This window comes from Catenovulum agarivorans DS-2 (genome assembly GCF_000568405.1).
In the GTDB taxonomy this organism is placed as follows: domain Bacteria; phylum Pseudomonadota; class Gammaproteobacteria; order Enterobacterales; family Alteromonadaceae; genus Catenovulum; species Catenovulum agarivorans_A.
The window spans coordinates 1-57671 of the sequence record NZ_ARZY01000014.1 but is presented as its reverse complement, the minus strand read 5'-3'; the positions used below and the strand labels follow the sequence as shown (position 1 = coordinate 57671).

47 protein-coding genes are annotated in these 57671 nt (G+C 40.0%); 30 read left to right on the top strand and 17 right to left on the bottom strand.

Features of this window, described 5'->3' with window-relative positions:
• Positions 1-216: 216 nt before the first annotated feature.
• The 4 genes from DS2_RS20700 (at position 217) to DS2_RS20825 (ending at position 2280) form a co-directional block, all read left to right on the top strand.
• The gene (locus tag DS2_RS20700) at positions 217-432 is read left to right on the top strand and encodes a DUF3800 domain-containing protein (protein ID WP_200870131.1); all 216 of its coding nucleotides are present in this window, start codon (positions 217-219) and stop codon (positions 430-432) included.
• Positions 420-1028, top strand: coding sequence for a DUF3800 domain-containing protein (locus DS2_RS09025; protein ID WP_200870130.1), 609 nt, complete (start codon positions 420-422; stop codon positions 1026-1028). Before DS2_RS20700 ends, DS2_RS09025 begins: the two co-directional genes overlap by 13 nt.
• A gap of 156 nt (positions 1029-1184) precedes the next feature.
• Positions 1185-1775 carry a DUF6880 family protein gene (locus DS2_RS20830; protein ID WP_051479754.1) on the top strand — a complete coding sequence of 197 codons (591 nt, stop codon included), beginning with the start codon at positions 1185-1187 and terminating at the stop codon, positions 1773-1775.
• A gap of 19 nt (positions 1776-1794) precedes the next feature.
• Positions 1795-2280, top strand: a complete 486-nt coding sequence (locus DS2_RS20825) for a DUF6880 family protein (protein WP_051479753.1) — start codon at positions 1795-1797, stop codon at positions 2278-2280.
• 53 nt (positions 2281-2333) lie between these two features.
• Here the strand turns inward: DS2_RS20825 and DS2_RS09015 are convergent, their stop codons facing one another.
• Positions 2334-3014: an NAD(P)H-binding protein gene (locus tag DS2_RS09015; protein ID WP_035014408.1), complete on the bottom strand. Its 681-nt coding sequence runs from the start codon at positions 3012-3014 to the stop codon at positions 2334-2336.
• Positions 3015-3208: 194 nt separating this feature from the next.
• Between DS2_RS09015 and DS2_RS09010 the strand changes: the two genes are divergently transcribed.
• On the top strand, positions 3209-4768 hold the full coding sequence (locus DS2_RS09010; protein ID WP_035014407.1) for an alpha-L-fucosidase: 1560 nt from the start codon (positions 3209-3211) through the stop codon (positions 4766-4768).
• Here DS2_RS09010 and DS2_RS09005 read toward each other — a convergent pair.
• Positions 4755-5480, bottom strand: a complete 726-nt coding sequence (locus tag DS2_RS09005; protein ID WP_160168553.1) for a helix-turn-helix domain-containing protein — start codon at positions 5478-5480, stop codon at positions 4755-4757. The genes DS2_RS09010 and DS2_RS09005 overlap by 14 nt on opposite strands.
• Positions 5481-5944: 464 nt before the next feature.
• Between DS2_RS09005 and DS2_RS09000 the strand changes: the two genes are divergently transcribed.
• Genes DS2_RS09000 through DS2_RS08975 form a run of 6 tightly spaced genes read left to right on the top strand, consistent with a single transcriptional unit; the run spans position 5945 to position 14577 of the window.
• Positions 5945-7243, top strand: a complete 1299-nt coding sequence (locus DS2_RS09000) for a glycoside hydrolase family 16 protein (protein WP_035014405.1) — start codon at positions 5945-5947, stop codon at positions 7241-7243.
• A 14-nt stretch (positions 7244-7257) separates the two neighbouring features.
• Entirely contained in the window at positions 7258-8964 is a 1707-nt protein-coding gene (locus DS2_RS08995) for a sodium:solute symporter family protein (RefSeq protein WP_035014404.1), read from the top strand.
• Positions 8951-10174: a glycoside hydrolase family 117 protein gene (locus DS2_RS08990; RefSeq protein WP_035014403.1), complete on the top strand. Its 1224-nt coding sequence runs from the start codon at positions 8951-8953 to the stop codon at positions 10172-10174. The genes DS2_RS08995 and DS2_RS08990 overlap by 14 nt, the downstream gene beginning before the upstream one ends.
• Positions 10168-12453, top strand: coding sequence for an FAD-dependent oxidoreductase (locus DS2_RS08985; protein WP_035014402.1), 2286 nt, complete (start codon positions 10168-10170; stop codon positions 12451-12453). Before DS2_RS08990 ends, DS2_RS08985 begins: the two co-directional genes overlap by 7 nt.
• A 4-nt stretch (positions 12454-12457) precedes the next feature.
• Complete coding sequence (locus tag DS2_RS08980; protein WP_035014401.1) at positions 12458-13012, top strand: RNA polymerase sigma factor; 555 nt, start codon at positions 12458-12460, stop codon at positions 13010-13012.
• Positions 13012-14577: a LamG-like jellyroll fold domain-containing protein gene (locus DS2_RS08975; RefSeq protein WP_035014400.1), complete on the top strand. Its 1566-nt coding sequence runs from the start codon at positions 13012-13014 to the stop codon at positions 14575-14577. The genes DS2_RS08980 and DS2_RS08975 overlap by 1 nt, the downstream gene beginning before the upstream one ends.
• On the opposite strand, the gene DS2_RS08970 is transcribed toward DS2_RS08975, so the two are convergent.
• A complete protein-coding gene (locus DS2_RS08970; RefSeq protein WP_035014399.1) occupies positions 14574-15224 on the bottom strand; it encodes a class I SAM-dependent methyltransferase in 651 nt (216 codons plus the stop codon). The two genes, DS2_RS08975 and DS2_RS08970, sit on opposite strands and share 4 nt — an antisense overlap.
• 242 nt (positions 15225-15466) lie before the next feature.
• Here DS2_RS08970 and DS2_RS08965 point away from each other — a divergent pair, with 242 nt between their 5' ends.
• Positions 15467-17374: a sulfatase-like hydrolase/transferase gene (locus DS2_RS08965; protein ID WP_035014398.1), complete on the top strand. Its 1908-nt coding sequence runs from the start codon at positions 15467-15469 to the stop codon at positions 17372-17374.
• 17 nt (positions 17375-17391) lie between these two features.
• Positions 17392-17742, top strand: coding sequence for an NAD-dependent epimerase/dehydratase family protein (locus DS2_RS08960; protein ID WP_035014397.1), 351 nt, complete (start codon positions 17392-17394; stop codon positions 17740-17742).
• 38 nt (positions 17743-17780) lie between these two features.
• Here DS2_RS08960 and DS2_RS08955 read toward each other — a convergent pair whose 3' ends face one another.
• Both DS2_RS08955 and DS2_RS08950 read right to left on the bottom strand, forming a co-directional pair.
• The gene (locus tag DS2_RS08955; RefSeq protein WP_035014396.1) at positions 17781-19208 is read right to left on the bottom strand and encodes an SLC5 family protein; all 1428 of its coding nucleotides are present in this window, start codon (positions 19206-19208) and stop codon (positions 17781-17783) included.
• Positions 19208-21187: a beta-galactosidase gene (locus DS2_RS08950; protein ID WP_035014395.1), complete on the bottom strand. Its 1980-nt coding sequence runs from the start codon at positions 21185-21187 to the stop codon at positions 19208-19210. Before DS2_RS08950 ends, DS2_RS08955 begins: the two co-directional genes overlap by 1 nt.
• Before the next feature lie 238 nt (positions 21188-21425).
• Between DS2_RS08950 and DS2_RS08945 the strand changes: the two genes are divergently transcribed.
• Complete coding sequence (locus tag DS2_RS08945; protein WP_035014394.1) at positions 21426-23558, top strand: alpha-galactosidase; 2133 nt, start codon at positions 21426-21428, stop codon at positions 23556-23558.
• A 91-nt stretch (positions 23559-23649) separates the two neighbouring features.
• On the opposite strand, the gene DS2_RS08940 is transcribed toward DS2_RS08945, so the two are convergent.
• The 7 genes from DS2_RS08940 to DS2_RS08910 form a co-directional block, all read right to left on the bottom strand.
• Positions 23650-26016 carry a hypothetical protein gene (locus tag DS2_RS08940; protein ID WP_152537579.1) on the bottom strand — a complete coding sequence of 789 codons (2367 nt, stop codon included), beginning with the start codon at positions 26014-26016 and terminating at the stop codon, positions 23650-23652.
• A 44-nt stretch (positions 26017-26060) separates the two neighbouring features.
• A complete protein-coding gene (locus DS2_RS08935) occupies positions 26061-26795 on the bottom strand; it encodes a SapC family protein (RefSeq protein ID WP_035014392.1) in 735 nt (244 codons plus the stop codon).
• Between the two features lie 15 nt (positions 26796-26810).
• Complete coding sequence (locus DS2_RS08930) at positions 26811-28322, bottom strand: tryptophan halogenase family protein (RefSeq protein ID WP_035014391.1); 1512 nt, start codon at positions 28320-28322, stop codon at positions 26811-26813.
• 69 nt (positions 28323-28391) lie between these two features.
• Positions 28392-31205 (bottom strand): TonB-dependent receptor, encoded by a 2814-nt coding sequence (locus DS2_RS08925; RefSeq protein WP_035014390.1) that lies wholly within the window; start codon positions 31203-31205, stop codon positions 28392-28394.
• Between the two features lie 68 nt (positions 31206-31273).
• On the bottom strand, positions 31274-32053 hold the full coding sequence (gene tpiA, locus DS2_RS08920; RefSeq protein ID WP_035014389.1) for a triose-phosphate isomerase: 780 nt from the start codon (positions 32051-32053) through the stop codon (positions 31274-31276).
• Positions 32054-32058: 5 nt separating this feature from the next.
• Positions 32059-33558: a glycerol-3-phosphate dehydrogenase gene (glpD, locus tag DS2_RS08915; RefSeq protein ID WP_035014388.1), complete on the bottom strand. Its 1500-nt coding sequence runs from the start codon at positions 33556-33558 to the stop codon at positions 32059-32061.
• Between the two features lie 313 nt (positions 33559-33871).
• Entirely contained in the window at positions 33872-34648 is a 777-nt protein-coding gene (locus DS2_RS08910; protein WP_035014387.1) for a DeoR/GlpR family transcriptional regulator, read from the bottom strand.
• A gap of 156 nt (positions 34649-34804) precedes the next feature.
• Here DS2_RS08910 and glpK point away from each other — a divergent pair, with 156 nt between their 5' ends.
• Together glpK and DS2_RS08900 are read left to right on the top strand one after the other, a co-directional pair.
• Positions 34805-36280 carry a glycerol kinase GlpK gene (gene glpK, locus DS2_RS08905; RefSeq protein ID WP_035014386.1) on the top strand — a complete coding sequence of 492 codons (1476 nt, stop codon included), beginning with the start codon at positions 34805-34807 and terminating at the stop codon, positions 36278-36280.
• Positions 36281-36320: 40 nt separating this feature from the next.
• The gene (locus DS2_RS08900; RefSeq protein ID WP_035014385.1) at positions 36321-37304 is read left to right on the top strand and encodes an MDR family oxidoreductase; all 984 of its coding nucleotides are present in this window, start codon (positions 36321-36323) and stop codon (positions 37302-37304) included.
• A 34-nt stretch (positions 37305-37338) separates the two neighbouring features.
• Here the strand turns inward: DS2_RS08900 and DS2_RS08895 are convergent, their stop codons facing one another.
• The gene (locus DS2_RS08895; protein WP_035014384.1) at positions 37339-38145 is read right to left on the bottom strand and encodes a DUF4437 domain-containing protein; all 807 of its coding nucleotides are present in this window, start codon (positions 38143-38145) and stop codon (positions 37339-37341) included.
• 57 nt (positions 38146-38202) lie between these two features.
• Positions 38203-39189: a zinc-dependent alcohol dehydrogenase family protein gene (locus tag DS2_RS08890; protein WP_035014383.1), complete on the bottom strand. Its 987-nt coding sequence runs from the start codon at positions 39187-39189 to the stop codon at positions 38203-38205.
• Between the two features lie 122 nt (positions 39190-39311).
• Between DS2_RS08890 and DS2_RS08885 the strand changes: the two genes are divergently transcribed.
• On the top strand, positions 39312-40256 hold the full coding sequence (locus tag DS2_RS08885; protein WP_051479752.1) for a LysR family transcriptional regulator: 945 nt from the start codon (positions 39312-39314) through the stop codon (positions 40254-40256).
• Between the two features lie 22 nt (positions 40257-40278).
• Here the strand turns inward: DS2_RS08885 and DS2_RS08880 are convergent, their stop codons facing one another.
• Positions 40279-40881, bottom strand: a complete 603-nt coding sequence (locus tag DS2_RS08880) for a TetR/AcrR family transcriptional regulator (RefSeq protein WP_035014443.1) — start codon at positions 40879-40881, stop codon at positions 40279-40281.
• 162 nt (positions 40882-41043) lie between these two features.
• Here DS2_RS08880 and DS2_RS08875 point away from each other — a divergent pair, with 162 nt between their 5' ends.
• From DS2_RS08875 to DS2_RS08835, 9 genes are all read left to right on the top strand, one after another.
• Positions 41044-42069 carry an MBL fold metallo-hydrolase gene (locus DS2_RS08875; protein ID WP_035014442.1) on the top strand — a complete coding sequence of 342 codons (1026 nt, stop codon included), beginning with the start codon at positions 41044-41046 and terminating at the stop codon, positions 42067-42069.
• 220 nt (positions 42070-42289) lie between these two features.
• A complete protein-coding gene (locus tag DS2_RS19815; protein ID WP_051479751.1) occupies positions 42290-43420 on the top strand; it encodes a PfkB family carbohydrate kinase in 1131 nt (376 codons plus the stop codon).
• Between the two features lie 22 nt (positions 43421-43442).
• Positions 43443-44855, top strand: a complete 1413-nt coding sequence (locus DS2_RS08865) for a toll/interleukin-1 receptor domain-containing protein (protein WP_051479750.1) — start codon at positions 43443-43445, stop codon at positions 44853-44855.
• On the top strand, positions 44852-45559 hold the full coding sequence (locus DS2_RS08860) for a hypothetical protein (protein ID WP_035014382.1): 708 nt from the start codon (positions 44852-44854) through the stop codon (positions 45557-45559). The genes DS2_RS08865 and DS2_RS08860 overlap by 4 nt, the downstream gene beginning before the upstream one ends.
• Positions 45550-46137: a 7-cyano-7-deazaguanine synthase gene (locus DS2_RS08855; RefSeq protein ID WP_035014381.1), complete on the top strand. Its 588-nt coding sequence runs from the start codon at positions 45550-45552 to the stop codon at positions 46135-46137. Before DS2_RS08860 ends, DS2_RS08855 begins: the two co-directional genes overlap by 10 nt.
• A gap of 2 nt (positions 46138-46139) precedes the next feature.
• Positions 46140-46601 carry a TIR domain-containing protein gene (locus DS2_RS08850; protein ID WP_035014380.1) on the top strand — a complete coding sequence of 154 codons (462 nt, stop codon included), beginning with the start codon at positions 46140-46142 and terminating at the stop codon, positions 46599-46601.
• A 13-nt stretch (positions 46602-46614) separates the two neighbouring features.
• On the top strand, positions 46615-47877 hold the full coding sequence (locus tag DS2_RS08845) for a tetratricopeptide repeat-containing protein (RefSeq protein ID WP_035014379.1): 1263 nt from the start codon (positions 46615-46617) through the stop codon (positions 47875-47877).
• Between the two features lie 387 nt (positions 47878-48264).
• Entirely contained in the window at positions 48265-48522 is a 258-nt protein-coding gene (locus DS2_RS08840) for a ribbon-helix-helix domain-containing protein (RefSeq protein WP_035014378.1), read from the top strand.
• Entirely contained in the window at positions 48509-48799 is a 291-nt protein-coding gene (locus DS2_RS08835; RefSeq protein WP_035014377.1) for a type II toxin-antitoxin system RelE/ParE family toxin, read from the top strand. Before DS2_RS08840 ends, DS2_RS08835 begins: the two co-directional genes overlap by 14 nt.
• Positions 48800-48984: 185 nt before the next feature.
• Here the strand turns inward: DS2_RS08835 and DS2_RS08830 are convergent, their stop codons facing one another.
• The gene (locus tag DS2_RS08830) at positions 48985-51900 is read right to left on the bottom strand and encodes a glycoside hydrolase family 2 (RefSeq protein ID WP_035014376.1); all 2916 of its coding nucleotides are present in this window, start codon (positions 51898-51900) and stop codon (positions 48985-48987) included.
• Positions 51901-51912: 12 nt separating this feature from the next.
• Positions 51913-54183, bottom strand: a complete 2271-nt coding sequence (locus DS2_RS20555; protein WP_051479749.1) for a beta-galactosidase — start codon at positions 54181-54183, stop codon at positions 51913-51915.
• Positions 54184-54278: 95 nt separating this feature from the next.
• On the opposite strand from DS2_RS20555, the gene DS2_RS08820 reads away from it, so the two are divergent.
• The 4 genes from DS2_RS08820 (at position 54279) to DS2_RS08805 (ending at position 57409) form a co-directional block, all read left to right on the top strand.
• Positions 54279-54977 (top strand): SDR family oxidoreductase, encoded by a 699-nt coding sequence (locus DS2_RS08820; RefSeq protein WP_035014375.1) that lies wholly within the window; start codon positions 54279-54281, stop codon positions 54975-54977.
• A 201-nt stretch (positions 54978-55178) separates the two neighbouring features.
• Positions 55179-55559: a GntR family transcriptional regulator gene (locus DS2_RS08815; RefSeq protein ID WP_035014374.1), complete on the top strand. Its 381-nt coding sequence runs from the start codon at positions 55179-55181 to the stop codon at positions 55557-55559.
• Positions 55552-56451, top strand: a complete 900-nt coding sequence (locus DS2_RS08810) for an ABC transporter ATP-binding protein (protein ID WP_035014373.1) — start codon at positions 55552-55554, stop codon at positions 56449-56451. The genes DS2_RS08815 and DS2_RS08810 overlap by 8 nt, the downstream gene beginning before the upstream one ends.
• The gene (locus DS2_RS08805; protein ID WP_035014372.1) at positions 56444-57409 is read left to right on the top strand and encodes an ABC transporter permease subunit; all 966 of its coding nucleotides are present in this window, start codon (positions 56444-56446) and stop codon (positions 57407-57409) included. Before DS2_RS08810 ends, DS2_RS08805 begins: the two co-directional genes overlap by 8 nt.
• Positions 57410-57671: the final 262 nt, after the last annotated feature.

Sequence of the window (57671 nt, the reverse complement as noted above, 5' to 3'; positions counted from 1 at the left end):
TTAAAATAACAAGCAATATCGACTCTGTTTAGCTCACTTGTATCGAATGAATGGTTACAGTATTGGAAGCTTTCATAAAAAATACAGAGGCGGTAGGTCAGTGTTAAGTGAAATATTCAGATGATCAAAAAAGAGCCATTGTTCGCAAGTTATTTAACAGTGGTCTATTATTGCCAAAAAGACCGTAAGCGTACAAAAATCAGAAAAAGAGCACAAATGTTAGGTAATAACGTCGAGCAAAAACAAGGAAGAAAAAATATGACAAGTGAAAATCAACCGCAAAAATTTAGTGACTTTGTTGTATATGTTGATGGAAGCGGCGACCACAGCTTAACGTCAATAAATCCAGATTATCCGGTGTTTGTACTCGCATTTTGTATTTTTTATAAATCACATTCATTGGCAAAGTTGTACCGAAATTGCAGCAGTTAAAATTTGATTATTTTGGTCATGATTTGGTGATATTGCATGATCACGAAATACGCAAAGAAAAAGGCGATTTTGTTATTTTTAAAGATAGAGCAGAAAAACAAAAATTTATCGGGCGACTCAGCGAGATTATTGATAACAGTAATTTTATTTTGGCTTCGTGTGTTATTGAAAAGCATAAAATTTCTACGCCAGACGACACAGACAATATTTATCATATTGCGTTAAAACATTGTTTAGAAACTTTGTTTGCTTTGGTTAAAGAAAAAGGGCAAGAAGAGTTAGAAACTCATGTGATAGTCGAACGCCGAGGTGCAAAAGAAGACAATGAATTAGAGCTAGAGTTTCGCCGTATTTGTGATGGTGAAAATAAGTATCAACTTGATCTGCCTTTTAAAATTCGTATGGCAGCTAAAACGTCAAATTCAGCAGGGTTACAATTAGCTGATTTAGTAGCACGTCCAATTGGTCGCCACGTAATTGATCCCAAACAAACCAATCGTGCTTTTGAAATTCTCACTAAAAAATTTTATTGTGAAGGTGGCAGATGTGAAATTGGTAAAGGATTTGACCAATGGGGGTTAAAACATTTTCCGTAATTTTCTTGGCTCTAGAAAGCGAAAAACCTCGATGCACTCACCGAGGTTATGACGCCGATCGGGCACTCCCAATCCACTTGTGCTTAGTATAGTAGTGTGTTCGAGTCGAACTCAAGCATTTTTTATAATTAAACAAAACAACTAAGGTTAGTAACAGTGAACAAACTGATTAACAAGCTCGATCATTTAGATAAAAGCGAGCTTATAGAGTTTATTGTAAAACTGCATAGCGACTTACCTAATCTCCAACAAAAAATTGAGTTATTTGCCAGTAAAGAATCGGCCTACGAACAAGTTAAGTTATTAAAAAAACGCATTCAAAGCGTTAAACGAGGTACCCGCTTTATTGATTATCGCCATACTCGTTCGTTTTGCAGTGAATTGCATGATATTGCAGATTCAATAGCTGAGCTAGTTTCCCAAAATACCCAGCACAAAGCAGTATTTGAACTGGCGGATGCTTTTATGCAAAGCCATGAAAAAGTATATGAACGAGCCGATGATTCAAGCGGATATATTGGCGATATTTATCGCACTTTTGTTGGTACATGGTTAACCGCTGCTAAACAATTGCGAGCAGTGCAACAAACAATAAAACCTAGCCAAAAAACGATAAATTGGCAGGATGAAGTGCTACAACGCTTTAACAATAATGGCTATTCAGTGTGGGATTATTTGCTAGAAAAAACAGCTATTTTGCTTAGCGCAAGTAGAGCTGCGCCGCCAGCAATATCAACAGTTACCTAACCACCATAACTTAACCGCATTGCTTGAAATTAGTAGTGAAGACGAGCGTGAAATTTTAACTCGGCAAGCTGTCGCAAAAGCGCAAACAATTGATGATTTTAGTGTAAGGGTTGGCAGTTTAATTGAATTGAAAGCAATCGATGTTACGGCGGATCAGGTTATTAATAATACCAGTGAGTTACCTAGAGTTGGCTACTATGCTTTGCCTGATTGGGCAAAAAATTTTGCAAAAAACGCCCAGCCTTTAGCAGCTAGTTTATGCTACCGCTCATTAATTGATGATATTTTACAATCAGCTCGCTCTAAGGCTTATCACTACGCTGCAACATATCTTGAAAAGCTATTTGTATTGGCGCCTAAAATTACTGACTATCAGACTCACATTCATCACAGTGAATATGTCGAGCAGTTAAAAGCTCAGCACAAACGTAAAAGAGCCTTTTGGGCAAGAGTTAACTTTAGTTTCTTTAACGCTCATTTCAAAAAATCTAATTTCAAAAAGTGAACCTTTGTTGGTTGAAAACAACTAACCCTGACATTTTTAGTTGTAGTCATCTGCTATTTTTGTAGGGCCAAAAAGTCGTCATATTTCAAATATTCGAGACCACTTCTGTTAGTTAGAGTATTGTTGGCTATTGAATTTCCTAATATTTCGACTTTTATACCTCGATATTTTCTAAGCTGACCTTGCAATATAAAATCAAGTTTTGGCCAAAACTTGAGCGTTAAAGCTTGTAGTAATCCATATCTGTTTTTAGGCGTTATGATCATAGAGGGTTGAAAGATACTCAGCCTTTCAAAATTTAGTCGAATTAGTTCTTCAATTAATTCGCCTTTGGTGCGCAGGTAAAAATTTCGAGAGTTGCTATCTACAGCTACAGATCCAAGTAACTGAAAGTGTTTTACACCTTGCAATTTGCAAACGTTAGCAAATTCTAAAACTGCAGTTTTATCAATTGCAACAAATTCATCTTTTGTTACTTTTGACGGTTCACCAACACCTAGGGTGCAAATTGCGGTGTTGAAACCATGGATTAACTCCGCATAAGTATTGGGGTTATGAATATCGATAATTTCCGACTTAAAGTTCGATTTTGGGGTTTTTACATCAATTTTTTTTCGTCCCAGACATAATACTTTCACGACTTGAGAAAAACTTAAAACACGAGTTAAAACGACTGAACCAACAGCTCCAGTAGCCCCTAAGAATACAATTTTTTTTTGAGCCTCAATGTTCATCACTCCACCAATTCTAATTAGTGCAAAGGCAGTACCAAAATAGTCATTATCGTGACTTTAATACACTTTGGTGTGATTGTTAAATGTGTTTTTTAAACTAAAAGTCTTTTTTTATAAGAAAAATGGCTCAATTTATAAGTTTTAATCAGTCAGTTTATTAGTCTTTTCATGTCCATCTTAGAAGAGGAATAACCATGATTAGACAATTTATATACAGTGTTTTAGTTGTTAGTTTAATTGCTTCTTGTAGTACAAAAACAGACTCAACATCTAAAGAAACCTATCAACCAACTGAAAAATCGTTAGCCACACATTACGCCGCCCCAGACTGGTTTAGAGATGCTAAGCTTGGCATCTATTTTACTTGGGGGCCTTATACTGTTGCTGCAAAAACCAATGAATGGTACCCGAGGTGGATGCACTTTGGTTTAAACAAAGAGGATTGGCAAGGGGATAAACCAGGATACCATATTGATTTAAAACAATGGCATAGTCAGCGTTTTGCACAGCCTAGCGAATTTGCTTATCACGATATGATTGAACAATTTACTGCCGAACACTTTGATGCAGATGAGTGGGCTGAATTGTTTGCAAGAGCTGGCGCTAAGTTTGCTGGACCTGTCGCAATGCATCACGATGGTTATGCGTTATGGGATAGTGATATTACTCCTTGGAATGTGGCTGATATAGGGCCAAAAAGGGATATTACCGGTGAGCTGGCAAACGCATTGCGCCAACGAGATATTAAGTTGATAACAACCTTTCACCATGCCCGAAATTTACAGAGATACAAGGGGCAAACGCTGCAGCAAGCGAAACAAAGATATGGACATTTAGACATGTACCATTTTTTCTGGAATTCTCATTTTCCTTGGGTTGAAGAGCTAGCTACCAGTTCTGAGGATGAAAAATTGAAATGGTTGTATGGCAATGTGCCAGAAGCTGAGTGGCTAGACACTTTTTGGTTGGGGACGTTAAAAGAGGTTATCAATAAATATCAACCAGACATGATTTGGTTTGATACTTGGCTTGATCTAATTCCGCAGCAGCAGCGTTATGAGTTTGCAGCATATTATCTAAATCAAGCACAAACTTGGGGAAAGGAGGTGATGATGACGCATAAGGATATGGATATGCCTGAAACTTTTTCGGTTGAAGATTTCGAGCAGGGACGCAGAGATAAGTTAACCGGTGCGCCTTGGTTAACGGATGATACTATCACCAAGTGGAGCTGGTCTTACGTTGAAGGTATAGAGGTAAAACCCGCGTCATGGGTGATTCATGACTTTATTGACATTGTTAGTAAAAATGGCCAACTATTGTTAAATGTATCGCCAAAATCAGATGGGACAATTCCACAAGACCAAAAAGAGGTTTTATATGAACTAGGTGATTGGCTCGCGGTAAACGGAGAAGCAATTTACAACACTAGACCATGGAAGATATATGGTGAAGGCCCAACACAAATGGAAAGTGGTGGACACTTTACTAAACACGTAGATTACACAGCAAACGACATTCGCTTTACCCAAAGCAAAAATGCTTTGTATGCAATTGCCTTGGGCACACCTAGAAAACCGCTAAAAATACTCGCTCTGGCTAAAAACAACAGTATTGGCGTGGCAAATTTTAGCAAAGTAAGCAGTTTAAACGGCGACTACATAAAAAGTTGGCAGCAAAAAGCAGATGCTTTATACATTGAATTAACGGCTGATGCGCCTGAACAAATTGCCTATGCTTTTAAGTTTGAATAGTAGCCTTTAATTTTTGTTGAAACACTTTTGGCGAGCATCCAGTCTGTTTTTTAAACACGGTTGAAAAATAGGCTGGGTTATTAAATCCTACATCATACGCTGTTTGGGTCGCATTTTGGCTAACGAGCAAATGCTTTGCCCGGTCAATACGGGTATTCGTTATGTATTGATTTATGGTTAATTTAGTTTGCTGTTTAAACAATTGTACAGCACGCGTGCGACTAACCCCAATTTGTTGGCAGATAAGGTCTAAAGTGAGATCTGCGGTTAAGTTATCTTGAATGTAATGCTTAATTTTACTAACAACTATGTGTTCGGTATCAGTTGTTTGAAAAGGAGACTTTGTTATGAGAGAGTTTCTAGCGGTTGTTAGGTCAGAAAATACAAAATAAACCCAAAAGAATACAGTTAAGCTAGCGCCGCCGTAATACCAACTCCATTGGTTAAAGATAATTCCCAACGCCATACATAAACTTAACCATATCGTGGCTAAACACAGCAGCAAGGATTTTCGTGTTTTAGTTAACAGGTATAAGCAAGGTATGAGTACAACAACACATACCCAAGCAACTTGAAACCAGTACACCTGCTGTGGATTAAACAATACATTTTGCCAAGGTAGTTCGTTTGGGGTTATTGAATCGAGCGGCGGGGCCAATACAAATATGCTACACCAAGTTGCGCCTAGCAGGAAAGGACTATACTTTGTCACATTGCTCAAACTTAACTCAGCACTTTGAGCTAATCCAAGCAATAAGGAAGGAATTCCTATCGAAAAAAAGACGATATTTCTAAATAAATCGTAGTATCTGTGCGCAGCGTCAAAGGGTAATAGATTTACCATCGGGCCGAGCAGAAATATAACAAAACAACCTATGAAAACGACAAAGAATCTATTTATCATTGGTTTTTGCGTTACAAAACAAAAATAAGCCATAAGCAACAAATAAATCACTGATGCGGCCAACGGTAGTACGGCCTGTGTAAATACCTCCCAAGATATCAAAGCTCTGGTTTCCATAACCCCTCTCATTGCGTTGGTTTTTGTTGTATGTTAACAATTTGTTGGGCGGAGGTCTTCTTCTAGTGTAAAAAAATATTTTGTAAAAGTGTCACCTTTGTTGGTTGAAAACAATTAACACCAACACTCTAAAAATAATCGACAAAGGTGACTGTATGAAGTTTTATTCAAAAGCTGCGCTGGCAGTTTTATTGGCAAGCTCAGGCTTAAACGCGTGTGCAAATATTCAAGAAAAAACGCAGCAACCACAAGCTTTTAAAGGCACTAAAAGCATTGATATGTCTAAATGGCAACTCGCTTGGCAAGACGAATTTAATTATGCGGATGAACAACTAGATGAAAACTGGATTTCACAAAATGGCCCTACTGAAAACCCTTGGGTATATAGCAGCCGCTGGCGCGAAAATGCACAAGTCAAAGATGGGATATTGCACTTAAAAGCGATAAAAGAAAGTCGCGGTGGGCAAGATTGGACTACAGGTAATGTCTGGAGTAAACGCACTTTTGGTTATGGTTATTTTGAAGCTAGATACAAATATGCAGCGGCCTATGGCACTAATAATTCGTTTTGGTTTTGGCCAAAACAAGGGGTTAAAGACGGGCAAAAAGCCTGTGAAATAGACATTAACGAAGGTCATTATCCAAATATCATCAACACCAATGTGCATAATTGGACAGATACGTACACCTTACCCAATGGGCGAGTAACTCACGATTCAGAGCAAAAACATTGGACCTTACTTGGAAAGCCAGATCACAACATAATTTTAGATACACCGGTAAAAACTAACAAAATTCGTTTAACTTCATCTAACCCAGCGTCAATTCATATTGCAGAATTTAGAGCGCTTGCGCCGTCATCAACTGGGTATTCGGCTCCCACAGCCGAGTTGACAGATAACCTGCTCAATCACGCTTTGGCGTCAGACGTTAAACTCACTACCAATGGTGTGTTTAACAAATTACCGTCAAAAGACGTGTTTGCAATAGATAACAAATTAGATACACGCTGGGTGTCTGAAAAGCATGGCAAAAAATGGTTGCAGCTAGAATGGGACTCAGCCAAAGAAATTGGCGCTATTCAGTTTGTAAATGGCTGGCTGCAAGAATATGGCGACTCAAAAGGTTTTTATCGTAACTTAATCAGTGATTATGTAATTGAATACCACAACGGCAGTGAGTGGGTTGAAATACAAAACTATGACGCGGCTGATGTCGCCAATTTTGGCGAGGAATATCATACCTATGGTATCGAATGGGATGAAAACTACTTCAAGTTTTACTTTGATGGTGAGTTATACCACACCATGCGCAATGATGTGTGTTTTAGTGAGCAAACTTTATTATTTAGTTTAGCTATTTTAAAAGCAGAAATTGCAGGCCCAGTGACGGATGCAATTGACGGAACCGCAATGCAAATTGACTGGGTTCGTTATTATCAGCGTAAACCATAAGGTGGTAGTGGCTTATGAGTTCGGTTGATATTACGGTCATTATTATTTTTACTTTGCTGGTTGTCGGCTGCGGTATGAGCTTTGCTGGCTCTGGCAAAAATATGAAAAGCTATTTTTCTGCAGGTGGTGCGCTGCCTTGGTGGATGAGTGGCTTGTCACTGTTTATGAGTTTTTTCTCTGCCGGTACTTTTGTGGTTTGGGGCTCAATTGCATACCAGAATGGCTGGGTTGCCGTAACCATTCAATGGACCATGTGTATCGCAGGTTTAGTGATTGGCTTTTTTATCGCGCCTAAATGGCAAAAAACACGCGTTTTAACCGCAGCTGAATATATCAGCGAGCGCCTAGGAGAGCGTGTTAAAAAAGTATATACAACAATATTCTTAACCATAGCGACTTTTTCAACGGGCACTTTTTTATATCCAGTTGCAAAAATAGTTGAGGTTTCGACAGGGCTGCCAATTATCAACACCATTATTGGATTAGGTTTGTTAATTCTTATCTACACGGCCGTTGGTGGTTTGTGGGCGGTTATTGTCACTGATATTTTGCAGTTTGTAGTGCTGACTGCGGCTGTATTGGTGGTAGTCCCTTTGTCATTACAAGAAATAGGTGGTGTCAGCAATTTTATAAACAAGGCGCCAGAAAACTTTTTTAGCTTAACCAGCGGTGAATACACTTGGGGTTTTATTGTTGCATTTGCCCTATATAACCTGTTTTTTATTGCAGGTAACTGGGCATATATTCAACGGTATACTTGCGTGGCGACACCGCAAGATGCCAAAAAAGTCGGCTGGTTATTTGGTGGTCTCTATCTAATTAGTCCGGTAGTTTGGATGTTAGCACCCATGGTTTATCGCGTGCTCAATCCTGATATTGCAACAGCCGATAACGAAGGTGCCTATTTGTTAATGTGTAAAGAAGTCTTACCCATTGGCATGCTTGGTTTAATGTTGGGGGGAATGATATTCGCAACCTCTAGCTCGATTAATACTGCACTGAACATTACCGCAGGCGTGATCACCAACGATGTTGTTAAACCTTTGTGGCCTAAAATAGCTGACGCAAAGTTGGTTAAAATTGGCCGCTTAACCACAGTTTTACTCGGCTTTGTCACTATAACCATAGCTTTGCTTGTGCCATATATGGGCGGTGTGGTTGAAGTAGTTATGACTATGGCAGCACTGACCGGTGGCGCATTATTTTTACCGCCAATTTGGTTGTTGTTTTCAAAATACCAACGCGGTTTTTCAATTTTAACCACATCCATTTTAACTTTAGTCATTAACGCATATTTTAAGTTTATCAGCCCTTGGTTGTTTGAATTGTCGTTAGACAGAGCCGAAGAAATGCTGTTAGGGGTTATCACGCCAGTTATTTTCCTTGCAACATTTGAACTGTATTACCGCGCAACTAAACAAATTGCGCCAAGGTATGCACAGTACAAACAGCTTGAACATGCAAAACAACAAAAAGCCGAAGTAGAAGCTCAAAGTGCTGAGCTCAATGTAGAGCAGTCAGCCTCAGCCAATACTAAAGGTAACCAAGTGATTGGTTTTGGTATCTTAGTCACTGGGCTTATTCTTATGTGCTTAGCCATCTTGGCTGAAAAAGGTAATTTGGTTGTCGGTACCATGGCGTGTTTAGTTACCTTGGTGGGCGCTTGGTTAATGTATAAAAATAAAATTTCTGAAATTGAGGGTGGATATGAACAAGCCTAATCAAACTGATTTTTCCTGTGCTTTTCCTTGGGATATTCCACAAACAAAACCGGATAGGCCATTAAGCAAAGCGATGGCGCGAATGTACGACGAATATCAAACGCCGCGGCCAGAAGATAATCGTTTATTTAGCAGTTTTAAATATACCCAGTTACAGGGTTTTGACTATCGAGGAGGTGATGGCACAGTATCGCGCCGTGACCCATCAAAAATTATTCGAGTAAATGGTTTGTACTACGTTTGGTATACTAAGCGTGACACACAAACACCACCACAAGGGCCAGAAAATTGCAGCGACACTATTCCATCTACAGATTGGGATTTGGCTGAAATTTGGTATGCCACCAGTAAAGACGGCTTTAGCTGGCAAGAGCAGGGCTGTGCAATAAAACGCCCGGCTAAACCACAGCCGGGTTGGCGCTCGGTTTCTACACCGGATATTTTAGTCTGGCAAGGTAAATACTATCTGTATTATCAAGCTTTTATGCAAGCCAGTGGCATAAAAGGGGACCATTGCCCGGTTACTTTATCGTCTGCTGACAGCCCCGATGGCCCATGGGCACCTTGCAATAAAATTGTGGTGGAAAATGGCCCAGCAGGCAGTTGGGATCAATTTTCAATACACGATCCTTACTTGTTGGTTTATCAAGGCAAAATTCACCTGTATTACAAAGCTGCATTTGGCGACAGGCCCGATTATTTGGTCGCTAATGGTTTAGCAATTGCTGAAAACCCAATGGGTCCTTTTAATAAACACTCCTTAAACCCAGTGCTTAATTCGGGGCATGAAACTACCTATTTCCCGTTTAAGCAGGGCATAGCCGCTTTTGCCATTCGCAATGGCAACGAAAACAATACCATTCAATTTGCGCCTGACGGGGTTAATTTTTCCATTGCGTCTGTTACTTCGCTTATGCCTGTAGCAGCAGGACCATATGTGGCGGATGCGTTTTCCAATACAGAAAACGGTCAAGGAATTGAATGGGGATTATCGCATTTTTGCGACAAAACCAACCCAAGTACTAAACACAGCTTTTTGGGCAGGTTCGACTGCAATTTAACCCAAAACGGTAATAACACAGATATGAAAGAAACCGATGTAATTCATCATCCAAGTGTTTATTTCGCCCAAGCTTTAACTGAAAAACAGAAAGCGCAACGCCAACAAAGTGCCCAAAAGAGTGAACAAAAGAGTGAGAATGTATGTTAGTAGAAAGTTTTAGCCCACAAACAAGAACCAATAACAAACAGAATATTAGCACTGATTTTGTGGTAGCGGGTGGAGGGCTTGCCGGTGTGTGTGCTGCGATTGCTGCAGCGCGTAATGGTAGTAAAGTTGTATTAATTCAAGACAGACCTGTATTAGGCGGCAATGCTTCAAGCGAGGTGCGAGTATGGGCGCTGGGTGCAACTTCACATATGGGCAACAATAACAGGTGGTCGCGCGAAGGTGGGATCATAGACGAAATCATGTTGGAAAACCTCAAGGTAAACAAAGACGGCAATCCAATTATATTTGACGCTGTGTTGTTAGACAAAGTTGCCGCAGAGCCAAATATTCAGCTGTTGCTCAATACTGCCGTTTATCAAGTGAATAAATCGTCTGAGCGTAAAATTGACAGTGTTGTTGCTTTTTGTAGCCAAAATTCGACTGAGTACAGCGTATCAGCACCATTGTTTTGTGATGCAACAGGTGATGGTTTAGTGGCGTTTAATGCAGGCGCAAGCTTTCGAATTGGTGCTGAATCACGCGATGAATTTGGCGAACAATTGGCACCAGAGCAAGCGAATGACCAGTTGCTGGGTCATACGCTGTTTTTCTACAGTAAAAAGTTAGATCACCCAGTTAAATATACTCCGCCTAAATTTGCCTATTCTCACGAGCAAATTGGTGCAATGCCTCGCTGTAAAAATATTCAAGGCAGTGATTCAGGGATTAAATTTTGGTGGATTGAATATGGTGGTATCCACAATACTATTGCGCAAACTGAAGAAATTAAATGGGAATTATGGAAAATCGTTTACGGCATTTGGGATTACATTAAAAACAGTGGCAAGTTTGATGATGTTGAAAACCTAACTTTAGAGTGGATAGGTACGGTACCTGGTAAGCGTGAAAGCCGCCGTTTTAACGGTGAATATATGCTTAAACAGCAAGATATTGTTGAGCAAACTCAATTTGCCGATGCGGTTTCTTATGGAGGCTGGGCGATTGATATTCATCCATCAGAAGGCATTTATAGTGACAAACCAGCGTGTTCGCAATTTCATTCAAAAGGCGTTTATCAAATTCCGTATCGCTGTTTTATCAGCAAAGATATCGATAATTTGTTTTTTGCAGGGCGTAATATCAGTGCCAGCCATATGGCGTATGGTTCAAGCCGAGTCATGATAACCTGTGCCCATGGTGGTCAAGCAGTTGGTACAGCCGCTGCACTATGTAAACAATACAAGGTAAGTGCAAAAGCTATGCTGCAGCCAGAGTATATGCAAAGTTTGCAACAACAGTTGAATCGGTTTGGCCATGGTATTCCTAATGTGCCATTGGCGCAGCAGGGTAATTTGGCCAAACAAGCGCATATATCTGCCAGCAGTGAACTTGAGTTAAAACAATTATTGCCAAGTGGCAAATATATGCCTTTAACGCAAGCTTGCGCGCAGCTTATGCCGTTTAATCAAGGCACGGCACCTGTAATGAAACTGCAAGTTAAAGCACAAACTGAAACTCAGTTAAAAGTTGCTTTAAGAGTCAGTGAAAAAGCTGAAAATTACACTCCAGAGATAAGCTTAAAAACCATTGAGTTAAACTTGGTTGCTGGCGAACAAATCATCAAATTAGACTTCTCAGATGTAGCGATAGATGAGCAGTACGGATTTGTTACATTTTATCCAAATTCAGCTGTTGAATTAGCGCTATCTGATCAGCTAGTTACTGGTTTTATGCCTGTATTTAATAAAGTACACAAAGCGGTTTCTAACACGGGTAAACAAACTATGCCGGCAGACTCTGGCATTGAGTCGTTTGAGTTTTGGACACCAGAGCGACGTCCAAAAGGGCAAAATTTAGCGTTGGAATTTGAATCTGCACTCAAGGTACATCCGTTATCTCACGTCACAAACGGTTATTTACGCCCGTGGCGACAAACAAATGCATGGGCTGCAAGTTTTGGCGATAATCAACCACACATTAAGTTTTGCTGGCCTGCACCTGTCACAATTAGCCAAATCACTCTATTCTTTGATACAGACGCAGATCACGCATTAGAAACTGTGTTAATGCAGCACCCGGAAAGTGAAATGCCATATTGTGTGCAAAATTATCGAATAAAACTTGCAGATGGTACGCTGTTGTTGGATGTGGTTGATAACTACCAAACAGTTAATCAATTTGAATTGCAACAACCCGTGACACTAGATCAATTGATTGTTGAATTTGATCACCCTAGTAAACTAGTACCTGCGAGTTTATTCCAAATAGAGATCTACTAGCTAAATGCATGATGACGTTCATTTAATTTTAAAAGTACGCAACGGAGATGCACAAGCTTATGCAGCCATTGTCGAACGCTACCAAAGTAGCGTTCGTGCATGCTTGCGTATGCGTTTGCAAGAACCCGCTGAAGCAGAAGATTTAACCCAAGAAACTTTTATTCTTGCCTTTAACAAATTAGACGAATTTGATGATAGTCGCCCAGTAGATGCATGGCTGCGCGGTATTGCGATTAACTTGCTTAGAAATTACATACGCAAACATAAGCCCATAAGTGTGGGTAGCCATGCTGAGCTAGAAACATTAATTAACCAGCAGCTTGATATTGATTATTCCCAAGGGCAAGAGGTCGCCAGCGTTGCTGCACTTAAAGATTGTATGGCGCAGTTAAATGAAAAAACGCAAAAGCTGGTTAATCAGCATTACAAACAAGGCTTTTCTATTGCTGAGTTAACTAAACAGCATGGCGTGCGGCATTCAGCCATGACCATGCGAATGTTTCGTATACGAGAAAAACTGCGTGAATGCATCGAAAAAAATCTCAAGGAGTATTGTTAATGAATCAATCTAAAAGCTTGAGTAAAGAGCAGCGTAGGTTAATTGCTGCCTATTTAGCTGGTGAAGAGGTTACTGAGCAGTTACTCAGTGAATGTCGCAAATATCCTATCGTTAAACAAGAGTTGGCCAAATTAGTTAGCACCGACCGGCTAATTAAGCTTGCTCTAGAAACTGACGAAAATCAAACTGAAAATAAGCACACTATACATACAGTGATGCAGCAGATCAGTCAGCAGCAATCAACAGCTGACCGACCAGCCAAAGCCAAGGTTGTTCGACCTTGGTTTAAATCACAAAGGGTGTTGGCGGCCAGTGTTGCGGCAATTGTAATGATATTTTTTGTGAGCAGTTTAGTGTCGGTGCAAAATAATTTAGCCGTTGTGACTAAAGTTGCGGCCTTGTCGTCAGTAAGTGAATTTTCTGTGGGCAAAAAATTAAACAAAGGCAAAATTTATTTAGACCAAGGTTATAGTGAAGTTGCCATGGGCAATGGGGTTGTTTTAGTTTTAGAAGCGCCGATTCAACTGGATATTCGTTCAGAAAACCTAGTTATTTTAGAAAAAGGCAAATTAGTTGCTAAAGTTCCACCGCAAGCAATTGGTTTTAGAGTAGATACCCCAAGCTCAGAAATTATTGATTTAGGTACCGAATTCGCGGTTGATGTAAACGAGCGAGGTGAAAGCCAAGTACATGTATTAGATGGTGAAGTTAAAGCTCGGGCATCTAAACAACAAGCGTTTAAAATGCTGAAAAAAGACCAAGCGTTGGCATTTAGTTTAGATGAAAAAATGCAAATAATTCAAAGCAGCCCCAACTTATTTATGCGTGCTTTGCCGGGCAAATCCGCGGTGAATCCAGATTATTTGCACTGGTCATTTGACCAAGCAGATGCTGGACAATTTGTGTCGGATGGCAAAGGTATTGCCGGCCAACATTATCCAGCATATGACAGAACTGAAAACGGCCAAATTAACCAAATAGGTGGCGTTTTTGCCAACGCGATTGCGTTAGACGGCAAAAGCAATTGGTTAGAAACTGATTTCCCAGGGATTTCTGGTGATGCACCGCGGACCGTGAGTTTTTGGGTAAAAGTGCCACAGGATATTGGCATGCACGAGGTGTTTGGTATTGTTAGTTGGGGTACACAAGAACTTTACTCAGCATGGCAAATATCGCCAAATCCATTTCCACAAAATGGCCCAATTGGTGCGCTGCGTATTGGTACCTATAATGCACAAGTGGTTGGTACACGTGATTTAAGAGACGGGCAATGGCATCACGTTGCTGTGGTATTATATGGCGGTGAAGCATCCGATATATCAACTCATGTGTTGATGTATGTTGATGGTGAGCTTGAAAAAACCAACGGCAAATCGGTTGCTAAAGTGAATACCAAAATAAGCCAAGAAAACTCTCGGCCATTGTCGTTAGGGCGAAATATTGGTTATACCCAAGCCCATGAAAAAAATAAATTTTTCAGAGGTGCGGTCGACGAACTGTACGTATTTGATGCTGCATTAGAACAACAGCAAATCCGAGCGCTGATGGACAACAAATATTTCTAACGGACGTATTCTAGAATGTAGCCTTTAAAACCAGCTGCTTGAGGCGCAACCTCTGAGGGTTGCGATTGGCTGCTGCTAAACCCATAATTAACCAGATTTTTACTGAGTTTATTTTTTCTTCCTCGGCCGGGGTCAACTATGACCACTTCGCAACTGGATTTGGCATGTCGTTGAATAAAACTGGCTAATAGGTCGATATGGGCATCTTCATACAAAAGGTCGCTGCCGATAATGACATCAAACAAACCAAGGTTATCTGAATCACTCGTCCAATCGATTTGTTCATAAGCTATAGATTCATCACCATTTAGCAGAACATTTCTTTGTAGAAAACCCGCGACTTCTGGGTGGTAATCCGTAGCAGTAATATCGGTATTTTGTTTATTTAACAGCAAGCTAGACAGCGCAATACCACAGCCTATTTCCAATACACGTTTTGAAGTTGTATTGAAATTCAGCATAAATTGAGCAAGCACGACACTAGAAGGCCACACCACACCAAAAATTGGCCAAGAAGCTGAGCAGATCCCTGCTTTTAGTGCTAAGCCTTCGGGATCGTAAAATTCGTTGGTATTGCGCAAAGTGCAGAGATGAATGTCTATCTCACCAAACTCAATGGTTTGATAGTTCAAGCGTAAATCAGTCATTTGTTAGCCTTTAAGTGTGAATGCTCGGCCAACTATCGAGGATAAATGACAAAACGTGATTACAGGTGAGTATAGTATTTTTTCAGCAGCAAAGCACCTTAGCCTTACATATTTCTGTAATCTTTGTGATTGACTGGTTAATTTTATTGTTAGGTTAAAAAAATTATAAAAACTTGTGTCACTTTTTTAGCTTTTAGCCAATAGGGAAAACAGGTACAGCAAAAACAACAAAGCGAATAAAGATGATAAATCTAAAAATAGCCGTCACTCTAGTATTTGTTGCTATATTCGGCGTTAGCGGCTGCAGTTCAAAATATGCGGAAAATACTCCTTCAGCTAAGCAAACTAGCAAAAAAGCAAAACCGAATATTTTATGGATAGTTACAGACGATCATAGACCAGACTCTATTAGCGCATACAACCAAGCCGTTTACAATCAGGTTAATAGTCCACTAGGCTACGTTGAATCACCAAATACCGACAAACTCGCCGCTGAAGGTATCTTATTTACCAATGCATTTACTAGCTCGCCTGTGTGTGCACCTTCGCGCGCTGCAATGCATTCGGGTCGGTACCCATTTAGGAATAGCCGACTTGCATTTGAAATGTCGCATCAAGGCCCAGATTTTACTCAGCCGTTGGTATCGGAACATTTAAAATCGGCTGGCTACGGCACAGCCATGTTTGGTAAAGAAGACCACTATATTTTTAGATGGGGGCCAGGGCAAGGATTTTATAATATCGAACATTTATTTGATACACGTGTGCATTTTAAGCACGACATACAAAAGTATGATTTGGGTGATATTTTTGTTGAAGCTTCTTACGGCAAAGTCAATGGCGAGTTGGCGATTACTGGTTTAACTGAAGTAGTGCAATATCCTGACGGTAGCAAAAGAGCCTACAATGTTAGACGTAATAAAACGACATTAACCGCTCAAGACTTAGCACAAATTAAACAAACCGATAAAGAGTTTGATATTTTGCGAGCTTATACACGGGGCAGCAATAAAACCATTATTGGTGGTGAAAACCCGAACCCGAAGAACGATACGATAGACGCGAAAATCGTCAAAGAGTTAGTTAACTACCTGCAAAGTGAAAACAAACAATACACGACACTTGCAGGACACGCGCGACAGGGGGGAAATACTTCAAGCCCTCTATTTTTACATTTAGGTATGCATTTACCTCATACGCCAGTTTTACCACCCAAATCGATAAGGCAGCGCTTTAAAGACAAGGTTTATCAATTGCCTGAGTTCGATCAAGACGAACTAAATAAACTGCCGGTTCAGCTACAAAAAATTTATAACGCAATGAAAATTGACGGTATTACCGATGAAGAAAAGCAGCAAGCCATTCGAGACTATTATGCTTTTTGCGCGCATGGCGACGAGCTAATTGGTCAGGCAGTGGAGGCGTTTAAAAATTATAGCGCTAAACATAATCAAGAATGGGTGATTATTTACACCATAGGTGATCATGGCTGGCACTTAGGCGAAAACGGTATAGCCGGAAAAACAGGCCCTTGGGAGCAGTCGGTTGCCAATGCAGTTATTATTAGCGCCTCAGATAAATCATTGATCCCAAGTGGTGTGGTTAATAAGGAGTTAGTTGAGTTTGTCGACTTCGCGCCAACCATGCTGGCGCTAGCTGGAATAAATGTGCAAGCGTCGGATTATAGCTACCTAGATGGACAGAACTTATTAGACGTAGCCGCAGGAACTGCTATTAAAAGAGAGTATATTTTAGGCGAAACTAGCGTTGTAAGCGGCCCTAGAGCCTATTTACACTCTGAGCGATTTAGGTTTTCTATGCGCACGCGACCTTATTATACCGCGGTACCTAATGCTGACATTGGAAAGAATATTAAATGGGCGTTAGAAGCTGAAGCGAAAGAAGTTGATATGGCTTTGTATGACTTATCAATCGATCCGCTCGAACGAAACAATCTTGCTTACCATCCACAATATCAAGCGCTAGCCAATTGGTTTAGACAAAAGCTTGGCAACATCGTTTTAGGTGATGGCCGAATTGAAGCGGATTGGTCGCAAGAAAACCGCTACGTAGTATCTAATTTTGCCAAAGGGGCAGACAACAAAAAGTTGGATATCCCTGCGCATTTAATCAAAAACCTACCACAATAAAATAGTCGGAGGCTAATATGTGTTTAGTTCAACCAAGTGAGCAAAACCAAACCATTTTTAATGTGTATACTGCAATGACTTGTGTTAATGCACTAGAAGAAAATGGAATTACACCGGAATCGGGAGAAATATTAGTAACTGGTGCAAGTGGTTGTGTAGGCCGACATGCCGTTCATTTGTTGGCAGAGTTAGGGTACACAGTGGTTGCTGCGACAGAGCAGATAAACGACATTGCTGCACTGCTAGCTTTAGGCGCAAAAAAAATCGTGGATAGCCGAATGCTTGAGCAGCCTAAAAGCGCATCAGCAAATACACGCTGGGGTGGGGTAGTTGATACTGCCAGCAATCGTATATTGGTGAGTGATTGAGTCGCTTGTAAGGCCTGCCTAAGCAGGCCTTAACGGTTCTATCTGTACGCTAATACGGCTTTGTTCCCCAACACAAAGCGATTGACAAACAAAGATGTGCTTACCGAGAAAACTAAAGTTATAAACATCATGTGTATATAGTGGAACGGCTTATCATCTATTGCAAACACAAAAACAGCGTACAATAAAGTTCCAGACACCACTGCTGTAATTGCGGCTTTAGAATGGACATTCTTAAATAATAACCCAACGATAAAGGTCGAGAGAATTGGCATGCTTAACAAGCCATATAACTCTTGAATGGTGTTGATAATACTTTCTGAACGGGCATAGACTGGCACCAATGCAATTGCAATTATGACAAATATTAAACTCGCTATACCACTTAGTTTTGCTACGTTTGGATTGGAGTTCAAGTAGTTCTCATGTAAGTCACATACATACAAAGCGGCTGAAGAGTTAAGAATACTATTGAACGTGGATAATACAGCTGCGGCAATTGCTGCTGCGAATGCACCTGACAACCACAAAGGTAACACGTCGTTAACGATCATCCCGTAAGCAGCATCACCTACATCGCCAAACAGCTTATATGAAACAATACCCGGAATGACAATCATAGGTGGGATGATCATAAAGCGCAAAATGGCAGCTGCAAATACACCTTTTTGAGCTTCTTTTAAGCTTGGTGCAGCCATTGCACGTTGAGTGATTGTTTGGTTGGTGCTCCAATAAAATGTTTGAATAAAAATCATACCAGTTAAAAGGACGTGCCAAGGCAGCGGTGAGTCGTTGTCTCCAACCAGTGTTAGACGTTCTTTTGGTATGCCTGAAAAATCCCAATCGATTGCGCCAAGTGCTAAAAATACCACCAACATACCCATAGTCAGTAACAGGACACCGCTGAAGGTATCTGAAACAGCAACGGCTCTTAAGCCGCCAAATATTGAATATGCAGAACCCACAATGGCAAAAATTATCGCTAAAGTTAATAGACTAATATCTACACCAAACATCGACTGCATAAATAACGACCCGGTGTACAATACCGCAGGTAAGAATATAAAAATGTTACCCAGTAAAAATAAACCGCCAATTACAGCGCGTATATGTCTGTCGTTGTATCTTTTTTCTAAAAGCTCGGTGGTGGTTGTGCAGCCGTTTTTATAATAAACGGGTAAGAATACTTTAGCTAAAATAATTAAGCCGAAAACAGCTGCAAACTCCCACCAAGCAAGTAGGGCCATTTGGTTACCATTCATGCCAATTAGTTGGTCGGTAGACAGGTTGGTGAGTGTTATTGAGCCTGCGATGAATGTCCATGAAAGACCACCGCCAGCTAAAAAATATTCTTTGTTGGAATCTTTAGAACTACGACCATGCCCAGCGCACTTTAGATAAGTAAGTAGTGCAATTAACGCGGTAATGAACAGAAATACCCCTAGTTGAATCATTGTGTTAGACATTAGAGCTGCTCCTCAAATTCTGATGTTTTAATAATTGCCAAATCATGTGCAGGGATCAATTTTGAGCCCAACACATACTGTTCAGACTCAAAGCAGTCCAATTGGTATGGCTGGTTGGAATAATTAAGAACAAATAAGTAATTGCCTTTTTGCTTAAATCTTATGTCACCAAACGTTTCATTTAGCGGCAAATCTAGTTTAGCAGCGATTTCTTTAAATACATCAACTAGGAATTTATCATCTGTTAGACTTGTGATAACGGTAAAGCGATCATTTTGCAACATCGCTGCTTTCTTTAGTCCCTCAATTTTAGCGGTGATTTTTAGCGGACTATTATGGTGGAGTTGAATGATGTCTCGCCAAGTATGGCTTGTGTATGTTTTTCCATTGTAGTGGATGTTGTGCTGGTGGCTGACTGGCGTGGTGTCTGCGGTCATCACAGTGTAGCCTAATTGCTCTGCAAAAACACCAGGCGGCATGTTGTGCGGCAAATGCAGGTTTTTAGTTTTGCTTGCGAATCTAGGGCCAAGGACAAAATGTGCGTTGGTGCTAGTAACCTTTTTACAGAAGTCGTCTGAGGGGGCAATAGAAGCAGGGCAAATAATCAATTGGTATTGGCTAATATCGGATGTTTCGTCGATAAAGTCGACGCCAATACCGAGTTGTTGCAGCACTCTATAGTATTGGAACTCTGTTTGTAAATGTTTGTACAGGGTTGATTGTGTTTCAATTTCGCAAAACCACTGGTTTTCTGTGCCCGTGACCAGAGCGACTTTATTGTCGACTTTAGCTGATAGTAATTCGGGGTGTTTGGCTACTTCACTAATTGTTGCGGCAATTTCATTGTAAAACAGGGAAGGCTGGTTGTTCACCATTTTGATCCCTGCATGCATTTGCTCTTGGCCGAAAGGAAGTTGACGCCAGCGGAAAAAACTAACGCATTCAGCACCGTGCGCAAAAGCTTCCCAAGTCCACAATCTCACCATACCTTTAGCTGGCATTGGGTTGTAATTTGCCCAATTTACTACACCTGGTTGTTGCTCCATAATCCAAAATCTACCAGTTGGTGACAAGCCTCTGGTTTGTTCAATAAAGTATGCATTCAGGTCCGGATGCCCAGTGCGCATGTGTTCAAAACTGCTTGGATTTAACACCTCAGCATTTCGACCTAATGGGTAGCTGTCATAAGCAACAAAATCTAAATCTTTTGTCAGTTTGAAGTTATCAATCTGCGTGTCGCACATGGGGATCATGTTATGGGTAACAAATTGATTTTTGCAATGTTCGCGAATGGTATTGACCATTTTATCGTGGAAGGCAATCGCCATATCTGAACTGAACCTGCGATAATCTAACTGATGAGATAACCCCATTTCGGTCACGCCGTACAAAGGGAGCTCTACTTGCTCAAAATCATTGTACTCCATCGACCAAAACACAGTGCCCCACGCTTCATTTAGAGCTTCAATCGTTTTATATTTGTTTTTTAACCAAACTTGAAATTTTGCTTTTGCATTGGCTGAGCCGCTCTGAGTAGTGTCGTGACAACCAATTTCGTTATCTGTCTGCCAACCCGAAACTTTATGATTTGTGCCATATCGTTTGACCATGACTTCAGTTATTTTCATTGCCGCTTCAACATAAATGTCGCTTGAGAAGTCATAATGGCGGCGAGAACCAAATCCACGTGTTTGGCCTGTTTTTATGTCCACAGGCAAAATATCAGGGTGTAAATCAATCAACCATTTAGGCGGTGTAGCGGTTGGTGTGCAAATGATAATTTTTAAACCGGCTTCTGCGAGTGTATCTATTGCTCGGTCCATCCACGCAAAATCGTATTGACCTGCTATTGGTTCTATTCTCGACCAAGAAAAATCGCCAATTCGAACCCACTCGATCCCAAGTTTTTTCATTTCAGCTGCATCGTCAGCCCACATTTTTTCAGGCCAATGTTCTGGATAGTAGCACACGCCAAACATAATTTTCATCACCTATTCAATGAGCTAGCTATGCTAGCAAAATAAACTATAGTTAATTCTGTTTTTATTAAGTTATCTAAATGTAACAGAGTATGGGTGAAATATGGCACATTTCAACCCTAAAATCAACAAATCGAATAAAAACGAACATAAAAACACATAAATATTTGCTAATCGAAAAAATATTGTTAATATCTGTACATGTTTAACATGTGTTTAGAAATTTAGGAGGCTAACAGTGAGCCATCAACCATTTGTTCAGTTAAATAGTCGTGATACTTCCATAATTGTTAACTGCACTGGAAAACAACCACAGATTATTTATTGGGGTAAAAAGTTAACTCAACTGGATAGCATTGACCCCTTAATTGCTTTAGCTCAAAGGCAAGAGGCTAAATGTGCTCCTGAGGTCGAGCCGATTTTGTCATTAACCCCTTGTTATGGTGATGGATTTGTTGGTGCTCCAGGCCTAGAGCTTAGATCGCTCAGCAACAATGCATGGATGTTTAGTGGTCATATTACATATGTAGCACAATCCAACGGTCAAAGTATCATTGAAATGTTCGATAATGTTCGAAATGTTAAAGTCGTTTATCAGCTACAGTTAGACTATGAATCAAATGTATTTAGTGCTTCAACCGAAATAGTGAACCATTCTAGCGAAAGCATCGAAATAGATTGGTGTGCATCTTTGACAATACCATTGCAAGAGCAGTTTGACACCATCTATTCTTTTGAAGGGCGCTGGGCAAATGAGTTTCGTCGCCATAAACTAAAACGTTTTATGGGTGGTTACTTAAAAGAAAACCGTAAAGGTAAAACCTCGCACGATAATTTTCCTGGAGTCGTTTTATCAAGCGCTAACACAAGTGAAGCCCACGGTGAATGTTTCGGCTTTCATTTAGGCTGGAGCGGTAATCATAGAACGCGAGTTGAAAGTTTATCTGACGGTAGAAATTTTGTGCAGCTAGGTGAATTACTACACCCAGGCGAAGTGAGATTAAAAGAGGGCGAAAGTTACCAGACGCCAAGTATTTACGTATCATATTCAAATCTAGGTTTAAGCAATTTATCCAATAACTTTCATAACTTCGTTCGCTCAAAGTTATTAACTTACGATGCAACACAGAAGGTGCGCCCAATACATTACAACACTTGGGAAGCTATTTATTTTGACCATTCATACGAAACACTGAAAGAGTTGGTAGAAAAAGCTGCAAAGCTAGGCGCTGAACGTTTTGTGCTTGATGATGGTTGGTTCAAAGGACGCCGCGACGATACTGCTGGTTTAGGTGACTGGACTGTAGACGAAAGCATTTACCCGCAGGGTTTGAACCCGTTAATTAAGGCCGTTAACGACAATGGTATGGAATTTGGCATTTGGTTTGAACCTGAAATGGTAAACCCTGATAGTGACCTATACCGCAAACATCCCGAATGGATACTACAAGCTGAAAACTGCGAACAAATAAAATTTAGAAATCAATACGTATTAGATTTAACTCGGCCCGAAGTTACAGATTATTTAGATAGCGCAATCAGCGACATATTAGAAGCTTACCCACAAATAACATATATTAAGTGGGACATGAATAGAGATATTAACCATGCAAACAATGCCTTAGGTTATCCAGCGGTACATAAGCAAACGCTCGCTTTGTATTCGTTAATTCAGAATTTAAAAGGCAAGTTCCCTCATGTTGAGATAGAAAGCTGTTCATCGGGCGGTGCACGTGTCGACTACGGCATTTTACGTTACACCGACCGGGTTTGGACGTCAGATTCAAACGATGCTTTGGACAGACTATCAATTCAAAAAGGGTGTTCATTTTTCTTCCCGAGTGAAGTTATGGGATCGCATGTTGGCCCAAGAGACTGTCATATCACCGGTCGCAACATTAGTATAGAAATGCGCACTGGCGTTGCCTTATTTGGCCATATGGGAATGGAAATGGACCCTCGCGAATTAACGGATCATGAAGCTAAAGTTTTAAGCGATGGATTTGCGTTACATAAAGCCAATAGACATTTAATTCATGGTGGCAATTTAGTGCGCTTAGATAGCCAAGAATGCGCAGTTAACTTTGGTATTGTCGCCAAAGACCAATCTGAAGCGCTTTATGCGCATAATTTAATCACAGAATACAAAGGTGCGTTGCCACCAAGCTATTTCTTTATAGGCTTAGACCAAACGAAAAACTACAGGATAGAACGAGTATGGCCTATTGAGATCAATGAATATCGAGAATCTGGCTTAAGTAAGCTTAATGGACAAGTGTTCTCTGGCGAACATTTAGTTAATTTTGGCATGCAGCTTCCAATAATCCTTCCCCAAAGCCTGCTAGTCTTTAAACTAACTGAAGTTAAGTAAATCTATACTCAGTCGCTCACACCTGCAGTTAAATGCAGGTGTGAGTGCGATGAGGGTCAATTTATTTCAAGAACAGTTTCTTGATCCTATGCTAGCGATATAAAGCGATTAGGTTGCGTTCAAAAATTTTAACTTCTTTGCTGTTGCATGAAAACTTTGTTCTCATTTGTTCGATGCCCCTAAGCGCAGATTTTCGCAAATCTTTACGCTTTTGGTGGGCTAAAGTACTGGTAATATTTGCCATTATACCTTCAGGTTTCAATTTTCCGACACGAGAAAATACATCAGTAAACTCTTTGTTTACGTTGTATTTATTAACTGTGGTGCCACCGTAATGGCGAGCAATCTCTACGCCTAACAAATTGGTAAAAACCATGTCTGGTTGGTATCCCGTTACATAAAATGTCACGGCCGTATCGGTTAAACAACTGGCTGAATGTTTTTGGTATTCAAATAAATATTTTGCAGCTACTGAGTCTTGAATTTTGATTGCTGTGGATAAATCAGCCATATTATTGGTCATTTGCGAGCTAAATGAGCCAAAAAAGGTTTTTAGCCCCTGGCTGAAAGCTAATGCATAGCTTCGATTAATTCTTCTGACTAGGTTTGCATCACCTTTGTAAACAGCATTTAGAAATGTCGCACCAGCAAGTCCATCGAATGGCCCTGTAACAGTTGGCATCGGCTGGCGATCACCAGACGCGGTAGCGTATCGGTTTGTGTTATCTGGCTTTCTTAATCCTTGTTCAATCTGTCGCTGTTTTTTTTGTTGCCACTGTTTTAGCGCCAACGCTTGCTTGCGCTCTTGCTCTCTTTTTCCTGCGGCTTGCCTTGTTGCCAGTAGCTCTTTTGATTGTTGCAACGCTCGCTTATGGTTTTGTTCGAATGATTTACCCGGGACCTCTACTGATTCCATCAAATTTAGTGTTGCTTCATTGGGCGGTGTATAGGTTTTCTCTCTTGGGCTTGCAAATAACGAGCGCATGTAATCATTTGGTTGTTCTCGCTTGAACGCGGCTCGAACAAAATCTTGTGTTCGTCGCCCATTTTTAAATTTAAACTTCAGCATGGTGTTACTTTTGTTCATATAAACAGCTGCGCGTAACCGTGCTCTTATTCCAATTTGTGTTGGCTCGCAGCGACCTTGAAAATGCTCTTTTGGGTTTAACCACGCTCGCCCATTGTCATTTTGCAAATAAACGCTATAAAAACAAGCATCCGCAATGGTTAAATAACCCAACATATCATTGTAATCACCTGACTGTCCTGTCCACAACGCGAGGCCAGTCTGTTCCAATCCACCATTTATTTCAATTACGCCTCGCCACGAGCCAATAAATTTGTAGCTGTAGCGGTCAAACATCAATTCTTCAGAGAAAGCTTGGCGCAAAAACTTTGCTCTTTGGCTATATGCTTGCGAAAACGCTTTGCCAACTTGGGCTAAGGTTAAATCTCGACTTTGATTGAAATAATAATCCGCTATATTTTGCTGATGCCCTTTAATTGGCAAACTGCGTTTTAGTTTTAGCGTTGTTTCGCTTGATATCGTTTGCTTAGCTTGCTGGTTATTTGGTCGCCAGCTGATTTTTAACGATGCGCCTGGCTCAACTGCAAAATAGCCTGGTTTAAATATTGGGCATGTCTGATCATGCTGAGTGAGCACAGTTTTGCCATTTAAACTTTGTTGTGAATATAAAGCGTTGGTGCAATTGTATTTGTCACTACTCACACTGATAAAAATATCGTTCGGTTTGCTAAAGCCATGGGGAAATAATAAATCGATCTTAATAAGCTCACTTGCATGAACAAGCTCTGCTGGTTGATATATTGGAATATCTTTATAGACTATGTTCGTTTTGGCTTGCAGTTGCTGTAAAGCCTCAGCGTATTGGTGTTTCAAGCTGTTATGTCGCTTGCGTTCAATTAGACTTTTATCCTGATTAGCGGATCTTTGCTGGTAGCGACCATGAATGCTAATTTGATCATTGCTGGTTAGGGTTAATTTAAATTTTGGCATTATATATTTGTTGTCGCAGCTGCTTTTGTCTGGGTTTATTGCTAGGTTTATATATCTTTGCCGATTCCTTTTTCTCTGAAATGGTTGTTGATTAATTTCATATATGCAGTTTTCTATTTCATGGTAGATATAACCCGTGAGCTTGGCTGCGCGTCCACGTTTAAGTGTAATGATTATTGGATAATGAGTATCTTTAGATTCTGTATTGTATTGCCATTGTTTAACGCCGTTTTTTTCGACGTACTCGCGGGTTGAGGTTGTTTTAGTTGTCACCACGTCACCTGACCAAGTGCCGATAAATATAGGGTTTGATGCTTGTTCAGGATTAATATCTTGAGTGCTTGCCGTGGAAGCAAGCAGTGAGAAGTTGATTAACAGCGTCAGCAGAAATATGCCAGTAGAGTAAATATGCTTATTGCGCAACATTCCTATGAAGTTCATTCCATGTAAGCCTGATAGATAGAGTGGCTAAATTATAACCAGTTTTACTCACCAGGCAACAGCAACTCAACTTGTTCGACTTTATCTGATGGGTAAAATTGGTTGTGTTTCAAAATTAGCGCGTTGAGTTGAAATATCGAATTCAAAATCGCATAAATTAACGGTAAATATCCGGCTTTCTGTAGCTGAATTAATTGGTCATTACTTAAATTTGCCAATTTATCTTCGTCTATCGTAATTAAACTCTCAAGCACTTGCTTAGTCTTGTCGGCGTAATGAACAATTGCATTGATTTCTTTTGTTAATTCAAATTCAGCCAGCAATTCGCCAAACTCCTTTAGCGCTGCCGACTCATTCAAACTGGTTAAAAGTTTTTGTTGGATTTGCTTTAAGGCCACGCTGGGTTGGTTTAGTTCATTAACCAACAAGGTGTCGCCTTGTTCAAATAACTCGTCAGGACAGGGGCGCACAGCTATTGAGTACCCTTGGTCTTGTTTTGCGAGTACAAACGGATACACAGCAAGTGACAACGGCATGTATGGCGCCAACCAAGTAGATTGTGCTACAAATAAATTGGTGTCAGCAGTTAATGACATTAAACTTTTTATATCAAAAGGGCGATCCGCCTTTGTCCTACACAAGAAAACGGGCCAGCAGCATGAGGCTTTAGGAATTTCGCCCAGAGATAAATTACTTGCCTGCTGCTGGGCTGCGGCTAGTATTGGCGCGGTTGATAAATATTTTTTGTGTTTGCTTGAGTCAAAAGGGATTATATTCATATAGGGTACGCTGTTTTAATTTAAAAAATATTCTCTGTTGGTGGGTAATGAATTCAAAAGCGATTCTTTAACACTTTGGTTGCGCGTTAGAATAGCGTCAGCTTGCTCTGCCATTTTGTATAAATGAGCGTGTTGCTGGTAGTTCGGTTTAAACCCCATACCGTATAAAACATATTGATAGCTTGCGGCGGGAAATAGTTCTATTGATGAATCAAAATCAGCAGCTTGTGGGCCACGGCTTTGCCAAATTAATAAATCATCTTTCAAAGACTGAGGGCAAGTTGCAAAATTAGCTTGCGCTTGCCAATACGCTTCGGGCCTTTTGGTTAACAGGTAGTGTAGTTTCAAAAAATCAATAATTCGCTGCCAGCGATATTGCATTTTTTCATTGAAACGTTTGCTGACTACTTGCATGGTTGCTTCATCAACTGGCAAGTTTTCGGCTATATATTTGGCTGACTGTTCAACTAGCATTATTGCTGTTGCTTCTAATGGTTCTACAAAACCTGCAGCCATACCGACCGCAACACAATTGTGCTGCCAAATTTGCTTGCGATATCCAGGATCAAATCCAATTTTTTTAATATTAAGAGATGCTATGTCTGCTTTACTATGTGTTTTTTCTGCATATTGAGTGAGTACATCATATGCATTTTGTTCTTCTATATAGTCAGATGCGTATACGTAACCAACGCCGCGACGTTTTTGTAAACCTATATCCCAAACCCAACCAACAGTTTGAGCGGTTGCAATTGTCATGCTAGCGATTGGGCTGGTTTCGTTGGCGTAAGGTAATTGAATGGCTAGAGCTGAATCGTTTAATAAGATATCTTTGGTAGAATGTTTTTTCACGCCTAGCGCTTTTCCGATTAAAAGTGCTGGCGCACCGGAACAGTCGATAAATAAATCTGCATCTATTACTTGTCCATCCGTCAGGAGCATAGATTGAATGCCACCTTGGATATTTTGTGTGACAGACTCGACCGTATTTACAATATGATTGACGCCAAGTTTTTCACGACAGTGCTTTTTTAGCATATCTGCAAATGCACCTGCATCCAGATGATAGGCGTAATTGAGTTTAGCTGTGTATTCCGCGTCTGTTGGTGCTTTAGGCCCCAAACCTGCTTCGCAAACCGCTTGTTGATAATTGGTTAAATCTGCAAACTGGCGAACATCATCCAAATACGGTGCTGCGTCTATGCGCTCGTATCCGAGCGGCACCGTAAACGGATGATGGTAAAAATCGTTACCGGTTTCCCATCCAACAAACTTGCCGCCTTGTTTAAAAGTGGCTTGGCAAGTTTTAAGAAACTCATGTTCATTAATACCAATCGCTTGTAGCGTGTTTTTCATAGTTGGCCAAGTGCCTTCGCCAACACCTACAGTAGGGATGTCTGAAGACTCCACAAGCGTCAGTTGTATATTAGAGTGCGTATTGAGTTTGTGATGGGCTGCAATAACAGCTGCTGTCAGCCAACCTGCAGTACCTCCACCAAGAATAACAATGTTTTTAATTGGCTTCATATTTTCTCCTGCGGGTTTAGATTAACCTGCGGTCGCAGGTTAATCTTGCTATTGAGCTCATCTTACACTTTAGAAAGTACCACGTACGCCCACTGCAAATCTAGCACCGTTATCTTCTACTGAGATAACTTGATTTGCGTAGCGGCCATGCTGGATTATTTCTTCTTCGGTAATGTTGATACCTTCAAAGAATACATTAATATTTTCATTAATATCATAGCTTGCACTCAAATCCCACTGACCATATGTTTTACCATAGATTGGCTCACCGCCAGTTGGATTAACTGCTGTACGCAAGAAGGTTTCACGATTATTGAACGCCAATCGAGTTTGGAAACCACTATTTTCATAGAAAAGAATTAAGTTTTGAGAGTCACCTAAACCTTCTAAAAGTGTATTTAGCTCTTCAGAACTATTTACAATAGTCGCATTTGCTTGCACACCAAAGCCAGATTCAAAAGTATGCAACCAAGCGATTTCGACACCATTTACATTACCATCGACCGCATTTTGAGGGCGAGATACTGTTAATAATTCACTTGCACCGTTTAATTCGTCAGAATCGTCAGCTGCACCACAAGTACTACAAGCGAAACCTGGTGCACTTCGGTCGCTCAAGACAAACTCTTCTTCACCCGGTAAGGTTACAATCCAGTCTGTTACATCTTTATTAAATGCTGCAACCGTAAAAGAGCTAGTGTCACCATAATACCATTCTAGTGAAATGTCGTAATTTTCTGAACGGAAAGGCTGCAATTGTGCATTACCGCCGTTTGCAGTTAAATTTTGACGGCGAGGCTCACCATACACAGTGGTTGGTGCTAAATCACTTAAAGTTGGGCGAGTTAATGAGTCGTATATTGCGCCACGTAAAATCAAGTCATCTGTTAAATTTAATTTCAAGTTGACAGATGGTAATAACACACCGTAGCTAGACGAAGATGAAATTTCGACACCCGGGCTCGTTACATTACTGAACAGCGTCGGATCTGAGGTCTGTACAATGTCGGTTAACTCAGCTTGAACGCCCGTAGACTCTGTATTTGTCTGGCTGTAACGTAAACCCCAATTTAAGCTATACGGCAAATCACCAAAATCACCTTGGAAGGTCGCGTCAATATAGGCGCTGAGCACTTCTTCTTTCACTTTATATCTGTCGTCTTGTACAACTGCAACAAAACCATCGCCATAATTGGTTTTAGATGAGGTGAAACTTGCAGGATCATTTCCGGCTGCAATATGTTGCGCTAAAGCGGATGTATCATGCGAGTTAAAGGCTGCTTCAGTACCCATATACGCAAAATATGCATCCGCATCGTAGGTATACCAAGTGTCTGCAGCGCCATCAAAATAGTTTGATGCTGTATATGTTTCTAACAAACCAGCTGGCAATGATGCATGGTATCCACAGAAGGCACAGCCAGCATTACCAAACGCACGAAAACGTTGTTTTTCTCTATCTTGGTAATGTGCACCAAACTTCAAGCTTGTTAACGTGTCACTAATAGGGATATATTCAAAATCAGCTTTCGCTTCAAGAATATCATCTTCAACTGTTGCCCCGCGGTTTTGAGCTTCACCGCCTAAACCACCTATCTCGTTGTAGTGAGCGCGCGCTAAATCAGATGATGGCAATGAACCAGAACCAAAACCTTGGTGAATAGCCATAGGTACACCGCTGCTTAGGTCAAAGCTAAATGTATTTTCTATACCAATAACGTTGAAACGGCTTTGGCCAGCGCTATCGTCTTTAGCTGACGATTTCGACAAATCAAAGTTCGCTTTTAAGTCTTCATTAACTTGCCAATCTGCATTAAAGCCAAATAAGCTGGCGGTTACATCTCTGCTGTTACGCGTATGATCAACAAAGTCGGTATTAGCGTTGCCGCCGACCTGATCAAATTTAATTGCAGTTCTACTGACGGGATCAATGGTTGCACTGCTGACGCGGTTTGGTTCAAACCAAGCTGCTAAATCACGCACACGAGAGTCAACTTCGAATTTTGAATACAAACCGTCAAAAGTTAGCGTCAAGTCTGAATTCGGTGCAAATTGCAAAGAAGTGCTTAGGTTTGTGCGGGTTCGTTTTTGCTCATCAACTGTCATATCAAGGTTACGAGGAATCGTGGCATTTTCAGCAACTACGTCACCATCAGTATTGGTCAAAGTAATACCAGTTCTATAACCCGCAGTTACAATTTGGTTGAGTTGCACGTCGCGCTCTTGATGGGATACAGCAACCAATGCGCCAAATTTACCATCAGCAAAGGTATTACTCACTAAACCTGAGAATGAAGGCGAAACTTCTTCATTTAAGGTTTCGTACTGCGCTTTGACCGATGCTACTGCATGAAATCCTTGGTTATCAAAAGGTCTTGCCGTTGTTACATTTATGGTCGCACCTATACTACCTTCTTGTAATTTAGCTGAACCACTTTTGTATACATCTGCACCGGTAATTTGTTCTGCGGCTAATACATCAAAGCTGAATTCCCGGCCTGAATTTTCAGTTGCCATTTGGCGACCATTGACTAATACAGTGTTGAATTCTGGGCCAAAACCACGAACAGTTACAGATTGTCCTTCACCACCAGAGCGGTCAATTGAAACCCCAGTGATACGTTGTAATGATTCTGCAACGTTTAAATCTGGAAATTTACCCAAATCTTCTGCAGAAATACCATCGGAAACCAACACTGAGTGTTTTTTATCAAACATAGACTGTTTTAAACTTGAGCGTAAGCCTTTAACAACAATGGTTTCGTCTGTTTTTGATTGAATACCTTCGTCTTCAGCTGCCAGCGCAATATTAGAAACCAGTGCACTAGATACTGCGACTGAAATTGCAGTTTTTTTACTGAGAGAAAAAATTGACTTGTTCATATTGTTCCTCGTATTTACCTTTCGTTAGTGTTGTTGTGTTTATATAAAGAGTAGTTATCTACTCTTAATTACTTAGCTGCGACCAAAGACGGCTTAACACTGGCCTGACAGATTTTTTCAAACTTTTCGAAATTGAGTGATGCGCCACCAACTAAGCAACCATCCACAACGTCAAGCGACAATATTGCTTGGCAATTTGTGTCTGACACACTTCCGCCATAAAGCATATGTACGGATGAGTCGGTAAAGTTCTCGCCATACTTTTTGTACATATGCTTAACAATGGTAGTCATAGTTTGCTGGATTTGCGCGATGCTTGGCGTTTTATTTGTACCAATAGCCCAAATAGGCTCGTAAGCAATCACTAAGTTTTTCATTTGTGTCTTATCAACTAGCGATAACGCAGAATCGATTTGGTAGGTCAAAAAACTATTGGTTAAACCAAGAGTTCTTTGGTTTTCTGATTCGCCTATACACAAAATAGGGGTCAGCGAATTTTCAATCGCAGCTTTTACTTTAGCCGCTATAATTTCGTCGCTTTCATTGAATTGCGTTCTTCTTTCTGAATGTCCAATAATGACAAACGCGCAACCACAATCTTTAAGCATGCTCGCTGACAACTCACCTGTGTAGGCTCCCGCTAGATTTTGGTTAACGTTTTGCGCTCCTAAGTGCACACCAGAACTCTCTAACATGCTATTACCCATTTGCAAATAAGTTGCAGGTGGACAGATAATTAGGTCGCTGGGTACCGTTTGCGCTAGACTTGCACACTGCTTGAACAATTCCGCGCTTTGAACCGCACTAAGGTTCATTTTCCAATTTGCTGCAATTAGTTTATTTTTCATGACAATTACTCTGTTACTTTGTCGTGTATGTAGGATTGAATTTGTTTTTGTTGTTCTGCTGATAGTCTCAAGCCCAATTTTGTTCTGCGCCAGATAATATCCTCTAGCGTTCTTGCCCATTCGTTTTCAATTAAATAATCAATTTCTTTTTGGTATAAATGTTTGCTAAAACAGATGCCTAAGTCGTCTAAATTTTCTGCGCTTTCTAGAATTTTGTAGCTTAGGGTTCCGTAACACCTAACAAAGCGACGGAGTAATACTTGAGGTAACCATGGATAGGCTTTTGCAAGCTCGCGAGTTAATTCACTGTGGTCGGTAAAGTTGCCACCAGGCAAAGCTTCTTCTTTGGTCAAGCAAGGTGACATTTTAGGAAAAAACGGCTGTAGTTTGTCGACCGCTGCTTGTGCGAGTTTTCGGTAAGTTGTTATTTTTCCGCCGTAAACAGTCAATAAAGGAGCGCTAAATTCTTGTTCTTGCAGGTGCAAGGTATAATCGCGAGTAACTGCTTGGGCATTGTCATTTTCGTCATCCATTAAAGGACGAACGCCCGAATATGTATGGACGATGTCTGCCTTGCATAAGCTTGTGTTAAAATGCTCATTGGTTACTTTAAGCAAATAATTGATTTCGTTGTCGTCTATCCGCGCGTAACCTGGATCGCCCTTGTACTCAACGTCTGTTGTACCTATTAATGAAAAATCATCTTCATATGGCAATACAAATACAATTCGTTTGTCTTCGTTTTGCAAAATATAAGCATGTTCTTGCTCATGAATTTTAGGCACAATTAAATGACTGCCTTTTACCAAACGAATTTTGCGCGGTGAGTTTTCCTTTAAAGCGTCTAAAAACAAATCTTCAACCCAAGGGCCTGTTGCGTTAACAACACATTTAGCTTGGATATTCGTTTTCTGTTTTGTATTGCTATCTTCTAGCGTTAGATGCCAATATTCTGCAGCATCTGTTGCGTTAATACACTTTGTTTGCGTGAGTATAGTGGCGCCTTTGTTCGCTGCCGACATTGCATTGAGCACAACCAAACGAGCGTCATCTACCCAACCATCGGAGTATTCAAAACCCTTGGTTATCTCTGGAATAAGTACACTGTTTTCGCGATTAAAATGAACTAGTTTAGAGCCAGCAAGGCGTTCGCGCTTACTTAAATGATCATAAAGGAATAAACCCGCTCTGATCATCCAAGCTGGACGCAAATGTGGTCTATGAGGCAAATAAAAGCGCAGTGGCCACATAATGTGCGGTGCATTTTTCAAAAGCACTTCACGCTCGGCAAGGGCTTTCTTTACCAATTTAAACTCATAATGCTCAAGATAACGGAGGCCTCCATGAATTAGCTTGCTGCTAGCAGAAGAAGTTGCTGACGCCAAGTCGCCTTTTTCACACAATAAAACCTTCAGTCCTCTGCCTGCAGCATCATTTGCAATACCTACACCATTGATGCCACCACCAATGACTACAAGATCCCAGTTTTCTTCATTAATTTGCATTGTATTTAACCGAAATGTCTAAGAGTTAACATTTAATAAACACAAGTATGGATCAAACGAACCAATAGATCAATTAAAAATGTTCGAAAATGTTTGTTTTAATTCGAATCTGTGGTGTTTAGTGTTCCTTTTGATTCAGGTTTTATTGATGAGTCACTGAAAAATAGATTGTTTTAAGCATGCGGGTATGAAGAGTGTGAATCGTGTCAAGCGAATTAGTTGTTGTTTATATATTTGATAATTGGAAATGCAGTTTATAGCAGGATGAGAAGCAAAGAGGGGGAGCGTAACAACGCTCTCCTAAATAAGGTAATTAAACAATATGCAGTTTTACATCGGATTTTACGATGAGTTTTTTTACATTTTCAGGTGGTTCAATATCTGTATACATGTGATCGACTTGACTGACGCTACCAAGTTTAACCACGGCGTTACGACCGAACTTAGAGCTATCCGCTGCTAGAATTACATTTTCTGCATTCTTAATGATAGCTTGCGCCACTTTCACTTCGCGAAAATCAAAATCAAGTAAATAGCCGTCATCGTTAATACCACTAATTCCTATCACCGCATAGTCTGTATGAAACTGATTGATAAAATCTATCGTTGTTTCACCGACAATACCACCGTCTCGCGCTCTTACTTCGCCGCTGGCAATAATTACGGTAAAGTCTTCTTTATAGCTTAATATGCTTGCTACATGAATGTTATTTGTAACAACCATTAAATTATTGTGCTTAAGTAAAGCCTTTGCTACAAGTTCGGTTGTGGTACCAATATTTATAAAAATTGAAGCTCCATCTGGAATAGATTGCGCAATAGCACTGGCAATTCGTTCTTTCGCTTCAAGGTTCATTATTTTTCGATCTTGATAGTTCAGGTTAACTGTATTGGTTTCTTTACCAGCGCCACCATGATGGCGCTGGATTTTAGCTTCATCAGCCAGTTGATTTAGGTCGCGACGAATCGTCTGAGGCGCTACCTCGAAATGGGCGACGAGTTCATCAATGCTAATAAACTCTTTTTTTTCGAGCATTTGCAGAATAATTTCATGCCGTCTTTTTTGAGTTAATTTTTTCTTAGCTGTCATATGTTTATTATCCTCTCTGTACGTTCAATATTATTGCACATAAGAAGTATTAAAGAAAAAATATAAAATAAGTGCCAATTGGAACAAAAACGAACTTTTTAGAACAGTATTTATCTGTTATATTATTTTAAATATAAATTAACAATAGGTAAAAGTATGAATAATTATATTTTATCAATTGATCAAGGTACCACGAGTTCTAGAGCCATTATTTTTGACGATAGTGGCGAAATAGTTGAAGTAGCACAGCAAGAGTTTGCACAGCACTATCCGCAAAATGGCTGGGTTGAACATGACCCTGAACAAATTTGGTCAACAACATTGACGGTGGCACAGCAAGTAATCGGCTCTGCTGGTGTGCCAATTAGCACGATTGGTATATGTAACCAGCGTGAAACCACACTTGTTTGGGATAAAACGACCGGCGAAACCATTTATAATGCAATTGTTTGGCAAGACCGACGTACTTGTGAATTTTGTAATGAAATCAGAACAGAGCAAAATTTAACATTGATAAAAGAAAAAACAGGTTTGTTAATTGACCCTTATTTCTCTGCGACTAAAGTTCGTTGGATCCTTGAAAATGTAGAAGGTGCCCGCGAAAGAGCCGAAAATGGCGATTTATTATTTGGCACAGTTGACAGTTATTTGATTTGGAAAATGACCGGAGGCCAACAGCATGTAACTGACGCTACCAATGCATCACGCACTATGTTATTTAATATTCATACCCAACAATGGGACGATGAGCTATTGAGCTTGTTTTCAATTCCAAAAAGTATGTTACCTGATGTGCTGGATAGTGCCGACAATTTTGGTACAACCAGCGAGTCGATATTTGGCTACAGCATACCAATAAATGGAGTAGCAGGTGACCAGCAAGCTGCTTTGTTTGGCCAAAACTGTTTCGAAAAAGGTATGGCGAAAAGCACTTTTGGCACAGGTGGGTTTTTGATGGTCAATACTGGTGGCCAAGTATATCAATCTAAAAATCAATTGCTTTCAACGGTTGCTTATCGACTAAAAGGCCAAACGACATACGCATTAGAAGGCAGTATCTTTATTGCTGGAGCCGCGGTCAATTGGCTAAGAGACGGTATTAAGATAATCGATACCCCCGAGCAGTCCAGTGTTTTGGCTGATGAAATTTCATACGACCATGGGGTGTACTTGGTACCTGCATTTACTGGTTTAGGCGCGCCACATTGGGACGCTGAAGCACGAGGCGGTTTACTTGGATTAACCCGAGCTTCCGGGATTAGTGAAATTGTGAGTGCTACGTTACAGTCGATTGGTTATCAAGCGCGTGATTTACAGCGTTGCATTATCGAAGATGGTATTGACATTAAGTTTTTAAGAGTAGATGGTGGTGTAGCGCAAGACGATTGGACCATGGGCTTTTTGGCTGATATCTTGCAGCTTGAGGTTAAACGGCCAAAAACGGTTGAAACTTCAGCTCTAGGAGTTGCATTGTTGGCTGGTTTAGCTAGCGGAATATATGCTTCGACCGATGAAATAAACCAAGGTTACGTAACGGCCAAAACCTTTGCGCCACAAATATCACTGGTACAAAGAGACAAGCTCTACCAAAAATGGCTAAAAGCGGTAGAGAGTGTTCGACAATTTCAATAGACCACAAATAGCGGCATAGATAAAAGCATGTGGAGGGGCTGTGTTTAAAGGCATATTAATTGACAAAAACGAGCAAGAATACAAAGCAATTTTATCTGATTTAGACGATTCAGTTTTAGCTGACGGCGACACCTTAGTTAATGTGTCTTACAGTACGTTAAATTATAAAGACGCATTGGCAATAACCGGCAAAGCACCAGTGGTTAGAAATTTCCCTCTGATTCCTGGTGTAGACTTAGTTGGGGTGGTAGAAAACTGCGTCAGCGGTAAATTTAATCCTGGCGATGTTGTTTTGCTAAACGGATTTGGTGTTGGTGAACTATACAGTGGTGGCTTGGCTCAAAAAGCAATGCTAAAAAGTGATTGGTTAATCCCGCTACCCAAAACATTCACGCCTAAGCAAGCTATGGCGATTGGCACCGCTGGATATACTGCGATGTTATGTGTCTTAACACTTGAAAAACATGGTATTAAACCCGAGTCTGGTGAAATATTGGTTACTGGGGCAAATGGCGGCGTTGGTAGTTATGCAATATCGATTCTATCTATGCTTGGCTATACGGTTGTTGCTTCTACGGGCAGGGTTTCAGAATCTGCATATTTAGAAAAACTAGGTGCGGCTGAAATTATTGACCGCGGACAATTGTCGGAACCAGGTCGACCTTTAGCCAAAGAGCGCTGGGCTGGTGTTGTTGATTCAGTTGGCAGTCATACTTTAGTTAACGCTTGTGCCAGTACACAATATGGTGGTTTAGTAGCCGCTTGCGGATTAGCCCAAGGCATGGAATTACCTGGTACAGTTGCGCCATTTATACTTCGTGGTATTACGCTTACCGGAATCGACAGTGTAATGCGGCCTTTAGCCGATAGGGTCGAAGCGTGGGATAGGTTAGCAAGCCTTTTATCACCCGATACCATTGACGACATTGCCAAAGAAATTTCTTTATCCCAAGTGATAGATACTGCAAGTGACCTAATTGCTGGAAAAATCCGAGGTCGGGTAGTTGTGAATACTCAGCAATAGCCACTTCCAATATAATTCGATTGCGGCGGTCTATTTACTCAATGCTAAATAGACCATCCGTACGAATATAAATTACCGATTGATTGCGGCTTGCCAATATATGCGACGCGTTACCTTGCGAGCTAAAGTAACTACCAGGGGCCAACTCAGTAGTTTTCGGCTGGTCTAACGAACTGTAGTTTATGTTCGATTGAATCACAACACTTCTAAACTCTGTAGCTTGGGTCGTTAGCTGAACCTTTGCTCCAGCTGCTAGTTTAATTAAATACCCCTGTATCGTGGCATTTTCACTTTTTTGCCATAGGTGTGCAATTTGAACTTTTGTTCCGCTAATCAAAGATGATTCAGTGTGGTCTAACCAAACAATATTAGATGCATGGATATTGACGGGGCGCTCACCATTATCAAATTGCTGACTTGCGGGTTTAACTAAATATGGCCCGCTATCAATTTCTAAATAAATTAAATTTGATTCACCATTTGCTGCGGTAATGTGATTTTCGCCCGCTGTTTGTGTCCAATATGAAGTTGCGGGTAGCCAGAGCTTTTCAGCTTTAGGGTCATCGTTATGCATTAAACCTTCAATTACAACACCACGGTAAGATATGTTGTGAATGTGCGGTGGTGACGAAAATCCTTTTTTAAATTTAACTAACATTCCAGTTGCGACATTGTTACTTCTGTCACCCCATAAATTGGCTGCAGCAGGGCTTTTGTCGCCACGCAATGGATTTAAGTAACCCCATTTAACATTTTCAGCCGCGACTAAAGTTGAATTGTTGGCAGCGCAAGCACTAACGGCATAAACAGAAAATAGCAGTATCGCAAGTCGAAAAATCATATCAATAGTCCTTCTAAAAAGTTCATGGGCGCCAATGCGCTCCTGTATAATTAAGCCTTAAATACTTACTACAACTTTGCCCATTGCTTTGCCACTTGTTAGGCGCTCATGTGCTTTGCTTACTTCTGCCAATTGGTAATCGGTTTCGTCTAACTCCGGGGTAAGCTCTCCTGCTTCAGCAATAGTGGTTAAAGCTTTTAATATTTTTGCATGTTGTTCGCGGCCGTGGTTGTGCAGCATAGGAATTAACATAAAGACTACGTGTAATGATAATCCTTTAAAATGGGCTAAAGTGAGGTCAAGCTCACACATGGAAACGGTTGACGCAACTTGACCATTTAACGCAGCCGCAGCAAATGAATTTGCCATATTTGCACCACCAACAGAGTCGAACACTAGATCAAAACCGACGCCTTGGGTGTGTTTCTGTACATAATCTTCAACTGATTCAGTGCGATAGTTAATTGCGCTTGCGCCAAGTTGTTCAATTAATTTAAGCTGAGGCTCGCCACCTCCGGTTGAAAAAACCTTTGCACCAAAATGTTTGGCTAGCTGTATAGCAATATGGCCAACACCACCAGAGCCACCGTGAACCAAAACATTTTGCCCAGCTTTAATGCCTGCTCGTTGCAAACCTTCGTAGGCTGTTATACCCACTAAAGGTATGGCTGCTGCTTGCTGCATGGTCAAATTTTTTGGCTTGCGGGCAATTAAGTTGCTGTCTGCAACTATGTATTCAGCCAAGGTACCAGGTAAGTCTGCTAAACCACCAGCGCAGCCATAAACTTCATCACCTACTTGATACTCTGTTACACCTTCACCTACTTCTTCAATTGTGCCTGCGAAGTCCATTCCAAGCAAAGCGGGCGCTGCTGGTGATAATGGTAATTCTGCACCCATTTGGCGGATCATTGTATCTACTGTATTAACACTGGTTGCTGCAATTTTTACCAGTACGTGCTGTGGCTTTATTTGTGGTTTATCAATTTCTGCGGCTTCAAATACTTCCGGTCCACCAAATTGGTTTACTATCATTGCTTTCATTATTTGCTCCAATAACTTATTTGATAATGTTGATGTGCTTAAGCATATCTTTATTGAATTTGCGAATAAACAAGGTATAAATGAAATCAGAATTCGGTTTTTAAAGATAATAAGGTGCAATTATGGATACCAATGGCGTTCGATTATTTGTATTAGCAGCCGATATGCTAAATATTACCGCAGCGGGCAAGCGCCTTGGACTTGCGCCTTCAGTTGCCAGTGCGCGCTTAGCAAAACTAGAAGTTCAATTAGGGGCTGATTTATTTCACCGTTCTACGCGAAAGATCACCTTATCGATTGAAGGCGCAGAATTTTTGCCTTTTGCCAGAGAAATTATCGCTCAAGAGGATGCCGCATTAGTAGCGTTAGGCAAGGGCAGTGCAAAAGTGAATGGTACATTGCGTTTTGCTGCATCAAGCACTTTTGCCCAGTTATTTGTTGCACCTATTTTGCCGGAATTTTTTGAAAGATACCCAGATGTAAAGGTTGAACTAAAGCTAACAGATACGCAGGTCAGTTTAATTGACGGCGGCTTTGATCTGGCTCTGCGTAATTATACCGCTGAGGATACCAGTTTAATCGGTCGAAAATTGGCAAATGATACGCGCATTTTATGCGCATCCCCTGACTATTTAACTAAATATGGTACACCACAAAATGTTGAACAGCTCAACCAACACCAGCTGATTGTGTTTAACAATGCACGGCCAAGAAAGTTGGTTTCAAACATGAGTTCAAATGTTCACTACTTTCCACCTGCGAGCGTTAAACCGCAGATTATAGTAGACGATGGTGCAAGCATGCGAGAGGCGACCAAAGCGGGCGCGGGCATTTGTATGAGCTCAATTTGGAATGTATACAAAGAGTTAAAAGCGGGCAGCATAGTACAAGTACTACCTGAATATAAGTTAGATGACCAAGCAGCTATTTGGCTGGTTTACCCTAAATCTAATGTTTTAACCGCTAAAGTTAGGGTGTTTATAGACTATTTAATTGAAAAAATAGGAGAACCACCCGTTTGGGAAACCAACACTATGGTGAATTTGAAAAAACCAATGGTAAATTAGTTATCACAGTGTACCAAAAGCGCTATGCTATTTTGGCGGCATAGCGAGCTAAAAATAGTTCTACCGTTTGCTCTATAAGATAGTCATAACGCTGTTGGTTAGGTGTTTCAATTCCATACAACAACGGATAAAAAATCAGAGATTTTAGCTGATAAACAAATTGTTTGGCGGCTAACTCCAAATCTTCAATCGATAATAGACCATGCTCGCAGGCCTGAGCTAAAAAATTAGGCAAGGTACCTAAACAACCAATGTGTTGCTGGTTAAGGGTTTGTGCCAATTTCGCATCATGCAACAGTTGGATAAATGTCATTCTTGCGATACGTAAAAATGCATCTGATGTTAATAAATTCACCTCAGCTTGAGCAATTTGTAGCAGTTGCTCGTCAATCGCAATTGTTGGCTCAAATTTAAGCCGCTCATTGCATTCAATATCTGCCAACATGTGATTCAACACCGCCGAAAATAATAATTCTTTAGTCGCAAAATGGTTATACACAGTTCGTTTCGAAACCTGGGCAACTTTGGCAACCATATCCATGCTGGTCGCATCAACCCCACTGTTAGAAAACAGATCTACTGCAGCTTCAATTATTTGCAGACGTTTTTTATCCGAAAGCTTCATATCACTCATCATCACAACTTAATTAGGGCTAGTTTATCACAATAAAAATTACACTGAACAGTTTACTTTATTTACCTCTAGTGTAAACTACACTGTATAGTTTACTTTTGGTTTGGCTTAATGTTTAAAATTATTTCCGTTTTGTTAGTTGGAGTTTTTACCATGTTACACTGTGTATCTGCAGATAAAGTTACTTATCAATCCGCGCAATTTGCCCAAGACAAGTTTGTTAATTCGGAGCCAACCGAGCAGCCGAAACTGAGTAAAACCTTAGCGATATTTTGGCGTTATATCCGAGAAAAACGCCACAATGCATCTCCAGTATCAAGCATTCCAATTAACACTTTAAAAATTGCAGACATTGCCGAGTTAACCAACAACCAAGTACATATTATTAAGTTGGGACATTCATCCGTATTGTTAAAATTAGCTGGCGAAATATGGTTGATCGATCCAGTGTTATCAGAGCGCGTGTCTCCATTTTCATTTATCGGACCAAAGCGTTTTCACGAGAGTCCAGTCGATGTTACTCAGCTACCAAAAATAGACAAGGTTTTGATTTCACACGACCATTATGATCATCTAGACCAACAAACTATTAAACAGCTAGCACATAACACAGAACAATTTTTGGTACCTTTAGGCGTAGAACGTACGTTGAAAAAGTGGGGAGTTGCTGACGATAAAATTTCTGCATTCGATTGGTGGCAAACAACCACCAATGAAGTAGCGACAGTCACATTTACCCCAACTCAACATTTTTCTGGGCGGGGATTATTTGATGGCAATCAAACTTTATGGGGTTCTTGGGTAATTGATAGCCAACATGGAAAGATATTTTTTAGCGGTGATTCTGGCTACTTTGCCGGTTTTAAACAGATTGGTGACAAACTAGGTCCATTTGATGTGACCCTAATTGAAACCGGTGCGTACGACAAAGACTGGCACGACATTCATATGACACCAGAACAAAGTGTGCAGGCACATTTAGATTTAAGAGGTAAAACTATGATGCCAATTCACAATAGTACGTTTGATCTCGCTTTTCACGCATGGTCTGAACCACTCACACGAGTCAATCAAGCAGCTGAAGATAATTCGGTGACGTTAGCAACACCAATATTTGGTGAGGTACTAACCATAGGTGCGCCAAGACAAAACCAAAAGTGGTGGTTATCGGTAGATTAGGTGGGTTGATTTAGGTTACATCTAGCAGGCAGGTATGAGCGAATAGCGGACTTAATTAAAGTTTACTTGGATGTCTGCTTTGCAAGTCAATACGGTTTAATATTAGTTTTTACTCAGCTTTATTGGATTTATTTTAAATTACAGGGGCGAATTGGGGATGGTTTTAAAATAAAAAATTTGTTATAAGATTGAAAGTAAAAAGAAAATGGAGTTGATATAAATGAAAATTGTTGGTGGCTTCTACAGGGAAATCTCTTTAGTTCCGGAAATTGATCAGATGTTTGGTTCTGGAGGCAGGGCTGCTGCTATATTAAGTGAAATCACAAATGATGTAACACTTCATACATATACCGAGAATGATTCAGATATTGCGAAATTTGAAAAAAGGTACGCTATCAAAGTAAAAAAATATCGACGAGATGATGCAATATCATTCTCATATTTTCATCCTTTATCCACACCACATATATCTAAAAGTGAAAATTTTCAGTCTTCAATCAAAGTTAGCGGTGAAGTTGTCCTTCGTTTCGGTCTTATTGAAGGTGATGCGGTCGTAGATGCAAATAGAGTTGTTTTTGACCCTCAAACATGGAAACAAAAAGCTATTTATTCAATAAATGGGTCTAAAGCTAATAACCTCGTCATTGTTCTCAATGAGTTAGAGTTAGCTCACTCGACATCCGCCAACAGTCTTATTGCACAAGCACAAGAATTGCTGGAGCTAAATAAAGCGGAAGCCATAGTAGTAAAAAGAGGTGTTAAGGGATGTTTTGTTCTAGAAAAAAATGGAAGTGAGTATTCAATACCATCATATTTATCAAACAAAGTAACCAAAATAGGCACGGGGGATGTTTTTAGTACTATTTTTGCTTTTTATTGGGGTGTGAAAAAGAAACGTCCTAGCCATGCAGCTGAATTAGCTTCAAAACATGTAGCATGTTTCTGCGAATCTGGAGGGGTAGACCTAGATTATCAGAAAATAGATAAGCTGATTCCCATAAATTTTGAATCATTTCAACCTGTCACTATATTTGCTGATCAAGCAGGCCTTGGTAAACGATATATTTTAGAAGAAGCAAAATATTTGCTTTTACAATTTGGTATCACCGCTCAGGTAGAGGATAGTTTGGACAATTTACCGAACTACAAAAACCCAATTTTAATTTTAGGAGAAACTTTTCGAAATCTAATAACAATAGAAAATCAATTAAAAAAGAATAAATCTAAAATAGTAGTGTTTGATGCAAGCTGCGATGATTGGTTTATGGGCAATTCAACACCTGAAAATATCACTCTTGTGCAAGATTTTACTTCTGCTATCTACCAGATTGCGTGGGCTTCAGCTCAATAAACAAATATAAAGGGAATTTAATGTGGCAGATATCTTCTTAGCCTATTCAAGTAAAAATGAAAAAATTGCAAAAAAACTGCATGATTGCTTGGAGCATCAATGGAACGTAGTTTATGACTACTATTCAGTTGCAGATTTTACCGAATTTATTGAAAATGAGATAAAAATTTCTAAATGTTTGATCGCTATATTTTCAGAACAATCAAAAGAGAGCCAAATTTTTAGAAATGAACTTTTATTCGCACAGGACTGCGGCATACCTATTATAGGAGTAAAAACGGATGAAAGTGAAATCTCACTAATATTTCGGAGCATCAGTTACTGCGAATTTATCGACTGGGACGGTGATCTTACGTATTCAGAATTAAATAAATTAAGGGCTAGAATATCAAAAGTTGTAACACCCAAATCTACCCCACAGCGGCTAAAGCATGTTATCAACGATAAAATACCTCTTCCGATACTCTTTCAATCAATTTCGTCATTTGAAACTCAACTACCAACATATGAAGCTATTGAGGCTTTAGATATTTTTAAATTTCCGTCAATATTGGTTTCTGCATACGATTTGGAAAAAAGAGAAGAATACAACCAGAAAGAATTTATCGAAAATATAATAACTTACAAAGAAAGTGGTGGAGTCATACTATTAGATTCCGGCAGCTATGAAAAACATCGAAATAACAATAAATCTTGGTGCCGAGAAAAATTTCACAATTTAATCAAATCCATACCATTTGACTTAATGTTTTGCTTTGATGAATACGATTTAAAGCAGAATACTCCTGACCTTGTAGCAGAAATTATTGAATCAGTTGCTAAAGACCAGCAACAAACTTCTGTGCCTGTTTTGCCAATTATTCATGCAAGAACCAATAAAGATGGGGAATATATTTTTGATTCCTTACCTGAACTTGTTTTGGAGGTAACCAAAAGACTTAGCCCTCCATTGATTGCGATACCTGAAAGAGAGCTAGGTGATGGTTTACAGGAACGCATCAAAAATATAGTTAAGATTAGAACAATTCTAAATTCTCTTGCTTACTACCAGCCAATTCATATTTTAGGAACTGGAGACCCGATTGTTATTCCATTTTTTGTCGCAGCAGGAGCTGACAGTTTCGACGGATTAGAATGGTGCAGAAAAGTAGTGGATAGAGACCAACATAGACTTCATCATTTCCACCATTTTGATTTGTTTTCTTATCAGGCTGAATATGCTGATTCAGCGGTAACTAGAGACGCAATAAATCAGGAAGGGGTAAAATTTATTGCCAAGGTCATCTTCCACAATTTAGATTTTTATACTGATTTCATGTCAAAACTGAGAAAGTCAGCGACAAATGGTAGTATAAGAGGATTTATTACTGAAAACTTACCTAAACCAATATGGAGTGAGTTAATGAATAAGCTAAATGGAATACTAAAAATATGAGGACAAACATTGAACAGCTAAATGATGCAATTCAAGCTATTTATCCTGATATCGAAAATGAAGTCCAATCTGATTCTTCGACTTGTGAAATTCGTTTATGGTGGGAACTATCGGCGTGTGTTCTAAGTAGCCAAGTTTCTTATGGTTTAGCAATTGCTATGGCAGATGAAATTACTAAAAGTAACTTGTTAATCGAAAAGCATAAAAACATTGAATTGTTATATATGCAACTCAAAGAATTATTGATAACACCTGTAAGAGTGGGTGAGAAATACATGCGACATCGCTTCTATGATGCAAAGGCTAAGCAGCTCGCAAAATGTAGTGAGTTAGTTTATGAGCATGCTGGCTCATTACGCATGCTGCTTGATAGTTTTAATAATCATTTTGAAGCGCGAGAATGGCTAGTAAAAAATATGCCAGGGCTAGGACCAAAACAAGCAAGTATGTTTTTAAGAAATTCTGGCACAACATATGACTTAGCAATCCTTGATAGGCATGTACTCAACTATATGAGTTTACTCGGTATGTATAACGAGCCAGAAAAATTTATATCTAGCAAAAAGAAGTATCTATATTACGAGAAACTATTAAGCGACTATGCTGACGATTTGAATTGTAAAATAGGACTTTTAGATTGGGCAATATGGGTAGTTATGAGAGTTATTGAAAATAAAAAGGAGTTTACCCCGCAATGCGCATAGTTACATTAGTTTCTGGAGGCCTTGATTCTACTTTGGTAGTCAAATTGGCAAAAGATGAAGGTGTCGATATATATCCCTTATTTATCGATTACGGTCAAATTGCAAGGGAAACCGAATTAAAATCCTGTGAAGAAGCTTTGGCCGCGGTTGGAGTCCATAAATTTGAAATTGCTGAATTATCTGGCTTTGGCAAACTTATCAAATCAGGGCTGACAGATCCTACTTTAGATATAGTTAATGATGCATTTACCCCTGGTCGAAACATGCTATTTCTCTTAACGGCTGCGGCGTATGCATATCAAAATAACGCTGATGCTATATCAATCGGACTGCTCCATGAATCAACATCTTTATTTCCTGATCAATCCACTGAATTTCTTGAAAAAGCCGAAGAATTAATAGAAGTAATAATGGGCTATAAGATAAAGGTCTTAGCTCCATTAAGAGAGTTTATGAAAGCTAATGTTATCGAGTTAGCAAAATTAAAGGGAATAACTAAAACATATTCATGCCATACAGGTAATTTAGAACCATGCGGTGAGTGTATTGCATGTAAAGAATTTGAGATGGAGGTATAGAGATGGGAGGCAGTTCATCAGGATCTTGGAGTAGGCTTGGCAATGTAAGAGCACTTGAAGAGAAAGCAAAGTTAGCGCTTCAGCCTAAAAAGAAAAATGTATTCATTAGCTTTTCTTCCGAAGATATGAACGAAGTAAACTTACTTCGAGGCCAAGCAAAAAATGAAAATAGTGATATAGAATTTAACGATCACTCAGTGAAGTCTGCATACAATAGTGATGTAGCCGAGTACATAAAACGGAAAATCACAGAGCGCATAAACAGAACTTCAACAACAGTTGTTTACTTAACTGAAAACACTTCTAAGAGCCAATGGGTTAAGTGGGAAGTTGAAAAAAGCCATGCTCTTGGAAAAAAAGTAATTGCAGTCCATAAAGGCGATAATTTTAATGGGAAAATCCCTAGCTGGCTCAACGCGTCAAAAATAGTCTCCTGGTCAAATTTATCAAACGCTCTAGATTGAGGAAAACAAAAATATGAATCAAAAAGTTTGCTTTGTTGTTATGGGATTTGGTGAAAAGACAGACTATGAGTTAGGTAAGACTTTTGACCTAGATGCAACTTTTGAAGCTATTATTAAGCCCGCAGTAGAAGAGGCTGGGTTAAAGTGCGTTCGTGCTGATGAAATATTACATTCAGGCATTATTGATACAGAAATGTATATGATGCTTTATCAAGCTGACTTAGTTATAGCAGACATCACCACTGGAAATGTAAATGCTGTATATGAGTTGGGGGTGAGGCATGCATTAAAGCCAAGTTCAACAATAATAATGAAAGAACAAGGTGGAAGGTTTTCATTTGACCTAGATCATACTAGTACATTCCAGTATGAACATTTGGGTAAAGATATTGGCGCAAGAGAGGCTAAACGCGCTAGTTGTGCATTAAAAGATTTAATTGTGGCTGCCATTGATGGTCAACAAAAAATTGATAGTCCTGTATATACATATCTTCCCGCTCTTAAGTATCCCATGCTATCTGAACAAGAGTTCCAAGAAAAAGTCGAAGAGTTGGAGGGAGAGGGAGATCGTCTACATATGCTGTTGGAATCTGGAAAAACAGCATTCAATAATAGCGATTTCAGCTCAGCAATAGCCTTTTATAAGGCAGCGGCTGAAATGGCACAACACGAGCCAACTATACTGCAAAAGTTAGTATTGGCTACCTATAAGTCGGAACTTCCAACCAAAGAAGCCGCTTTAACGAATGCATTGGAGATAGCTAAACAATTAACACCCTATCAATCCAATGATCCTGAAACATGTGGGTTAACGGGAGCTATTCATAAAAGGTTATGGCAAAACCATCATAAGGCTGATGATTTAGAATTAGCAATAAAACAATACGGCAGAGGGTTCGAAATCAGACGAGACTACTATAACGGAGAAAATTATGCTGCCTGTTTAGATATGCTAGCTGATCATAGCAATGATTCAAATGAAATCATATACAACAGGATGAGAGCAAATAAAGTCAGACTGACTATTATAGAGTCGTTGGAAAAAGTAGTCGCCGACGGTGAAGAGCTCGCGGAAAGAAGTGATAGAAAGTGGATGTTAGCGAGTTTATCCAACTGTTACTTAGCTGTAGGCAATGATAAAGAAGCTAACCTTTGTGAAGAACGCTTTTTAGCAGAGGAACCCGCTGAGTGGGAACAAAAAACCTTTTTTGAAGGAAAAGTTACTGCTCAAGAAGCATTTAAAAAGTTAAGGGCCTTGAAAGCTTGTAACCTATAGTATTAGCTTATAAGTTTTAATAACTCCTTTCGGATAAAATTAAAAAACGTTGGGTTTGCCTCTGGCTTACCCAACCTACCAGGGATACAAAATTTGAGCTGGTTAAACGTCAGCTTTTCACCTGGCAGCCGACGTTTAAAATTCAACAGTCAATTTCTGCTTATGGCACACAGGGACGTCAGAGTCTGATCACGTAGAGCCATTTGGTATGAGTCTTTACTCGTGCAGGGTACAAAATTAGCGAATGTCAGCATTCTAGTATCTAAATTCTAACTAGTATCGAATTTTTGATTCTGTTCAATAAAACTAAATACTTTATAGCTTTTCTAAGCTAAACTTACACAAGGTAGTATAAAGTAGTATATATTCGCATTTTGGGGGCTCAATATGGCAATGGTAAAGAAAAGTATCACGGTAACTGATCAACAAGAACAATGGATGCAAGCTCAGCTTGCAACCGGTAATTATGCCAGTGACAGCGAGTTGTTGCGTGATTTGATCAGAAAAGAGCAAATGCGCACTAACGAAGTTGAAATTATAAGACAAGAACTTATCAAAGCAGAACAAAGTGGTTTTAGCTCTCGCTCCCCTGAAGATATTGTTAATGCAGTGATTGCAAGAAAACAAACTAGTGGCGAAGTATAGATTAAGCACTGCTGCCGATCTGGACTTCGAGCAGCTATTTGAATATGGTATCGATAACTTTGGTTTAGCTCAGGCTAAATCATACGTTGATGGGTTGATTATTCGGTTTCAAAGCATTGCGGAAAACCCATTGCATTATCAGGCAATCGATCATATTCGTGAGGGATATAGACGCTGTGTGTATGGCAAACATGCTATTTACTACGTCATATCTAATGACTGTGTTGATGTCATGCGAATATTAAGAGCAGAAAACCTTAACACTGCTTTTGAGTAATAAATGTGTCCAGTTAGTTTCAGATAGGCACCTTAATAGTTTAGTTGTTATTATTGGTATTACATTCATTAGGTTTCCCGCTTCTGGCACATAACCGCATTTGCTAAAAAGTTTAAATACCCTGCTGCCGTTTTACGGGCAGTTTGTCCAACAACTGCCCGAAAAAAGATTACATAACCAAGTTGCTATTTGCTTGAATTACTGGCCAAAGTAACCGTTTGCGAAACCAATTCAACTGATGCAAATTCACCAGCATGTTGCTGTGCATCTAAAGTTGCAATTTGCACGCTTGTTGCTTGTACAAGCCTTGGATCTTCTAGGTTTATAAAGTTGGAATAGGCAAGCTTTGTGTCTAATTCAAACTTTTCACCTTTGGCATTTTTAGCTGTTAGGCGGTAGCCTGTTGCGCCGCGCACAGGGGGTAGCTTAACAACATAACCTTTTGCTGTGGCGATTGCGACTGCGTCGCTAGGCGGCTGTAAACCCGATGCACTTTGCAACACTACTTTATGCTCTTCGCTCCAATCACTGTCTACTGTGCCGGTAATTAAGCGTCTAAATTTAAAGTAGTGATCTTTGCCTTGTTCAATAGCTGGTATACGTGTTGCGCCTTTAGTTTGTACTAAATGTTTATGGGTATATTCACCTGAATTTAAACCATATTGCACTTCAAAAGCAAAATCGTTGCGTCCAACTGAAAAACCAATGTGGAATGCATCTAATTTACCTTCTGTTGCCCAAATAATTGGCGGTAACTCGTTTGGCGCTGTGTGTACTTTTAGTGGTTGACTATTGGCTTGGCCACGACCAGCGTCATTAATTGCATACAGATGTAGCTCGTATTCGGTTTGTGGTTGTAAACCGCTGACTTCGGCAAAATGATTAATGGTCGATTTACCCTTTATTTGGGTGCCGTCAGGTGCTATAGCAACCAACTGATATTCATTAGCAAGCGCTGAGCGCTCATAAATCACGCGTATGGTATCTAATGAGGTAAAGTGGGCTTTAATCTCACTACTGAGCGGCACTTGTTTATCGTGCGAAATTTGTTGGGCAATATAACCTGCAGAGTCAATTAAACTCACTTGGAGTTTTGCATAATCGCCAGAATAAGGCACAACAAACGCGGGGGCATTTTGCCCTGGCGTTAAGGTTGCAATTGGCAACTGGCCTATTTGTATGGTTTCACCTATGCGGTTAAGGGCTTGCCAAATAAGGCGATAACCTTGCATTGTGTATGCCGGAAAGCTATTTAACGCGCGTGATTTTAGCTTAATTTTAGGTAATTTACCGCTGGTGTCTAAGTCAAATTTTTCTAGTGGCGAATAGAAATTTTGCAGCTTAACAAACGAGCGTTTTTTATTGCGATACGAGGTTAATACCCCCCAAGCACGGTTTTGCGAAAAGTCTGTTGTCCACGATGGTTTTTCGTCGTACCAAGTGCTGCGATAGTCGCTAAATGCAAAATGAGATGTGCCAATTAGGTAAGGGTATTTACGTAAAGGCCCCATTAACGCTTCAACATCTAGTACAGATTCATTCGGGTCAACGCCATCTAACGCTGTACCAATTTCTGAGAAAAATATCGGTTTGTCAGGGTGATAAGAGTCAACAACCTGTAAGCGCTCTTCATGTTTACCGTATTTGTTAAACATAACAATTTCTGAAAACTTTGAAGGATCATTTTTTTGGTAGTCTGCCGAGTAGGATATATACACAGCCAGTCTTGTTGGATCTAATTCTTTGGCGTGCGCAATCGCGCCTTCTACATATTCAAGCACTTTAGGGTTTTTATTTAAATCGCCAATTTCGTTACCTACGCTTCGTGCAATCACTGATGGGTGGTTGTAGTTGTCTGAAACCAAGCGCTCTAGCCATTGTTTTGGTAGTGGGTGATCTGGGTCAACTAATGCATCTTTACCCCATAAAGCCACTTCTTCTACTACTAAAAAACCCACTTCATCTAAGTAATCTAAATATTCTTTTGGTAGGGCGGGACCTGACAAACGAGCAAAATTAGCATTTAACGATTTTAATAAATCAACATCTTCTTTAATGCGTGACAGCGGTAGTGCATTACCGTCAAATCTATCTTCTGGCACCATGTTTAATCCAACCAGGCGGACTTGCTCACCGTTTAAAAATAATTTGCGGTCTTTTACTTCAACTGTGCGGATACCAAATCTGTCTTTATGCTGATGAACTATTTGGTTGTTGATACTCAGGGTTGTTTCGATATGGTAGAGATTTGGGTTATTAAAATGCCAAAGTGCAACTTTGTTTGGCGCTAATTGATAAGATGCGGTTAGTTTGGTTTGATTATTCGCAGCCATGGTTACGGTAGGCGTGTCATTATAAATGGCAACAACTTGGCCTTTGCGTAATAGTTTGTGCTCAACTTTGGCATTGATTTTTTCATCACTTAAGTTAGCGATAAAGGTTTCTAGTTTGATGTTAGCACTGCCTTCGGCTAAATTCGGTTGTGCGGTTACATATACTTTTTCAATATGAGTTTGTGGACGGACTTCCAAATACACAGGGCGACGAATGCCCCCCCAGTTCCAAACGGCGCCGCGTCTAAATCGGTTGTTAACTTTAACAATTAAGGTATTGCTTCCTTGGGTATTTAGGTGTTTGGATATATCAAACTCAAATGCCATAAAACCCAGTTTGTTTGCGCCTAAATATACATCGTTTAACCAAACTTCTGAGTCGTTATATACGCTGTCAAATACCAAACGAACTTGTTGCTGTTGCCATTTTGCATCGCCTTTAAATTCAGTTCGATACCAAGCATCTCCCATATAGTCTGCGTATTTATCGTAAACATCCCATACACCCGGCACTGCTATTTTGTCCCAGTTTTGTGTGTTGGTGGTGGTTTTCCACCAATGCTGTTTATCCGCTTTTTTATAAGGGTCAATTTGAAATTGCCACTGCCCAGCCAGCGATACTTTTTCAGAGTAATGTTGATTGTTGTGATTCGACTGAGCAGCAGTCGCGCTTGGCGCTGATGGCTTAGTAGTTAAGCTACACGCACTGAGCAAAATGATACTGGTTATGCTCAATACTAATTTGAGTTTTTGCAATAATTTAATCATGTCGGTTATCTCTTAAATAGGTAATTTATAACGTCGGGTATAAATGTTTTGGTTTACTTCTTTGGCGGCATCTACTAAAGGTTGGTAAGGAATGTCGGCGACGTTTACAAAACCTACGTTGTAGTTTTCGCCATCGTAGGCGCGACCAGTTAGCGGCGAGTCTATATATTGAAACCAATGCGCACCGACATAGTAAGGATTGTCGATAACGCTATACATGTACTCTTGATATTTTTTGCCGCGATCAGCTTGGTTTGTCGCGTGAATTAAACCTGGGTTAAATAAGCCAGAATCCATAGCGCCATTGTGGAATTCTCCAATAATGCTTGGCATGTCGAGCTCTTCTAAAAACTTCCAATAAGGTTGATCGATTCCTTCGCGGTAATAGTTGTAGCTCATTACATCAACCCATTTTGCCGCTGCTTTTCGCACTTCTGGTGTCATTGCCCAATGTGCAAACCTTGGCCCCATGTACATATGGTTTGGCATATATTGTTCAAGTAATTTGGCGACCGTGCTAAAGTATTTGTCTGCGTAGTTATAAAGCAACACGGCAAAATCAGCTTTCATGCTAGAGCTAATTGAGCCAACTGTGTATGGCTGCTCTAAGCTTTGCCAAGTGTCGAAATTGCTCTGCCATGCAGTATTTAAATCTGAGATATTGCGATATTGCGTTTTAAGGGTTTCGACAATATTTTGTTTAATTGGGCTGTTTGCTGCATTCAGCGATAAAGCGTTGATGATAATGCCGTACTGCGCCTCTGTGCCCCATTCAGATCCCCAGCTTTTTTCGTTGTCGATAAATACACCGACACACCAAGGGTTGTTTTGCACTTCATCCGCTATTTGTTTAACTGTGACTTCAGCACGCGCGGCAAAAACAGGGTCGAACACATCTGGCATTGCGCCCCAATAGTCATTGCCAGAACTGACGGTTTTAAAGTCGCCAATAATCCAACCATTGGCAAAATAGGGTAGGCGATTGAGTTGGTAATAACTTGGGTCTACCCAATTGCCGAATGAGGTAAATCCCCATGTATGCATGCGTTTAATCGTGGTGTCGCGCCATTTTTCCATCAATAACGCTTCGTCATTAGTTTGATACTTACGAGCTAAATTAGCGCGATAAAAACTATAGGTTTCACCATGTTCAATTGCACCTTTGTGCACTTCGCGCCGGTAACCAAAACTAGCAGCCTCGTCGCTTTGATAACTGGGTAGCCAAGTAAACATATTGGCCCGAGTTTGTGAGCTAACATAGCGGCTTGGTATGGCTTTGTCTGGTGCTCGATTTAACCCAATTGAATCTTCTGGCGTGAAATCTTTCGGGTCTCTTTGTTTGATATACTTTTTGTCAAAGTCATAACCCGTGATGGTTGAAGTATTGGCCATACGAATATTGGCGATACCGTTCGAAAAGAATAAATAACCTTCTGGATCGACAATTGACCATTTACCTTGGTATTTTTCTGTTCGATAAAAGCCTGTGGCTTTAAGTTTTGGGCCATCAGCCCAGCCATTAAATTTAGAACGAGAAGGCAATGGATGGTCGACTAGAGTTTGTTGTTCTTGCTGGCTAAAGGCCTGTAATTCTTCAATTGAGTGAACTTTACGCTCAAACTCTTGTTTGGCATTTTGGCCAAATTTATCGACTATGCCAGTTAAAAAATTGTTGTCGAACTGCTTAGGCTCAACAACTTTTATGTTGTCAATTTCTAATTGCTTATCTTCCAACACACCAGAAACTAAAAATCTTATTTTACTAATAGCACTGCTATCTGGCTGTTTTATCCCTCCGCGCCAAATGGTATGTACATAATCATGCTGCCAACTGGGTGGGTTGTTGCGTATGCCTGAATTAACTTGCAAGCCTAAACTTTTTAGCTCAATTAAATAGCTGTTGTTGCTATTAGCTGGAACCACAACATTGCGTAGTTGAAATGCGTTGTTTGCATCATAGGTATAAATGTATAAATGAGTTGATGAAGCTGCGGGGTTTTTGATATCAATGCTAATACCAACATTTGGGTATTGGCTTAAATCCCAAGGCTTTTGCGGGACAATGCTAAAAGATGCATCGTGGTGGTTTTCTGAGTTTAAGCTAATGTTCAACGCCTTGCCGACATTGCCATCAACTAGTTGGGCTGTTGCATTTTCCAACACAACCATATTTTTGTGACCTTGGTCTTCAAAGTCGATTAGGTTTGCTTGATTGTTTTTGCTACAGCCAGTCGCTAATAAAGCACTACAGATGATTGCAGATTTTGTTAAATGCCAATTCATAGTTAATTCCTAATGTTATTGTTGTTAATTTAATTGTTATGAGTAGACTGGTTTGACACTTAATTAAATGTTAATTGTTATCTAAATGGTGGTTTATGCAAAATTGGGTTTTAGTTACAGGGGCTGATCGAGGATTAGGATTAGCATTCGTTACACATTATTTATCATTGGGCTGTCACGTTATTGCGACGACTAGGCGAGAGCAATACACCAACGAGTTGGCTGAATTGCAGCGTGTTCATTCAACTAAACTCGATATTCAACACCTTGATCTTGCTGATGAACAGTCGATCAACTCGTTCGCACAGCAGCTTGCAGACAAAAAGCGCAAGCTAGATCTTGTTATTAACAACGCGGGTATTTCGCAAATCCAACAATTTGGCAGGTGGGACTCAGCTACTTTTTTACAGCACTTTATGGTGAACAGTGTAGCGCCCGCGTTAGTTGCTCAAGCAGCCATTCCATTTATAACGGCAGGTGGTAAGCTTGTACAAATAACCTCGGGTGTCGCATCCTTACAGTTAAATATAGGAGCAGATATTGGGTTAGATGCGTATGCAGCAAGTAAAGCGGCATTAAACAGTATTTCGCGCAGATTGTCGGCCAAAGTTGCGGAGCAAAATATTATAGTGACCTTACTTAACCCTGGTTGGGTGCAAACCGATATGGGAGGTGAGCAAGCAACTATGTCAATTGAAGACGCGATAAAATTAATGACTCAATCAATTGAAAAACTGACTCTTGAACAATCTGGAAAATTTATCGAAGCTGATGGTTCTATTATACCTTGGTAGTTTTTATGGCTTGGTTAAGCTAAGCCATAATTTTATTTTTGCGATAAAAATGCCATATAAATCAACCTATTCATACAAGGCGCTCGAACCTTTATTTCTCAGTTTTTCAGATTAGTACAAAAACCAACCAACTTTTTACTTGTTGTTTTAGCTATGGTGTTATATTGTTGTATAACACTATAGCTAGAAGGACATGTGTAGATGAATAATCACTGGCATGACGATTTGCCAATTTATAAACAATTGGTCGAAAAGCTGAAGAAAGCCATTTTGAACAATTCGTATCCTGAAGAAACAGCATTGCCGTCGGTACGTGCTGTTTCGGCAGAATTGCAAATAAACCATATCACAGTGTCTAAGGCTTATCGCGAGTTATTAGATGATGGGCTGATAGAAAAAAGAAGAGGACTAGGTATGTTTGTTAAAACCGGTGCAATTGAAGCTTTGCATACCGCGGAAAAAAATAAATTTTTAGCTGAAGACCTACCGAAGTTTTTGCAAAAAATGCAGCAATTAAACATTAGCCAACAAGACGTAATTGAAAAAATTAAACAATTCAGCAAGGAGCAAGACAATGGCTAACATTATTCAAGCACGCAATTTGTACAAGAGTTACGGCAAACAAGCTGCCTTAACAGATGTTAACTTAACCATAGAGCAAGGTGAAATTGTTGGTGTGGTTGGCACTAATGGTGCGGGTAAAAGTACCTTGTTAAAGTCGATTTTAGGCTTGACTTCAGCAACAGGAGAGCTCAGCGTTTGTGGTTTAAACCCGCGCCATCAGCAAGCTAAAATGATGGAAAAAGTCAGTTTTATCGCTGACACTGCTATCCTGCCAAAATGGATCACGCCAGCCCAACTGTTTGAGTATAGCCAACAGGTTCATCCAAATTTTGATATTAAATTAGCCGAGCAGTTTTTAGCTAGAACCAATATCAAACCCAATATGAAAGTTAAAAACATGTCAAAAGGCATGGTTACGCAGTTGCACTTGGCCATAGTGATTGCGATAGACTCAGAGCTATTGGTGTTGGACGAGCCAACATTAGGATTAGATGTTATTCGTAGAAAAAGCTTTTATAACAGTTTGTTGGAAGACTATTTTGACGACAACAACACCATAGTGATCACCACTCACCAAATTGAAGAAGTAGAGCACATTCTGACCCGCGTAATATTTATTGATAATGGTCAAGTGTTATTAGACGTGCAAATGCAAGATTTTGCCGAGCAATTTGTCCAGTTAACCACACATGCGAGCAATAAAGCACAAGTTGAATTGTTTTCTCCCATGCACTCAACCAAGGTATTGGATGGTCTGGCTTATATTTTTGATATGCAAAAATCTGACGTGAGTATGGAGCAACTGCAACAATTTGGTAGCACCAAAACACCGAATTTAGCAGATATTTTTGTTGCACTAGTGGAAGGTAAAACAGCACACAAAACACAGCAGGAGGTGACTTATGCTTAGTCTTTATTATGCACAAATTAAACGCGAATTTTGGGAACATAAAGGTGTAATTTTATGGTATCCATTGGTGGTGTCAGCCATTGCCATCAGTATTGTTTTGGTTGCACTATTTGTATTCGGTAATGTAGAAAAAACCGTGACGGTAAAAACCGATGGAACGGTAAGCGTGGAGCTAGACAATCAAACGCAATCCAATGCGAAACCAGAGTTGCAATTAGAGCCGCAAGCTCAAGATTCAAGCACGCATAATTTATCTGTTGGTACACCAGATAAACCAAAACATGTTGCGCCACAGCATAATAAAAAAGATTACCGAAAATTTGCAGGTTTCCTGTTTTCTATGTTGTGCATGGATTTAGCTATTTTTGCTATAGCCATTATTGGCAATGGACTGGCTGGAGATAGAAAAGACGGCAGTATTTTATTCTGGCGCTCTATGCCTGTAAGTGAGCGGGATAACGTACTGGGCAAATACCTAACTGCATTAGGCGTTATGCCGCTGTTTCATGTTGTTGTGTCTGTTGTCACCATTGGCATAATCTCTATTATGATAATGGTTGCAGAAAGTATTTACGGTGGCAGCGCAAGTATGTCTGGCTTGTCGACCGCCGTGCTTTGGGACTTCTTACAAGCTGTGTTACTTGTGCCCTTTGTATTGTTATGGTTATTACCATTTTTTGCTTGGATTGGTTTTATCTCAAGTTTTGCTAATAGGCTGGCATTCTTGTGGGTTATAGCACCTTTTGTACTAGTGCCAATACTTGAAGGTATATTTTTACAATCGAAACATTTTTGGCCAGCCGTTAAACAATACATAGATTCAACTATGGATATTAGCGACGCCGTGTTGCGTGGTAATTGGCATGATGTCAATTTGCTGCCTGGCATTGTAGGTATGTTGCTAGGCGCAGGGCTTATTTATGCAACTATCTATATGCGTATTGCGCGGATAGATTAAAAACAGTATCCTTCAACTAGAAACAGAGCTTTGTATTTAAACAAAGCTCTGTATTTAGAAGTATTTTTAGCAGTTATTGATATAATAATCCTTCTGGTTTTAGGCTAGCAAGCGCTGGGCGTTTTGCCATTTTCTCAACATAAGCGGCAAGGTTAGGGTGGTTTTTAAGCTGTCCATCTACAAATAAATACGCCAAATTTTGCCAAGCAAAAATATCTAATAAACTAAATTACCTGAGCTGCGCATAAGAAAATGAACTAAA

Coding starts and splice junctions, on each gene's coding strand:
- DS2_RS08930 (WP_035014391.1), bottom strand. CDS start 28,322: ATGAAGCCAATTAAAAACATTGTTATTCTTGGTGGAGGTACTGCAGGT.
- DS2_RS09010 (WP_035014407.1), top strand. CDS start 3,209: ATGATTAGACAATTTATATACAGTGTTTTAGTTGTTAGTTTAATTGCT.
- DS2_RS08910 (WP_035014387.1), bottom strand. CDS start 34,648: ATGACAGCTAAGAAAAAATTAACTCAAAAAAGACGGCATGAAATTATT.
- glpK (WP_035014386.1), top strand. CDS start 34,805: ATGAATAATTATATTTTATCAATTGATCAAGGTACCACGAGTTCTAGA.
- DS2_RS08950 (WP_035014395.1), bottom strand. CDS start 21,187: ATGTTTGGCGTGTGCTACTATCCAGAACATTGGCCTGAAAAAATGTGG.
- DS2_RS08895 (WP_035014384.1), bottom strand. CDS start 38,145: ATGATTTTTCGACTTGCGATACTGCTATTTTCTGTTTATGCCGTTAGT.
- DS2_RS20700 (WP_200870131.1), top strand. CDS start 217: ATGTTAGGTAATAACGTCGAGCAAAAACAAGGAAGAAAAAATATGACA.
- DS2_RS08805 (WP_035014372.1), top strand. CDS start 56,444: ATGCTTAGTCTTTATTATGCACAAATTAAACGCGAATTTTGGGAACAT.
- DS2_RS08970 (WP_035014399.1), bottom strand. CDS start 15,224: ATGACTGATTTACGCTTGAACTATCAAACCATTGAGTTTGGTGAGATA.
- DS2_RS08820 (WP_035014375.1), top strand. CDS start 54,279: ATGCAAAATTGGGTTTTAGTTACAGGGGCTGATCGAGGATTAGGATTA.
- DS2_RS08840 (WP_035014378.1), top strand. CDS start 48,265: ATGGCAATGGTAAAGAAAAGTATCACGGTAACTGATCAACAAGAACAA.
- DS2_RS08935 (WP_035014392.1), bottom strand. CDS start 26,795: ATGAATATAATCCCTTTTGACTCAAGCAAACACAAAAAATATTTATCA.
- DS2_RS08925 (WP_035014390.1), bottom strand. CDS start 31,205: ATGAACAAGTCAATTTTTTCTCTCAGTAAAAAAACTGCAATTTCAGTC.
- DS2_RS08880 (WP_035014443.1), bottom strand. CDS start 40,881: ATGAAGCTTTCGGATAAAAAACGTCTGCAAATAATTGAAGCTGCAGTA.
- DS2_RS08960 (WP_035014397.1), top strand. CDS start 17,392: ATGTGTTTAGTTCAACCAAGTGAGCAAAACCAAACCATTTTTAATGTG.
- DS2_RS08875 (WP_035014442.1), top strand. CDS start 41,044: ATGTTACACTGTGTATCTGCAGATAAAGTTACTTATCAATCCGCGCAA.
- DS2_RS08995 (WP_035014404.1), top strand. CDS start 7,258: ATGAGTTCGGTTGATATTACGGTCATTATTATTTTTACTTTGCTGGTT.
- DS2_RS08850 (WP_035014380.1), top strand. CDS start 46,140: ATGGGAGGCAGTTCATCAGGATCTTGGAGTAGGCTTGGCAATGTAAGA.
- DS2_RS08890 (WP_035014383.1), bottom strand. CDS start 39,189: ATGAAAGCAATGATAGTAAACCAATTTGGTGGACCGGAAGTATTTGAA.
- DS2_RS08815 (WP_035014374.1), top strand. CDS start 55,179: ATGAATAATCACTGGCATGACGATTTGCCAATTTATAAACAATTGGTC.
- DS2_RS08980 (WP_035014401.1), top strand. CDS start 12,458: ATGCATGATGACGTTCATTTAATTTTAAAAGTACGCAACGGAGATGCA.
- DS2_RS08855 (WP_035014381.1), top strand. CDS start 45,550: ATGCGCATAGTTACATTAGTTTCTGGAGGCCTTGATTCTACTTTGGTA.
- glpD (WP_035014388.1), bottom strand. CDS start 33,558: ATGCAAATTAATGAAGAAAACTGGGATCTTGTAGTCATTGGTGGTGGC.
- DS2_RS08955 (WP_035014396.1), bottom strand. CDS start 19,208: ATGTCTAACACAATGATTCAACTAGGGGTATTTCTGTTCATTACCGCG.
- DS2_RS08940 (WP_152537579.1), bottom strand. CDS start 26,016: ATGAACTTCATAGGAATGTTGCGCAATAAGCATATTTACTCTACTGGC.
- DS2_RS09015 (WP_035014408.1), bottom strand. CDS start 3,014: ATGAACATTGAGGCTCAAAAAAAAATTGTATTCTTAGGGGCTACTGGA.
- DS2_RS09000 (WP_035014405.1), top strand. CDS start 5,945: ATGAAGTTTTATTCAAAAGCTGCGCTGGCAGTTTTATTGGCAAGCTCA.
- DS2_RS08845 (WP_035014379.1), top strand. CDS start 46,615: ATGAATCAAAAAGTTTGCTTTGTTGTTATGGGATTTGGTGAAAAGACA.
- DS2_RS08985 (WP_035014402.1), top strand. CDS start 10,168: ATGTTAGTAGAAAGTTTTAGCCCACAAACAAGAACCAATAACAAACAG.
- tpiA (WP_035014389.1), bottom strand. CDS start 32,053: ATGAAAAATAAACTAATTGCAGCAAATTGGAAAATGAACCTTAGTGCG.
- DS2_RS08860 (WP_035014382.1), top strand. CDS start 44,852: ATGAGGACAAACATTGAACAGCTAAATGATGCAATTCAAGCTATTTAT.
- DS2_RS08990 (WP_035014403.1), top strand. CDS start 8,951: ATGAACAAGCCTAATCAAACTGATTTTTCCTGTGCTTTTCCTTGGGAT.
- DS2_RS08885 (WP_051479752.1), top strand. CDS start 39,312: ATGGATACCAATGGCGTTCGATTATTTGTATTAGCAGCCGATATGCTA.
- DS2_RS20555 (WP_051479749.1), bottom strand. CDS start 54,183: ATGAATTGGCATTTAACAAAATCTGCAATCATCTGTAGTGCTTTATTA.
- DS2_RS08810 (WP_035014373.1), top strand. CDS start 55,552: ATGGCTAACATTATTCAAGCACGCAATTTGTACAAGAGTTACGGCAAA.
- DS2_RS08975 (WP_035014400.1), top strand. CDS start 13,012: ATGAATCAATCTAAAAGCTTGAGTAAAGAGCAGCGTAGGTTAATTGCT.
- DS2_RS08965 (WP_035014398.1), top strand. CDS start 15,467: ATGATAAATCTAAAAATAGCCGTCACTCTAGTATTTGTTGCTATATTC.
- DS2_RS08830 (WP_035014376.1), bottom strand. CDS start 51,900: ATGATTAAATTATTGCAAAAACTCAAATTAGTATTGAGCATAACCAGT.
- DS2_RS19815 (WP_051479751.1), top strand. CDS start 42,290: ATGAAAATTGTTGGTGGCTTCTACAGGGAAATCTCTTTAGTTCCGGAA.